The organism is Methanoculleus sp. MH98A (assembly GCF_000691865.1).
Classification (GTDB): domain Archaea; phylum Halobacteriota; class Methanomicrobia; order Methanomicrobiales; family Methanoculleaceae; genus Methanoculleus.
Window position 1 is genome coordinate 1 of the sequence record NZ_JMIO01000014.1, and the last position, 54,810, is coordinate 54,810.

The 54,810-nt window shown below is 62.2% G+C and carries 59 protein-coding genes and 2 pseudogenes (1 of these 61 only partly in view); 28 read left to right on the forward strand and 33 right to left on the reverse strand.

The features are described 5' to 3' along the window. A partial coding sequence (locus EI28_RS13915; protein WP_155937227.1) for a hypothetical protein occupies window positions 1-467 on the reverse strand: 467 nt, incomplete at its 3' end. 442 nt (window positions 468-909) lie between these two features. Between EI28_RS13915 and EI28_RS02850 the strand changes: the two genes are divergently transcribed. Beyond that, on the forward strand, window positions 910-1,293 hold the full coding sequence (locus tag EI28_RS02850) for a PKD domain-containing protein (protein ID WP_155937229.1): 384 nt from the start codon (window positions 910-912) through the stop codon (window positions 1,291-1,293). A 272-nt stretch (window positions 1,294-1,565) separates the two neighbouring features. Here the strand turns inward: EI28_RS02850 and EI28_RS02855 are convergent. Next, window positions 1,566-1,982: pseudogene (locus EI28_RS02855) on the reverse strand (ATP-binding protein); the annotation flags it as partial. Between the two features lie 74 nt (window positions 1,983-2,056). Between EI28_RS02855 and EI28_RS02860 the strand changes: the two are divergent. From EI28_RS02860 to EI28_RS02885, 6 genes are all read left to right on the forward strand, one after another. Beyond that, window positions 2,057-2,350, forward strand: coding sequence for a nucleotidyltransferase family protein (locus tag EI28_RS02860; RefSeq protein WP_048112501.1), 294 nt, complete (start codon window positions 2,057-2,059; stop codon window positions 2,348-2,350). Then, window positions 2,347-2,691, forward strand: a complete 345-nt coding sequence (locus EI28_RS02865; RefSeq protein ID WP_048112503.1) for a DUF86 domain-containing protein — start codon at window positions 2,347-2,349, stop codon at window positions 2,689-2,691. The genes EI28_RS02860 and EI28_RS02865 overlap by 4 nt, the downstream gene beginning before the upstream one ends. A gap of 126 nt (window positions 2,692-2,817) precedes the next feature. Further along, window positions 2,818-3,852 carry a hypothetical protein gene (locus EI28_RS02870; protein ID WP_048112505.1) on the forward strand — a complete coding sequence of 345 codons (1,035 nt, stop codon included), beginning with the start codon at window positions 2,818-2,820 and terminating at the stop codon, window positions 3,850-3,852. A 145-nt stretch (window positions 3,853-3,997) separates the two neighbouring features. After that, window positions 3,998-4,471 (forward strand): RidA family protein, encoded by a 474-nt coding sequence (locus EI28_RS02875; protein ID WP_231476548.1) that lies wholly within the window; start codon window positions 3,998-4,000, stop codon window positions 4,469-4,471. Between the two features lie 183 nt (window positions 4,472-4,654). Then, window positions 4,655-6,127, forward strand: coding sequence for a response regulator (locus EI28_RS13085; RefSeq protein ID WP_231476549.1), 1,473 nt, complete (start codon window positions 4,655-4,657; stop codon window positions 6,125-6,127). Window positions 6,128-6,226: 99 nt separating this feature from the next. Then, a complete protein-coding gene (locus EI28_RS02885; protein WP_231476550.1) occupies window positions 6,227-6,673 on the forward strand; it encodes a DUF3887 domain-containing protein in 447 nt (148 codons plus the stop codon). A gap of 71 nt (window positions 6,674-6,744) precedes the next feature. Here EI28_RS02885 and EI28_RS02890 read toward each other — a convergent pair whose 3' ends face one another. The 6 genes from EI28_RS02890 to EI28_RS02910 all read right to left on the reverse strand — a co-directional run bounded on the left by EI28_RS02890 (window position 6,745) and on the right by EI28_RS02910 (window position 12,292). Next, a complete protein-coding gene (locus EI28_RS02890) occupies window positions 6,745-8,868 on the reverse strand; it encodes a catalase (RefSeq protein ID WP_048112506.1) in 2,124 nt (707 codons plus the stop codon). 203 nt (window positions 8,869-9,071) lie between these two features. Beyond that, the gene (locus EI28_RS02895) at window positions 9,072-10,268 is read right to left on the reverse strand and encodes a radical SAM/SPASM domain-containing protein (RefSeq protein WP_048112507.1); all 1,197 of its coding nucleotides are present in this window, start codon (window positions 10,266-10,268) and stop codon (window positions 9,072-9,074) included. Further along, complete coding sequence (gene ahbB, locus EI28_RS02900; RefSeq protein ID WP_048112580.1) at window positions 10,265-10,762, reverse strand: siroheme decarboxylase subunit beta; 498 nt, start codon at window positions 10,760-10,762, stop codon at window positions 10,265-10,267. The genes EI28_RS02895 and ahbB overlap by 4 nt, the downstream gene beginning before the upstream one ends. Continuing rightward, entirely contained in the window at window positions 10,743-11,237 is a 495-nt protein-coding gene (gene ahbA, locus EI28_RS02905; RefSeq protein ID WP_048112508.1) for a siroheme decarboxylase subunit alpha, read from the reverse strand. The genes ahbB and ahbA overlap by 20 nt, the downstream gene beginning before the upstream one ends. Further along, a complete protein-coding gene (locus EI28_RS14665) occupies window positions 11,238-11,567 on the reverse strand; it encodes an SPASM domain-containing protein (protein ID WP_231476551.1) in 330 nt (109 codons plus the stop codon). Further along, entirely contained in the window at window positions 11,516-12,292 is a 777-nt protein-coding gene (locus EI28_RS02910; RefSeq protein WP_231476552.1) for a radical SAM protein, read from the reverse strand. The genes EI28_RS14665 and EI28_RS02910 overlap by 52 nt, the downstream gene beginning before the upstream one ends. Window positions 12,293-12,499: 207 nt before the next feature. On the opposite strand from EI28_RS02910, the gene EI28_RS02915 reads away from it, so the two are divergent. Then, entirely contained in the window at window positions 12,500-13,765 is a 1,266-nt protein-coding gene (locus EI28_RS02915; RefSeq protein WP_048112509.1) for an APC family permease, read from the forward strand. Between the two features lie 12 nt (window positions 13,766-13,777). Here the strand turns inward: EI28_RS02915 and EI28_RS02920 are convergent, their stop codons facing one another. After that, the gene (locus tag EI28_RS02920) at window positions 13,778-14,089 is read right to left on the reverse strand and encodes a J domain-containing protein (protein ID WP_048112510.1); all 312 of its coding nucleotides are present in this window, start codon (window positions 14,087-14,089) and stop codon (window positions 13,778-13,780) included. Window positions 14,090-14,187: 98 nt separating this feature from the next. On the opposite strand from EI28_RS02920, the gene EI28_RS02925 reads away from it, so the two are divergent. From EI28_RS02925 to EI28_RS02935, 3 genes are read left to right on the forward strand one after another with little or no spacing between them, the layout of a single operon-like run. Further along, a complete protein-coding gene (locus EI28_RS02925; RefSeq protein WP_048112511.1) occupies window positions 14,188-15,354 on the forward strand; it encodes an aminotransferase class V-fold PLP-dependent enzyme in 1,167 nt (388 codons plus the stop codon). Then, complete coding sequence (locus EI28_RS02930; protein WP_048112512.1) at window positions 15,326-15,697, forward strand: hypothetical protein; 372 nt, start codon at window positions 15,326-15,328, stop codon at window positions 15,695-15,697. The genes EI28_RS02925 and EI28_RS02930 overlap by 29 nt, the downstream gene beginning before the upstream one ends. Beyond that, window positions 15,684-16,283 (forward strand): class I SAM-dependent methyltransferase, encoded by a 600-nt coding sequence (locus EI28_RS02935; protein ID WP_231476553.1) that lies wholly within the window; start codon window positions 15,684-15,686, stop codon window positions 16,281-16,283. Before EI28_RS02930 ends, EI28_RS02935 begins: the two co-directional genes overlap by 14 nt. Window positions 16,284-16,370: 87 nt before the next feature. Here EI28_RS02935 and EI28_RS13330 read toward each other — a convergent pair whose 3' ends face one another. The 6 genes from EI28_RS13330 to EI28_RS02960 form a co-directional block, all read right to left on the reverse strand. After that, on the reverse strand, window positions 16,371-16,685 hold the full coding sequence (locus EI28_RS13330) for a sensor histidine kinase KdpD (RefSeq protein ID WP_197018460.1): 315 nt from the start codon (window positions 16,683-16,685) through the stop codon (window positions 16,371-16,373). Further along, the gene (locus tag EI28_RS13095) at window positions 16,586-17,818 is read right to left on the reverse strand and encodes a PAS domain S-box protein (protein WP_052379645.1); all 1,233 of its coding nucleotides are present in this window, start codon (window positions 17,816-17,818) and stop codon (window positions 16,586-16,588) included. The genes EI28_RS13330 and EI28_RS13095 overlap by 100 nt, the downstream gene beginning before the upstream one ends. After that, window positions 17,770-18,792, reverse strand: a complete 1,023-nt coding sequence (locus EI28_RS02945) for a PAS domain S-box protein (protein ID WP_048112514.1) — start codon at window positions 18,790-18,792, stop codon at window positions 17,770-17,772. The genes EI28_RS13095 and EI28_RS02945 overlap by 49 nt, the downstream gene beginning before the upstream one ends. Window positions 18,793-19,152: 360 nt before the next feature. After that, window positions 19,153-19,671 (reverse strand): dCMP deaminase family protein, encoded by a 519-nt coding sequence (locus tag EI28_RS02950; protein WP_048112516.1) that lies wholly within the window; start codon window positions 19,669-19,671, stop codon window positions 19,153-19,155. 125 nt (window positions 19,672-19,796) lie between these two features. After that, window positions 19,797-20,639 carry a hypothetical protein gene (locus tag EI28_RS02955; RefSeq protein ID WP_048112519.1) on the reverse strand — a complete coding sequence of 281 codons (843 nt, stop codon included), beginning with the start codon at window positions 20,637-20,639 and terminating at the stop codon, window positions 19,797-19,799. Window positions 20,640-20,642: 3 nt separating this feature from the next. Continuing rightward, window positions 20,643-21,836, reverse strand: coding sequence for a Xaa-Pro peptidase family protein (locus EI28_RS02960; protein WP_048112521.1), 1,194 nt, complete (start codon window positions 21,834-21,836; stop codon window positions 20,643-20,645). Window positions 21,837-21,978: 142 nt separating this feature from the next. On the opposite strand from EI28_RS02960, the gene EI28_RS02965 reads away from it, so the two are divergent. Continuing rightward, on the forward strand, window positions 21,979-22,728 hold the full coding sequence (locus tag EI28_RS02965) for a class I SAM-dependent methyltransferase (protein ID WP_048112523.1): 750 nt from the start codon (window positions 21,979-21,981) through the stop codon (window positions 22,726-22,728). A 3-nt stretch (window positions 22,729-22,731) separates the two neighbouring features. Here EI28_RS02965 and rsgA read toward each other — a convergent pair whose 3' ends face one another. Beyond that, complete coding sequence (gene rsgA, locus EI28_RS02970; RefSeq protein WP_048112525.1) at window positions 22,732-23,826, reverse strand: ribosome small subunit-dependent GTPase A; 1,095 nt, start codon at window positions 23,824-23,826, stop codon at window positions 22,732-22,734. A gap of 161 nt (window positions 23,827-23,987) precedes the next feature. Between rsgA and EI28_RS02975 the strand changes: the two genes are divergently transcribed. Beyond that, entirely contained in the window at window positions 23,988-24,794 is an 807-nt protein-coding gene (locus EI28_RS02975; protein WP_048112527.1) for a class I SAM-dependent methyltransferase, read from the forward strand. 92 nt (window positions 24,795-24,886) lie between these two features. On the opposite strand, the gene EI28_RS02980 is transcribed toward EI28_RS02975, so the two are convergent. Continuing rightward, window positions 24,887-26,044: a TIGR04083 family peptide-modifying radical SAM enzyme gene (locus EI28_RS02980; RefSeq protein ID WP_048112529.1), complete on the reverse strand. Its 1,158-nt coding sequence runs from the start codon at window positions 26,042-26,044 to the stop codon at window positions 24,887-24,889. Between the two features lie 146 nt (window positions 26,045-26,190). Between EI28_RS02980 and EI28_RS02985 the strand changes: the two genes are divergently transcribed. Then, window positions 26,191-26,619 (forward strand): pyridoxamine 5'-phosphate oxidase family protein, encoded by a 429-nt coding sequence (locus EI28_RS02985; RefSeq protein WP_048112531.1) that lies wholly within the window; start codon window positions 26,191-26,193, stop codon window positions 26,617-26,619. Between the two features lie 12 nt (window positions 26,620-26,631). On the opposite strand, the gene EI28_RS02990 is transcribed toward EI28_RS02985, so the two are convergent. The 4 genes from EI28_RS02990 to EI28_RS03005 form a co-directional block, all read right to left on the reverse strand. Beyond that, entirely contained in the window at window positions 26,632-27,345 is a 714-nt protein-coding gene (locus tag EI28_RS02990) for a DNA alkylation repair protein (RefSeq protein ID WP_048112533.1), read from the reverse strand. 37 nt (window positions 27,346-27,382) lie between these two features. Beyond that, entirely contained in the window at window positions 27,383-28,261 is an 879-nt protein-coding gene (locus EI28_RS02995) for a metallophosphoesterase (protein WP_048112535.1), read from the reverse strand. Between the two features lie 67 nt (window positions 28,262-28,328). Beyond that, window positions 28,329-29,633: a condensation domain-containing protein gene (locus EI28_RS03000; protein ID WP_048112537.1), complete on the reverse strand. Its 1,305-nt coding sequence runs from the start codon at window positions 29,631-29,633 to the stop codon at window positions 28,329-28,331. Window positions 29,634-29,701: 68 nt separating this feature from the next. Continuing rightward, window positions 29,702-30,283 carry a TetR/AcrR family transcriptional regulator gene (locus tag EI28_RS03005; protein ID WP_048112539.1) on the reverse strand — a complete coding sequence of 194 codons (582 nt, stop codon included), beginning with the start codon at window positions 30,281-30,283 and terminating at the stop codon, window positions 29,702-29,704. Between the two features lie 159 nt (window positions 30,284-30,442). Here EI28_RS03005 and EI28_RS03010 point away from each other — a divergent pair, with 159 nt between their 5' ends. From EI28_RS03010 to EI28_RS03020, 3 genes are read left to right on the forward strand one after another with little or no spacing between them, the layout of a single operon-like run. Then, on the forward strand, window positions 30,443-30,625 hold the full coding sequence (locus EI28_RS03010) for a hypothetical protein (RefSeq protein ID WP_048112541.1): 183 nt from the start codon (window positions 30,443-30,445) through the stop codon (window positions 30,623-30,625). Continuing rightward, window positions 30,622-32,934: an RND family transporter gene (locus tag EI28_RS03015; protein WP_052379646.1), complete on the forward strand. Its 2,313-nt coding sequence runs from the start codon at window positions 30,622-30,624 to the stop codon at window positions 32,932-32,934. Before EI28_RS03010 ends, EI28_RS03015 begins: the two co-directional genes overlap by 4 nt. Before the next feature lie 23 nt (window positions 32,935-32,957). Beyond that, a complete protein-coding gene (locus EI28_RS03020; protein ID WP_048112543.1) occupies window positions 32,958-33,902 on the forward strand; it encodes an ATP-binding protein in 945 nt (314 codons plus the stop codon). On the opposite strand, the gene EI28_RS03025 is transcribed toward EI28_RS03020, so the two are convergent. Beyond that, on the reverse strand, window positions 33,835-34,413 hold the full coding sequence (locus EI28_RS03025) for a DNA-3-methyladenine glycosylase (RefSeq protein WP_048112545.1): 579 nt from the start codon (window positions 34,411-34,413) through the stop codon (window positions 33,835-33,837). The genes EI28_RS03020 and EI28_RS03025 overlap by 68 nt on opposite strands. Before the next feature lie 346 nt (window positions 34,414-34,759). On the opposite strand from EI28_RS03025, the gene EI28_RS03030 reads away from it, so the two are divergent. After that, window positions 34,760-35,161, forward strand: a complete 402-nt coding sequence (locus tag EI28_RS03030; RefSeq protein WP_048112547.1) for a cupin domain-containing protein — start codon at window positions 34,760-34,762, stop codon at window positions 35,159-35,161. Window positions 35,162-35,226: 65 nt separating this feature from the next. Here EI28_RS03030 and EI28_RS03035 read toward each other — a convergent pair whose 3' ends face one another. Beyond that, a complete protein-coding gene (locus tag EI28_RS03035) occupies window positions 35,227-35,493 on the reverse strand; it encodes a hypothetical protein (protein ID WP_048112582.1) in 267 nt (88 codons plus the stop codon). Between the two features lie 87 nt (window positions 35,494-35,580). Next, on the reverse strand, window positions 35,581-36,636 hold the full coding sequence (locus tag EI28_RS03040; RefSeq protein WP_231476554.1) for an AI-2E family transporter: 1,056 nt from the start codon (window positions 36,634-36,636) through the stop codon (window positions 35,581-35,583). A gap of 274 nt (window positions 36,637-36,910) precedes the next feature. Between EI28_RS03040 and EI28_RS03045 the strand changes: the two genes are divergently transcribed. After that, the gene (locus EI28_RS03045; protein ID WP_048112551.1) at window positions 36,911-38,404 is read left to right on the forward strand and encodes a potassium/proton antiporter; all 1,494 of its coding nucleotides are present in this window, start codon (window positions 36,911-36,913) and stop codon (window positions 38,402-38,404) included. 34 nt (window positions 38,405-38,438) lie between these two features. Here the strand turns inward: EI28_RS03045 and EI28_RS03050 are convergent, their stop codons facing one another. Next, window positions 38,439-38,873 (reverse strand): hypothetical protein, encoded by a 435-nt coding sequence (locus EI28_RS03050; RefSeq protein ID WP_048112553.1) that lies wholly within the window; start codon window positions 38,871-38,873, stop codon window positions 38,439-38,441. Window positions 38,874-38,932: 59 nt separating this feature from the next. After that, window positions 38,933-41,431 carry a PAS domain S-box protein gene (locus tag EI28_RS13100; RefSeq protein WP_052379647.1) on the reverse strand — a complete coding sequence of 833 codons (2,499 nt, stop codon included), beginning with the start codon at window positions 41,429-41,431 and terminating at the stop codon, window positions 38,933-38,935. Window positions 41,432-41,935: 504 nt separating this feature from the next. Between EI28_RS13100 and EI28_RS03060 the strand changes: the two genes are divergently transcribed. Beyond that, window positions 41,936-43,696 (forward strand): dipeptidase, encoded by a 1,761-nt coding sequence (locus EI28_RS03060; protein WP_231476555.1) that lies wholly within the window; start codon window positions 41,936-41,938, stop codon window positions 43,694-43,696. A 71-nt stretch (window positions 43,697-43,767) separates the two neighbouring features. Here the strand turns inward: EI28_RS03060 and EI28_RS03065 are convergent, their stop codons facing one another. Next, window positions 43,768-44,541: a DUF169 domain-containing protein gene (locus EI28_RS03065; protein WP_048112555.1), complete on the reverse strand. Its 774-nt coding sequence runs from the start codon at window positions 44,539-44,541 to the stop codon at window positions 43,768-43,770. A gap of 199 nt (window positions 44,542-44,740) precedes the next feature. On the opposite strand from EI28_RS03065, the gene EI28_RS03070 reads away from it, so the two are divergent. From EI28_RS03070 to EI28_RS03090, 5 genes are all read left to right on the forward strand, one after another. After that, entirely contained in the window at window positions 44,741-45,187 is a 447-nt protein-coding gene (locus tag EI28_RS03070; RefSeq protein WP_048112556.1) for a hypothetical protein, read from the forward strand. Beyond that, entirely contained in the window at window positions 45,184-45,789 is a 606-nt protein-coding gene (locus EI28_RS03075; protein WP_231476556.1) for a DUF1673 family protein, read from the forward strand. Before EI28_RS03070 ends, EI28_RS03075 begins: the two co-directional genes overlap by 4 nt. Beyond that, entirely contained in the window at window positions 45,786-46,529 is a 744-nt protein-coding gene (locus EI28_RS03080) for a DUF1673 family protein (RefSeq protein WP_048112558.1), read from the forward strand. Before EI28_RS03075 ends, EI28_RS03080 begins: the two co-directional genes overlap by 4 nt. A 102-nt stretch (window positions 46,530-46,631) precedes the next feature. Further along, window positions 46,632-47,450 carry an ABC transporter ATP-binding protein gene (locus EI28_RS03085; RefSeq protein WP_048112560.1) on the forward strand — a complete coding sequence of 273 codons (819 nt, stop codon included), beginning with the start codon at window positions 46,632-46,634 and terminating at the stop codon, window positions 47,448-47,450. A 123-nt stretch (window positions 47,451-47,573) separates the two neighbouring features. Then, the gene (locus tag EI28_RS03090) at window positions 47,574-48,590 is read left to right on the forward strand and encodes a TIGR03557 family F420-dependent LLM class oxidoreductase (protein WP_048112561.1); all 1,017 of its coding nucleotides are present in this window, start codon (window positions 47,574-47,576) and stop codon (window positions 48,588-48,590) included. A 56-nt stretch (window positions 48,591-48,646) separates the two neighbouring features. On the opposite strand, the gene EI28_RS13920 is transcribed toward EI28_RS03090, so the two are convergent. Then, window positions 48,647-48,796 carry a hypothetical protein gene (locus EI28_RS13920; RefSeq protein WP_155937231.1) on the reverse strand — a complete coding sequence of 50 codons (150 nt, stop codon included), beginning with the start codon at window positions 48,794-48,796 and terminating at the stop codon, window positions 48,647-48,649. Between the two features lie 80 nt (window positions 48,797-48,876). Between EI28_RS13920 and EI28_RS03095 the strand changes: the two genes are divergently transcribed. Then, window positions 48,877-49,125, forward strand: a complete 249-nt coding sequence (locus EI28_RS03095; RefSeq protein WP_048112562.1) for a hypothetical protein — start codon at window positions 48,877-48,879, stop codon at window positions 49,123-49,125. 76 nt (window positions 49,126-49,201) lie between these two features. Then, entirely contained in the window at window positions 49,202-49,621 is a 420-nt protein-coding gene (locus EI28_RS03100; protein WP_048112563.1) for a pyridoxamine 5'-phosphate oxidase, read from the forward strand. A 288-nt stretch (window positions 49,622-49,909) separates the two neighbouring features. Here EI28_RS03100 and EI28_RS03105 read toward each other — a convergent pair whose 3' ends face one another. The 5 genes from EI28_RS03105 to EI28_RS03125 all read right to left on the reverse strand — a co-directional run bounded on the left by EI28_RS03105 (window position 49,910) and on the right by EI28_RS03125 (window position 54,179). Beyond that, window positions 49,910-50,650, reverse strand: coding sequence for an SDR family NAD(P)-dependent oxidoreductase (locus tag EI28_RS03105; RefSeq protein WP_231476557.1), 741 nt, complete (start codon window positions 50,648-50,650; stop codon window positions 49,910-49,912). 265 nt (window positions 50,651-50,915) lie between these two features. After that, window positions 50,916-51,887 (reverse strand): 6-phosphofructokinase, encoded by a 972-nt coding sequence (gene pfkA / locus EI28_RS03110; protein ID WP_048112565.1) that lies wholly within the window; start codon window positions 51,885-51,887, stop codon window positions 50,916-50,918. Then, window positions 51,884-53,095, reverse strand: coding sequence for a phosphoglycerate kinase (locus tag EI28_RS03115; RefSeq protein WP_048112566.1), 1,212 nt, complete (start codon window positions 53,093-53,095; stop codon window positions 51,884-51,886). The genes pfkA and EI28_RS03115 overlap by 4 nt, the downstream gene beginning before the upstream one ends. Window positions 53,096-53,375: 280 nt before the next feature. Beyond that, window positions 53,376-53,744 carry a PRC-barrel domain-containing protein gene (locus EI28_RS03120; RefSeq protein ID WP_048112568.1) on the reverse strand — a complete coding sequence of 123 codons (369 nt, stop codon included), beginning with the start codon at window positions 53,742-53,744 and terminating at the stop codon, window positions 53,376-53,378. A gap of 186 nt (window positions 53,745-53,930) precedes the next feature. Further along, window positions 53,931-54,179 carry a ChaB family protein gene (locus EI28_RS03125; RefSeq protein WP_048112570.1) on the reverse strand — a complete coding sequence of 83 codons (249 nt, stop codon included), beginning with the start codon at window positions 54,177-54,179 and terminating at the stop codon, window positions 53,931-53,933. A gap of 174 nt (window positions 54,180-54,353) precedes the next feature. On the opposite strand from EI28_RS03125, the pseudogene EI28_RS03130 reads away from it, so the two are divergent. After that, a pseudogene (locus tag EI28_RS03130) lies at window positions 54,354-54,810 on the forward strand (TIGR04013 family B12-binding domain/radical SAM domain-containing protein) (it continues 652 nt past the right edge of the window).

The window sequence follows — 54,810 nt, forward strand, 5'->3', positions numbered from 1 at the left end:
TCGGCCGTAGTCCTAACTATTCTTGATTTAAAGCCCGCCTCTGAAGTTGTTTTATTGAAGAGAATAGCTAACTCTTCGCATGCTCCCGTTTTATAGTATGCTATGAAATGTGAGTTTTCATTAAATAGCATGCGGGATGGTCGGATATGGGGTCTAGCAGACATATTATTTGGAGAATCTCCATATATTGGAAACCTCATTAAACAAGGATTCAAATAAAATGTTGGCTTCACGTTATATGTTTGAAAGTAGTCTTTCACGACAAAATCCATGATCTTTTCAATTTTGTCCTGCGACGAACAATTCTGATCCAGTTCTCTAATAAATTCAGCAAGATCTGCATCACTTTGCTCTTTAATACTGGGGTATGCCAATATAACAAGCGCTTCGGGAAGGAGAATAAGAATGAGCACAAAGACAGTTACTATTAACCAATTCCATTTTATTTTCTTGGAATCATTTTTCATTGATCAACCATTCAAAGAACGTTTTATATATGTCTGTCGCATCTTTTACTTGATATCGCACATGTTTATTTGGTATTGGGGCTCCAAATGCTGTTTTCACCTGCCTTGAGCTGTTTTACGCGGAAGGTTTCATGGTAAGCAGCGATGCGAGTGCAACGATACTGGCTGTGGGCAAGAGTGACTCTCTGGGATGGTCCTATGCTTCAGGTTTTCACAGTAAGCCTACAACAACCCTATACAATGACCCCACCTAAGATCAAACTCACTCAAATTTCGCATTTCCCTCACTTCCGAACATCTGATTCTGAATCTCACGAATGCCCTACATCCGCATGCGAATCCGTTCGGCGGCAAAACGATCCCGCACGCGGTATTGACGGGCCTCCGAGCAGTAATGCGGCAGAGAGGTAATTTATTATACTTCTTTTATACATGTGGCACCATGGATCCAACATACCGTGATGCAACCATCAACTCCGTCGAAGCGACTGCCACGGTCAGCGGCAGCACGGGCGGCGGCCGCGACGAGAAGGGCAACGTGTACTTCTTCCCGGACGTCTCGGTGAGCATCGGCTACTGGTTCGACAACGAAGGAGTTCCGTCTTCGGACTGGGATACGCACTTCAAGGCGCAGTTGTGGATCAACGGTGAACAGGTCGGCAAGAAACAGGACCTCTCCGCCGGCGGCCCGCAGACCTACACGTTCTTCGCGCACAAGTTCCCGGCAGCGGGGACATATAAGGTGGAGGTTCGCGGGAAGAACTCGAAGTCGGTCGACGTTACAATCAAGAATCCGCCGGTGCAGGAGAAGAAGGCGGCGCAGTGACGGGGGGGGAGCGTCTAATTTTTCGCTAATCTATAACCGCCCTGTTCTGGATCTGTTGAGCACCGAGAACCACTTATGAGATTGTGCAATATGTGTACCTGTTATACTCGCTACCGTTCCGTTGTGGGACGGTAGTTTGTTCTTTTGTTCACTCCCATGTCATGAGCAGGTTCAGGTAGCCCGGGCAACATCTCCCTCAAGGAGCCGGTTTTTCCCCTCGATTATGCCGGCGGCTCACCTGTCCCGGGGGATGGAGCATGCTTCGGTGAAGGTCATTCCAGTACCTCCCAGTGACCGCCCCGGGCAGGGCCGATGCGACGGAGCCGGCCATCTTCACGAAGTTTGGCGATCTGCTTTTCAACTGCTCTCTGCGTGATTTCCAGCCTCTCTGCGACTACTCTTGCTGCAAGGTCGGGTTCGGCCTTCAGGAGCGCGAGGATTTTCTCCGAACTTTTCTCCGAACTTTTCTCCCCCTTTCGGTGAACTGTGACGGTGAAGAGGCAGCCGTCCCGGTCGTCGGTAAAGTCGATCTCGGGCCAGTCTTCGAGTGCCCGTTTGATGCCGGAGCCGAGACCGCGGTACGGCAACAGCCCCTTTGCGACGTACGATGCAAGAATCGGGTTTCTGATATTGGAGTTGCCAGCCCGAATCTTTTCCACCGTCAGGTTGTTCGGGAGGTGACCGGGGCTGCTGCTCCTACGAAGAACAATAGATTAAAGCAACCCGCGAGCGTAAGAGGAGATACAGCAGGAGCGTTGCGCAGATGAAAACCCGCACCGAAGTCCTCGAGGTTCTTCGCTCCCTGAAGGGCGAACTCAGAGAGCGTTATCACGTCGAGAGCATCGCCCTCTTCGGGTCGTATGCCCGTGAAGAACAGGGGGAGGGCAGCGATATCGACATACTCGTCGAGTTCGGTTCCGGTGCGGATCTCTTCGATTTTGTCGGGCTGTCACAGTACCTCGAAGAAAAACTCGGGTCCGGCGTGGACGTCGTGCCGAAGGCGGCACTTCGCCCGGAGATCCAGAGATCGGTTACCCGGGACCTCCTTGTCGCATGAGATCGCATACTCTCTATCTCTCGGACCTTGCTGCTGCGCTTGAGAGGATTGAGGAGTTTACCGCAGGCATGACCTATGATCAGTTCCTGCACGACGACAGGACGCAGAGCGCCGTCATCAGGAAGTTTGAGATCATCGGCGAGGCGGCAAAAAGGATTCCGCTGCCCGTCCAGGAGAAGTATCCCGCCGTTCCCTGGCGTGAGATGGCGGGGATGCGGGATAAACTGATTCACACGTATTTCGGCGTCGACACGCAACTTGTCTGGCGTACCGTCGTCAATCGCGTTCCGGAGCTCCGGCAGGAGCTCCGCCGCATCCTCAAGCAGGAGCGCGGGTGGTAACTTCGGGATGGCGCTGTCTGACACGCGAATGACATGATACCCGTTCGCCGCCGCATTCCGAACCCACGGCACTCCTATTGATAAACATATCAACCTCTCCCTCCATATTCGCTATGGAGAGATTCGATGCCCGCGATACGAATAAGCGAAGGAAGCGAGCTGGCTCAGCAGCCGGACCCCTTCAAGAATGAATATGAACTGCAGGAGATCCTCGCCGGGCACCCGGTGCTCCTCGTCGACCGGGACGATTCCGCGCTCGTCACGATCAGCCGCGAGTTTCCGCTTGAGGGCGGGTTCGCCGATATCGTTCTCATCGACAACAACGGACTGCCGGTCATCGTCGAGGTGAAACTGGCCCGGAACGAAGAGTCGCGGCACGAGGTTGTCGGTCGGTTATGCGACTCTCTTTCAGCAATGCGCAACCTTACGCCTGATGCGGTGAACGAGCGATCCGGGGGCCTTCTCGAAGAGACATTTCACTCTATGGCCGGTGCCGAGGGGGAAGAGAACCCCGGAGAACGGCTCGCCCTGCTGAAGAGCAACTTCGCCTCGTACCTGAGAGCCGGGCAGATAAGGGGCATCATCGTCCTCGACGCTGCCCCGGATGACCTTATCCGGGAGTTCAGCTACCTCAACGAACACAGCGATCTCGATCTGCGGCTGCTGGTGGTCGAGCGCTACCGGCTCGGCAGGCACGAGTACTTCTACCATTCGCGTTTCCTGGTATCGGGAGAGGCGGATCCGGAGATAAAGCGGCAGAGGTTACGGTTTCGCCTGATCGTCGAGAAGTTCTCGAAGATGAAGCCGCCCGTATTCTCAACGCACGCGACCAAAGAGAGCGTCCGCGTATACCGCGAAGGGTGGCCGGCAGCGGTGCACTACGAGTTCGGCGACCGGGTGGATTCCATCAGCATCGAGATACAGGTCAACCACAAAGAGTACCCGACGATCGCAGGCTTCCTCCCCAGACTCCGCGAGCACCTCGCCACGGCCATCCCGGAGACGCAGAGGGTCGAGCTCGTTACCGACCCGTCCGGATGGACGAGGCTTCAGTTCTTCTTCGGGGAAGAGATCGACCCGTACCGGATCGCACAATCGATGGTGCGCCTCTGCAGAACCGAGAAAGACATCTCCACCCTGCTGCAGGAAGGGAGCGGATAGAGACCGAACGCCATCCGCCGATTCGTCCGGCTCCACGGAGGCGCCCGCCTGGACGCCGGAACCGCCGCCCTCCTCCAAAGGTATACGTATCGGTGCATCGAACACCTCATATGGATGCTCCGGCCTCGACGGGCAGGAAGAGGTCATGAACGGCGGCACGATGATCCTGGCTCTCGTTTTTGCATGCGGTCTCCTTGCGGGATTCGGCATCTACGCGATCATAGCCCCCCCGCCCGATCCGGAAAGGATCGCTCTCTACACGGATGACGCGCCGGAGCCCATCGGGCCGTACAGCCAGGCCGTGCAGTCCGGGGACTACCTCTTCATCTCGGGGCAGATCGGTCTCGACCCGGTCACCGGCAACCTCTCCGGCACCGCCGCCGGCGAGGCGAGGCAGGCGATGGAGAACCTGCGGGCCATACTCGCCGAAGGCGGCCTCGACTTCCCGGACGTCGTTCAGACCCGGATTTATCTCACGGACCTCGCGGACTTCGATGCGGTCAACGCCGTCTACGCCGAGTATTTCAACGAGCCCTACCCCGCACGGGCGACGATGCAGGTCGCCGCCCTCCCGAAAGGATCGAGGGTCGAGATCGAGATGATCGCAAACGTGCGGTGACCCGGGCGACCTGAAGGAGGCGCCGTGCTCACGCGGGAGAGATTGCATTCTCCCTTCTGTGGGAATACCGGCCCCCGTTAGATCGAAATCTTTCCTTAATCCCGCACAATACGATAAAATGCCTCTATATTGCCCTGACAATTGGAAATGTTTTTTATACTCGTTCTCTCTCATTTAGATATAGTGCATCCCCTCACGAACCCGGATCACATCCTCTACGTGGACGACGAAGAGGCGCTGCTCGAGATCGGTCGGGCCTTCCTCGAGCGAGCGGGCAGCATCATCGTCGATACGACCTCGAACCCGCTGGAGGCATGCGAAACAATCATGGCCGGGCGGTACGATGCGGTCGTCTCGGACTACATGATGCCGGGGATGGATGGGATTGCTCTCTTAAAGCATGTCCGGGAGGCAGGGTCCCGGGTACCCTTCATCATCTTCACCGGCAGGGGACGCGAGGAGGTGGCAATCGAGGCGCTGAACAGCGGTGCCGACTTCTACCTCCAGAAAGGCGGCGACCCGAGAGCGCAGTTTGCCGATCTCGCCAATGCGGTCCGGCAACTGGCCGGGAAGCAGAGGGCGGAAGCGGCGTTGCGCAGGAGCGAAGATATGCTGCACAGGGCGGAGAGCATCTTCCGCACCGCCCCCACCGGTATAGGAATGGCTGTGGACGGGGTCGTCACGGAGGTCAACGAACGGCTCTGCGATCTTCTCGGCTACACCCGCGACGAACTCGTCGGTCAGTCCATGCGGCTGCTTTATCCGGGCGACGCGGAGTATGAATCCGCCCTGCAGCAGATGGACGTCCAGATCCGGAAGGCCGGAACGTGCACGCTTGAGACCCGTTGTCTGCGCAAGGACGGAGCGACTCTCGACGTGCAGTTCTCCGGCACACCCCTCGATCCGGCGGACTCCTCACGTGGCGTGACGTTTACGATTCTGGACATCAGCGAGCACACGGCGCTGGAGCGGGAGATCGCGTATCACGCCGAGGAACTTGTCCGGCAGACGAACAGCCTGGCTGTTGCGAACAGGAAACTCAACCTGATGAGCAGCATCACCCGGCACGATATCCTGAACCAGCTGACGATCCTTCTCGGCAACCTCTGGATGGTGGAGGAGGCCGAACCGGGCGAGGATATCTCGGAGAACCTTGCCCGCGTGAAGAGTTCGGCCGACCGGATACGCCGCCAGATCGAGTTCACCCGGGATTACACGGATCTCGGTGTCCGGTCGCCGGAATGGCAGCAGGTCTCCGATGCGCTCGGGACCGAGGCGCTTCACGGGCTGCCGGTCGAGAACGAGGCCGGCGATCTTGCCGTTTACGCCGATCCGATGCTTGCAACGGTCTTTTCCAACCTGATGGACAACACACTCCGGCACGGGGGGTCGGTGACCCGGGTCTGCGTCCGGTATCATCCGGGAGAGAACGGAGATCTCACCCTCATCTGGGAAGACGACGGTGCCGGAGTCCCCGCGGAGGAGAAGGAGCGGATCTTTCACCGGGGCGTCGGGAAGAACACGGGGCTCGGCCTCTTCCTGATCCGGGAGATTCTCGGGATCACCGGGATCAGAATCACCGAGACGGGCGAGCCCGGGAATGGGGCACGATTCGAGATGCTCGTGCCCCGCGGGATGTATCGGGTTGAAGGATGAGGGAGTTTTGTGCCGGGAGGCGGTCTCCTGTATCGCCGTCCCTCCGGCTCCCCGCGACCCGACCCCTACCTTAATCTCCCCTTAATCCGACGTCACTCTATGAATTTCCCCTGGATCCCACTCCTCGCCGTCCTGCTCATCCTCGCCGCGGCCGCTGCATGCGGGTGCATGGCCCCGGAGACCGTGGTCTCAGACGACGTGAAGGCAGAGGTGCTCGCATACGCGGACCCGATCGCCGACAACCTCATGCAGGGCTTCAACGAGGGCAACTACACGATCTACTCCCGCGGCTTCAGCCCGGAGATGAGGCAGGCTCTCGACGAGGGCGCGTTCGAGCAGAACCGCGAACACGTCACGTCCCGGATCGGGCTTTATGAATCCAGGAGCGATCCCGTCGTCACCGAGACCGGCGAGCATATTGCCGTCAACTACAAAGCAAAGTTCGAGCGGGAGGACGGGGTGGCTCTCCGGTTCGTCTTTAAAAAGGACGATCCGTCGCACCGGCTCCACGGGCTCTGGTTCAACTCACCGAAGTTGCGCAGTTAACGTGTTCCATCAGAATTTTAAAAAAGAACCTCCGGGGAGGTTCTCCCCGGCTCTTTTTGCAACGATCCGCCTCAGGCCGGCACCTGCTCCTTCTTCTCCCGGTCCCAGTGGCGGTGCCGGCCGATGGCCGTCTTGAACTGCTCGACAAACGAGTTCACGTCCCCCCGGCTCCCGCAGGTCACGACCCCCATCTCGGAGACGGCCTCCTCTCCTGAGCCGGCGTCGGCGAAGGCCACGCCCTTGATGTCGGAGGCCTTTAAGTGTTCGATTCCCTCTCCCATCGCCCCGATCGGCTTGCAGTGCTTGAAGGCCTCGTTGATGAAGTGGATCGCGTAGCCCTGGTTCTTCAGGGTCTCCGCGTGCCTCCCGCCCGGAATATACACGGCGTCGTATACGACGGAGGTGGTTGTGACGTAGCTCTTGTCCACCTCCATCTCTTTGCCGTCGGCGGATTTGACCGTGCCGTGGAACTGGGAGACGATCTGCGGATGGGCTCCGGCATCTTTGAGCGCCTGCTTCACCTGCATCACCTCATCGTGGTTGTAGCCCTCCATCGCGAGGATCGCGACCTTCCTGCTCCTGACGGTGTCCATGACGGTCCTCTCCTGGCTGAGGTTCGGGGACTTCTTCGTGCCGGAGGACGCGCCCTTCTCCGCCGGGGGCGGCACCCCGATCCCTTCCGCAATTCGTATGGCAAGATCGCCGTCGACGTTGTTGATGAGGTCGACCACCCTTTTGCGGGCCCCGGAGTCCGAGACCTTCCCGAGCTCGAAGTGGAAGGCCTTGACGATATGCTCCTTCTCCGCGTCCGACATGCTGTTCCAGAAGAGCTTCGCCTGGCTGAAGTGGTCGTTGAACTTCTCGCTCCGTGCACGGATCTTCTTGCCCTCGATCTTCTCCTGGTAGTGGACGAAGCCGCCCTCCTTCGCCGTTGCCGGCCGGGGTTTGTTCCCGCCGAGCGCGTTCGGGAAGTAGCTGCTCTCACCCATGTTGATCGTCATCCGGTTGTAGCCCTCCCGCTGGTTGTTCGCGGCGGGCGCGAGCGTCCGGTTGATCGGGATCTCCTGGAAGTTCGGGCCGCCGAGGCGTATCAGCTGGGTGTCCAGGTACGAGAAGAGCCGGCCCTGGAGGAGCGGGTCGTTCGAGAGGTCGATCCCCGGCACGACGTTCGCCGGGCAGAAGGCGACCTGCTCGGTCTCCGCGAAGAAGTTGTCCGGGTTTTTGTTCAGGGTCATCTTCCCGATCCACCGGATCGGCACCTCCTCCTCGGGCCAGATCTTCGTCGCGTCCAGGATATCGAAGTCGAAGTTGTGCTCGTCCGCCTCTTCGATCAGCTGCACCCCGAACTCGAACTCCGGGTAGTCCCCCATCTCGATCGCCTCCCAGAGGTCGCGGCGATTGAAGTCCGGGTCTTTTCCGGCAATCTTCTGCGTCTCGTCCCAGACGAGCGAGTGGACGCCGAGCAGCGGCCGCCAGTGGAACTTGACGAACCGCGCCTTCCCTTCAGCGTTGACGAACCGGAAGGTGTTGACCCCGAACCCCTCCATCATCCGGTAACTCCTCGGGAGCGCACGGTCAGAGAGGACCCACATGATCATGTGCGTGATCTCGGGCAGGTTCCCGACAAAGTCCCAGAAGGTGTCGTGGGCGGCGGAGGCCTGCGGCATCTGGTGATGCTGCTCCGGTTTGATGGCGTGAACGAGATCGGGGAACTTGATGGCGTCCACGATGAAGAAGACCGGCATGTTGTTGCCGACGAGGTCGTAGTTCCCCTCCTCCGTGTAGAACTTCGTCGCGAACCCCCGGACGTCCCTGACCGTATCGGCAGACCCGCGGAACCCGACGACCGTCGAGAACCGGACGAAGACCGGCGTCTTCTTTGCAGGGTCCTGGAGGAACGCCGCTCGCGTGTACTCGGTCATCGGTTCGTAGACCTGAAAGTAGCCGTGAGCGCCCGAACCCCTGGCGTGGACGACCCGCTCGGGGATCCGCTCGTGGTCGAAATGCGTCAGTTTCTCGCGGAAGTGGAAATCCTCAAGGAGCGTCGGCCCCCGCTCCCCCGCTTTTAACGAGTCGTCGGTATGGCTTACCCGGACCCCCTGGTTCGTCGTCAGGAACTCCTGCTCCGGGTCCTGGCGGAATTCGTCGAGTTGCTCCTGCTTGCTCTTCTCATCTACCTTTCTCTTCTGATCCATACTCACTCACCTGCACCCCTCTTATCCCGGCCGGCCATACACCGCTGCTCTCCCCGGCGGGCGTGCCCCCACATTCCGGCCACCCACCATAAAAGTAACTGCACGCTGGAAACGGATGTTCAGAACGGCCTTTGTAGCCAGGGGTGCCTGCAAAATGGGTTGATGGAGGAAACCAGGTTCTTCCACCTATCAGACGTTTCCGGTCACGCCCCGTCCCGGGGTTCCTCGCGGCGGACGGGGCAGAGCGGGTCTTCCGCCCAGAGGTCGCCGGTATCGGCAAACGCCCGGATCCTGCATCCTCCTCCGCAACGGTCGCGGTAGGAGCATCGTCTGCAGGACCCTCCGACCAGGTCCTTCTTCCTCCTGAAGTCGGCGAGGATCCGGTTCTCCGGATCGTTCCAGATGGCGCTGAACGGCTTCTCCCTGATGTTCCCGACCTTGAGTTCGTCCATCTGGGCGAACTGGCAGGGGTAGACGGAACCGGAGGGATCGATGTTTGCGATGCGGTCCCCCGCGCTGCATCCGACGCCGGAGCGTGCGAGGAGCGTGCACATGCTCTCGTATGCCGGCAGATCATCCTTCTCCAGTTTCTCAAGAAGGTATACGGCGTCCTGGGGCGCGTCGACCGTGAGGAACTCCATGGCCGCCGGATCGACGTCGCGTGCCTTCTCGATGAGCAGGTCAAGGAGGCCGGCAATCTCGTAGGATCGAAGTTGAAGGCCATCGTATCCCTCGCCTCCCCGGCCGCTCGGTACCAGCCAGTAGACGCAGAACCGTTCCGCCCCGACGTCCAGGGAGAGGTCGATGAGGGCGGGGATCTCGGTGTAGTTCTCCCGCGTCGCCGTCACCCGGACGCCGCACTTCAGCCCGGCCGACCTGCAGTTCTCGAGCGCCGAGACGGCCCTCTGGAAGCTCCCCGGGACGTTTCGCATACTGTCGTGCGTCTCTGCGGTCGCCCCGTCGAGCGAGATTCCCGCGTACTCCACGCCCGCATCGCGGAGCCGCCGTGCAGCGGCGGGCGTGATCAGCGTGCCGTTGGTGCTCAGGGCGGTGGTGAGGCCGCGCTCCTTCGCGTGCCCGGCGAGCTCCCAGAAGTCCTCCCGGACCAACGGCTCCCCCCCGGAGAAGAGCAGGAGGGGGACCCGCATCGCTGCAAGGTCGTCGATCAGGCCGAACGCCTCCTCAGTCGTCAGCTCGTCTTCCCGCTGCTCTCCCGGTCCTGCGCGGATGTAGCAGTGGGAGCAGAACAGGTTGCACCGGTTCGTGATGTTCCAGAAGACGACCGGCCGGCGGATATCGGAGAATGCGAGCATTCCGCTTGGTGTCCTCTCGCCGGCACGGTGCCGGAGCACCTCACTGACCGTGCCGGTTGCATGGATGTATCTCGTAATCCGGTTCATTGCCCACGCCCCGGCCCTGCCGCAGGCTCGATCCGGCCGCTCGGTTCCCGCTTGAACTCCTCGGTGCTGAAGAGAATCCGGTAGTCGGCGGCACCGGTCGCCCGGGAGAGGGCCGCGACCCTGCGGAGCGCGTCCTCGCGGTCACGGCAGTGGAGCACGGTATAGAGATTGTACTCCCAGCGTCCGGGGACGGTGCGGCGCTCGTAGCAGTGGGTCACGTCGGGGCTCTCCGCCATGGCCGCTCCGACCTCGGCGACGCAGTTCTCGGGAACGCTCCAGACCACCATGGCGTTCGCCATGAGATCGGCCTTCCGGGGGTTGATTCTCGTCCCGAACCGGCGGACTACACCGGTCAGCCTGAGCCTATGCAGTCTGGCGACGACTTCCTCCTCGCTGATCCGAAGCCTCCTTGCCGCATGCAGAAACGGCCTCTCCTCAAGCCCGATGCCGTCCTGCGTCAGCCGCAGAATCTCCCTATCGATCTCGTCCATCATCGTCATCCTCCGCGAGAAACCGGAACCGGACGTCGAGTTTGAACCTCTGTGCTATCGGGAGGTTCAGGACGTCCCCCGGAGGGATCATCGAACGCCGCACGATCTCCTCGAGCGTATCGAGCAGTTCCTCCTCGCCCGCAGCGGCGATGGTGAACCAGAGGTTGTAGTCGCCGTCGCGGCGGTAGTTGTGGGACACGCCGTCGTACTCGTTCACGATCGCCGCGACCTCGTGCATCCGCTCTTCCGGCACCCGCATCGCGACGAGCGTGGAGGAGCGGATGCCGAGACGTCCGGGCTCGAGGATCGGCGCGATATGCCTGATCACCCCGCGGCGGGAGAGCCTGGCGAGCCGTTCCATCACCTCCCGCTCCGGCATCCCGAGCGCGTCGCCGAGAACCCGGTACGGCCGGGGGTCGAGCGGGAAATCGTCCTGCACCTGCCGGAGGATCTCCCGGTCGAGTGGGTCGAGGTGCACTCACCGCACCCCCGATCCCGGCTCGTAGAGGCACCAGGGGTCTTCTGCCAGGTAATCGCCGGCCTGCGAACTCTCTTCCGTAAGCCCGTATGCCCGGGCACGGCACCCCCCGCAGGCGAAACGGTACTCACATATGCCGCATTTACCTTTCAGGGCCTCGCCGGAGCGGAGGGCTGCAAAGATCTCCGACCCCCTCCAGATCTCCGCAAACGAAGTTTCCCGGATGTTCCCAAGACCCAGCGGAAGGTAGGGACAGGGGGTAACCTCTCCTTTCGGGTCTATCCTGCAGTAGCGGATGCCCGCGATGCACCCCCGCTCCCCCTCTGCCACAGGTAATCCCATCTCGGATGCAATCCGCACGTGCTGCGGGGCGCACGTCGGGCGGATGGATAAACCCCGATCAGCCTCAGACGGAGGATCCGCCGTATCAGGGTCTCGTACATCCCGGGAGAGATATCGACGAGGCTCCTCCCTCTTCCCGTGGGAACGAGGAAGAAGAACTGGAAGTCGTGCACCCCGAGGCTCTCCCCGAATTCCGCGATCCTCTCCAGATCGCGATGGTTCTGCGGGGTCACCGTCGTGTGCACCTGAACGGGAATACCGGCCTCCCTGCAGGCCTCGATGCCCGCGACGGCACGCTCCCACGCGCCCGTTACCCCCCTGAACCGGTCGTGAACCCCCGGATCCGCAGAGTCGAGACTTATCGCCGCTTTCCGGATCCCCGCCCCGGCGAGCCGCACCGCGGTGCGGTCGTCGATCAGGGTTCCGTTCGTCCCGATGACCATCCGAAGCCCCCGCTGCGTCCCGTATTCGGCAATCTCGAAGAGGTCGTCCCGCAGCAGGGGCTCTCCGCCGCTGAGGATCATCACCGGGGAGCCTACCTGCGCAACCTGGTCGATGAGCAGCTTTGCTTCATCGGTGGAGAGTTCCGGAGCCCCTCCTCCGTCCCCGGCATCCATGTAGCAGTGGGCGCACCGCAGATTGCACCGGTAGGTGACGTTCCATGATATGAGGGTGGGTCCGCTCTTCCCGCTGTCTCCGATACTGTCCAGCATCAACCGATCACCAATCTCGTACGCTCCCCCGAAGAGAGGCGTGGGTATACCCGGACGACCCTATATCAATGTATCGCAAATCCCAGGAAAATGAAGAGCATTCTGGTTATCTTGCCCGTGGCGGCATCTTTCCCTTCCCTTCCCGCGTTCGTTCGCGTCGCCGGAACGGTTAACTGTCCCGCCGTTCGTCGTGAGCGTGGAAGGCGCATGGCAACGACCCCTCGCGGTGGAGTCAGGGCAAGCAGGCTCTCAAGAAGGCTGTCTACGGTGGATGCCGTCTTCATCGGGCTCGGCTCCATGATCGGGGCCGGCATCTTCACGGCTCTTGCCCCGGCCGCGGCCGCGGCCGGGGCCGGGCTGCTCTTCGGCCTCGCGATTGCTGCCGCTGTTGCCTACTGCAACGCCAGTTCGTCGGCCCAGCTCGCCCGCCTCTACCCGGCATCGGGCGGCACCTACGTCTACGCGCGAGAACGGTTGAACGAGTTCTGGGCCTGGATTGCGGGTTGGGGTTTTGTGGTCGGGAAACTCGCCAGTTGCGCTGCCGTCGCGCTCACCTTCGGCTACTACCTAGTTCCGGAGTATGCACGGTTCCTTGCCGCGGGGGCGGTGATCGCGTTCACGGTGCTGAACTACCACGGGATCGAGAAGACCGCCCGTGCGACGAAGGCCATCGTCGTGGTGGTCCTGCTCTCTCTTGCCGCGGTTGTCGCCCTCCTCTTCGTCGGCGAGCCGGATATCGACAACATAAGCCCGATCGTTGGGCCGAACGGCCTCTACGGTATCCTGCAATCGGCGGGGATCTGGTTCTTCGCGTTTGCGGGGTATTCGAGGCTCGCCACCCTTGCAGAAGAGGTCGAAGACCCGGAGACGGCCATCCCCCGGGCGATCGTGCTGGGTCTCGGTATCACGCTCCTCGTCTACGCTGCCGTCGTCGTCTCGGCGCTCCTCCTCGTCGGGCCTGCCCTGCTCGCGGAGTCCAGCGCCCCCCTGGTGACGGCGCTCGCCGGGGCGGGTTTTCAATCGTGGCAGTGGAGCATCAGGGTCGGTTCGACGTTTGCGACCCTCGGGGTGCTGCTCTCCCTGATGACGGGCATCAGCCGGATGCTCTTTGCCATGGCGGTGGATCGTAAAATGCCTTCATATCTGGCCCGGGTCCACCCGGTGCACAGGGTTCCGCACCTCGCCGAACTGGCGGTCGGCATCATCCTGGTCGCGGTGGTGCTGCTCGCTGACCTTCGCACGGCGATAGGGTTCAGTTCCTTCACCGTGCTGCTGTACTACGCGGTCACGAACCTCTCTGCATACACGTTATCGGGGCAGGAGAGGCTGTACAGCAGAAATTTTGCGCTACTGGGTCTTCTGGGATGCCTGCTGCTTGCTTTCATGCTGCCGGCAACAGCCGTCGGCATCGGGAGCGCGGTCATGCTGGCGGGCATACCGGTTTACCTCGTCCAGAGGCGGCGCAGTTTATGATAGAGTAGACCGTCAGCCCCAGATCGGGTCGTCGCCGAACCGGTCCATCCAGTAATCGGCGGGGCTCTGCGCCAGGTCTTTTTCGAGGTCATCGAGCCTGAACGAGACCGGACGGTTCATGCAGTAGTCGACCAGGAGGTCGTAAGCCTCTTTTAAGCGTATCGTCATCTCGTGGGACTCCGCCGGGTCTTTTCGTGACACGTCGGGATGCCAGTCCTTGATCTTCTCGGAGTAGCGCACGCGAATCTCGTTGAGGCTTGCCCGGTCCCGGATGCCGAGCAGCTCAGCCGCCTCCCTCACCCGCCCGGCGGTTATTTCGGCCATTGAAGATGCGTGTACAGCGCCCGCAGGATAAGCGTTGCGAAGTGCCCAAAGCGATCTCTTTTTGGTCGCAGACGATAGATTCACTGAAAACGAGTCTTATGGCAGATAAACCGCCGATCATCTACTTAAACAACGCCGCCACGACCTGGCCGAAACCCCCGGAGGTGCTCGAGGCTGTCAGGCAATCGCTTGCGCTCCCGGTCTTCGGGTCGGGAAGGACCACCGGCAGCCAGGGCGAGGACTACATCACGCTGGCACGGGAGGCACTCTCGGGCCTCCTCACCGCAGATCCGCCGGAGCACGTGATCTTCACCCAGAACGCGACCGATTCCTTAAATGTCCTCATCCAGGGATTTCTTGCCGGAGAGACCGGGTGCCACGTCATCACGACCGAGCTCGACCACAATTCGGTTTTGCGGCCGCTTCACGAACTCGAGCGGCAGGGCCGCATCCGGCTGACCGTCCTCCCCTTCGAGAACGGCTCCGTCAGCCCCGATGCCGTTCGCGCGGCCATCACGCCCGATACCCGGCTGATGGTCACGGCCCACGGGAGCAACGTGCTCGGCTCCGTACAGGACGTTGCCCGGATCGGGGAAACCCTGCACGATCACGGGGTCTATTTTGTCGTCGACGGAGCGCAGACCGCCGGCCACATCCCCGTCGATCTTGGAAACCTCCCGGTAGACGCCTACGTCTTCACCGGCCATAAGGGCCTCCTCGGTATCCCGGGCACCGGCGGATTCTACCTGCGGGACCCGGAATCGATCGCACCCCTCCGTTACGGGGGGACCGGGACGGACTCCTTCTCGCTCTTCCAGCCCCGGGAGATGCCGGAGCGGTTCGAGGTCGGGACCCATAACTATCCCGGCCTTGCGGCCCTCGCCGCCGGGGTGAACTACATCGCCTCTATCGGGGTAGAGGCCGTCGCAGAGAAAGCGGAGCGCCAGACTGCGTTCCTTATCGGGGAGTTGAAGGAAGAGCCCAACATCACGGTCTACAACGAGTCGCCCGTCCTTCCCATCGTCTCCTTTAACATCCGGGGGATGGAGAACGATGATGTGGGGTTCATCCTCGCCCGGGCCTACGGGATCGTCGCCCGCACGGGGCTCCATTGTGCGCCGCTCGTACACCGGGCGATCGACGAGGGGCGAGGTTCCGTGCGGCTCAGCCTCTCCTGGTTCACCACGGACAAAGAGTGCCGGACCGCCGCAAAAGCAGTAAAGGAGATTGCACGAAATGCGAATTGTTCGCTCGGTTCGCCATAAATCCTGTGCCGACGGCACGTTCATGAAGGAGTTCCTCCTGAGTGCCCCGCTACCGGCGGGGTTCTTTGCCTACCTGGGGAACTTCGGGGAGGTTGAAGCGCTCCCCAACCTCGGCGAGGGGTTCTACAAGTTCGAGAAGCCCGACTGGTTCTCCATCAAAGGCCTTGCCGGGGACACCACCGTCGAGGTCAGGTTCAGGAAAGAGGTCATGCACCTGACGGTGGATTTCCTCTACCTCCTCTTCTCCTCCTATCGGGAGGGACCGGTGGATCTCTCGGTGCTGAAGCAGAGGGAGCAGGGGGTCGGGAAACGGGTGAGAGAACACCTGTATGGGCGTGACTGATGGGGGCAGGATGCCCGGGGACGTATTCGAGCAGTTTGCTGAAGATTACGATCGCTGGTTCGAGGAGCACCGCGCCGAGTACCATGCGGAACTCGCCCGGATCCGGCGTCTCCTCCCCCGCCCGGACTCCCGTGCCCTCGAGGTGGGGGTCGGGTCCGGGCGGTTTGCCGCGCCCCTTGGGATCCCGCTCGGGATAGAGCCCTCGCGCGCCCTCGGCCGGATGGCGCGAGGGCGGGGGATTGAGGTGATCCGCGGGCGGGCGGAATCGATCCCGATCAGGGACGGGTCGTGTTCGTCCGCGCTCATGGTGACGGTCATCTGTTTCCTGGACGACCCGGTTCTGGCATTCGAGGAGATCCACCGGGTCCTCGTCCCCGGGGGAACGCTCGTCCTCGGGTTCCTCGAACGCGAAGGAGAGGTTGCCCGGAAATACCTGCACGAGAGAGAAAAACACCGGTTCCTCTCCCGCGCCCGGTTTTACTCATCGGATGAAGTCCGTCAACTCCTCGGACGCACCGGGTTTCGCGTGGCGGAGGTCGACTCGAGGGCCGGGTTCTCGGTTATCGCCGCGAGGAAAGGCCGGTAGGACACTCACCACTTCCGCTTCATCCCGGTGCCTTCGGTCGGGTATGCTGCCGTGCCCCGACTCCGCGGCTGCGCTCCGCCTTTCTTCTCATGCCTTCTTCAGGGTAAACCGGAACGCCGCTCCTTTCCCGGGGCGGCCCGGTACCCGGTCATCGGCCCAGACCCGTCCTCCGTAGCGCTCGATGAGGATCTGCACGAGGTAGAGTCCGAGACCTTCGCCGACGCCGCGCTTTCGCTGCTCGTAGCGGTGGAAGATTGCCTCCTTGTCCTCATCCGGCACGCCCCGGCCTGTATCCTCGACCGTCACCAGCACTTCGTCGCCCTGCTCTTCAACCCGGACCGCGACTTCGACGTCAGGACCGCCGTGCTTGACGGCATTGCCGATGAGGTTGTTGAAGACCACGGGGAGCAGGTCGTCTGCCAGGACCAGGTGGCAGGCCCCGTTATAGTGGATGGCGCTGGTGGGGAACCCCTCGATCGCTCCCTGGATTGCCCTGTTGAGATCGGTCTGTTTGAGATCCGGTGAAGCCTGATAAATCCGGCGGATGGTTGAGACGGTGCCAGAATCTCGATGCTCTTCTGGACGCTGCTCTGCAGTTTCTTAATATATTCAGCTGCTTCCCCCTCCAGGGACTCGATGAGCAGTTCGGCGTAGAGGTTCGAGACGTTCTCGGTGTTGCCGATATCGTGGGTGAGGATGTCCAGGTAGAGGTTCGCCTCCCGATTCGCGGCCTCCAATTCGCGATGAAGCCGGGTGAGTTCTTCAGTATGGCGTATGAGCGCTTCTTCTGCACGTTTGCGCCCGGTGATATCCGTGAGGATGGCAATGGCTCCGACGATAGTACCGCCGGCATCGCGGATAGGGGCTGCCGACGTGTCTACCCAGAGCGGTTCCCGGTTCAGGCGGGTAACCATCACCTCTTCTCCCTGCACGGTCTCTCCGTGCAACGCCCGGTAGTATGGGGTCGCCTCGAGGGAGAGCGGCGTCCCATCCGGCCGCAGAACCCCAAAACCCGTCTGGCGCTCCTCGAAACGGACTGGATCAAGGGACATCGACGTTCTGCCGATCATCTTACGCACCGCTTCGTTCACCCGAACAATAGCCCCGGTAGTATCGTAGATGATGACGCCCGATGCGATCGAGGCAAGTGTCGCATCCAGTTCGGTGGCTCTCAAATGCTCTCTTTCCATGACGGCGCGAAGTTTCGCCTCAACCTGCTTGCGCTCGGCGATATCCCGGAAAACAACCATGATAGAAGGCTGGCCCTGGTAGAGTATGGGGGTCGCCGTGATGTCGACCTGAATCGTCCGGCCGTCGAGGGTCCTGAGTTCCTGTTCGGCTAACGGGGTAGGTGTGCCTTCCTGTTCCATCCGCCGGATATGCCCGGCGATGACCTCGCGGTATTCGGGGGAGACGAAGAGACCCAGCGGTTTGCCCACGAGGTCTTCGGGGCTCTTTGCGCCCGCAATCCGGACGCAGGCAGGATTCACGTAGACGATGATGCCGTCCCGGTGTACGACCACGGCATCCGGCATGAGCTCGACGAGGGAACGGTACCGCTCCTCGCTCTCCCGGAGGCATTCTCCATCTGCTTTCTCCCGGTGATGTCCCGCATGATCACCTGGACGACGGGGGTGCCGGCAATGTAGGTCATGACTCCTTTCCCCTCCACCCAGAAGGGGGTTCCATCCAGCCGGAGGAGCTGGAGCTGGGTGGTTGGCGAAGGTTCGCCCATAAGATCCATTGCAGCGTTCTCTTGGATGCGGTCGCGGAAGTCGGGATGAACGATCTCGAGGAAGTTCCTGCCGAGGATCTCGTTCGGACTGGATGCGCCGAGAAGGTTCACCCCGGTTGGATTGATGTAGAGGATCTTCTCACTGTCGTGAATGAGGACTATGTCGAGGGCGGTCTCCACCAGGGTTCGGTACTTGGCCTCGCTCTCCCGCAGGGCTTCTTCCGCCTGCTTCTGCTCGGTGATGTCGGTGAAACTCTCGAGAACATGTGTTACCCGGCCGGATGCATCTTTCACCGGCTGGGCAACGATATTCATCCAGCGCCCACGGCGCGAGACGCACTTCTCTACTCTTGTAACCTCGCCCGTTGCAAAGACACGCCGTGCTGCACACACTTCGCACGGTTCGTTCAGGCTTTCGAAATAGCGGTAACACTTCTGGCCGACGGGTTCCTGTTCGGGAAGTATGTCACGGGCCTCCTGGTTGACCCACACGATCGTCATATCCGGGTCGACAAGGGACTGCCCCGTATCGAGGGCGGAGAGAATGGCACCCACCCTATCCTTCTCCCGGCGCAGCGCCTCTTCGTCTCTCCTGCGTTTGGTATCGGCCTGCCTGAGTTCTTCATTCTCCCGGCGAAGGGTATCAATCTCTACCTGGAGTTCACTGATCCGCTCTTCGACGAGCCGTTCGGTTTCTGCAGGGTTCTCCTGTGGAACCTCATCCCGCCCGGCAGGATCAGGCTTCCTCCGTGGAGTTTCTGGGGGCGCTGGCATCTGGTGTAGAGACTCCTATTAAACAGCAGGTACAGTCAGTTTCACATTAGCAGTATTAACGGTAGCGCTCCCGGGCTACGCAGGTTCTCCTGGAGTACTGTGGGAAAATGCCTTTATGTCAACATTTGGACGGGGGATATGAAACAACGTTAACCGGGAAGCGTCATGCGAGATGACGGAGCGGGCTGGGTCGGCGAGTGGCACGAGAACCCGGTTGATTCGGGACACCTGTTCCCCACTGCCGGAACAGGTCCTCACCCTGCCTCTTCCCCGAACAGCCGTATCGTCACCGTGGTGCCGGGAACTCCGATATTTCTTTTCGGCCCGCCGATTAGGTTCGTTCCGGCGCCTTCTCGTATACTACTTCCCCGAGACCTTTGCAATCACGCGATCCAGATGCTGCCGGTAGAGTTCCTGCGGGTCGAGTTCCCCGAGCCCTTCCGGTGTCCTGACCACCACCCTGCCGATGCCGGCGTTCACCAGCATCTTCGAGCACATCAGGCAGGGGGGGTCGTAGGAAGGCGCTCCCGTCAGGCGCTCGAACCCGGCCAGGTACATCGTACAGCCGGCGGCGGCCCGTCCCGCCTGCAGGAGCGCGTTCATCTCCGCGTGCACCGAGCGGCAGAACTCGTAGCGCTCGCCGGAGGGGATATTGTACTGCTTGCGGATGCAGGTGTTCAGCTCATCGCAGTGGGCCTCCCCCCGCGGCGCACCGTTGTGCCCGGTGGAGACGATCTCCCCTGCCGAGTTTACCACGACCGCCCCGTAGCACCGCCGGATGCAGGTCGACCGCCGGGCGGTCTCGACCGCGATACCCATGTACCATTCGGTTCGCGAGGCCCGGGGCGGTACGGGCGGTGCGTCATGCCGATCCGTCATGGCCGCCTCTCCTCCGGCAGTGGGTTACGGCCGCTCAGGTTTTTGCTCATGATAGATCTTCCACGGTGCGGGATTAAAAAGAGGCGTTTTTGTGCTCCCCCGGACCACCGATGATCGGCGGGGCGTCAGTACACGCCCTCGCCCATCACGAGGACGCCCCTCACCGGATAGGTGCCGTTGCATGGGCCCGTGAACTCGTGGCGTAATCGCTCGTGGTACGCGTTCGACTGCCAGCCGAGAATCCACCACTGGTTCGCTCCCTGAAAGTCGGCCGAGACGGTGAGAACGTTATCGTCGGCGGTGTCGTACGAGAGGATGAACGGCACCTCGACGACATACCCGGACGATCCCGGGCCCACGTAGTAATCGTCGACGGATCCGCCGGAATCGCTGAGGTTGCCGACGATCCGGTAGGGCGCAAGCAGGGGTTCGGCCCCGATCGGCGTTCTGGTCTCGATCTCGCGTTCGGGATTGGTATCAAGCATATACAGTTTCATATCGACGAGCACCGGCGTCTCTTCCGAGTACTGGTCGGAGTAGATGTGAGTCGGTTTTGGAAGTTCCGACTCGTTCTGGCCCGGCATGATCGGAATCGGCGTGATGCGGTTCTTGTAGATGGGGTCGATCCGGTCGGCCGAGATGTTCAGCATGGGATCGCCGTCGACGTGCTCGATCCTTACCAATATATTGCTGTCGAAGTTGCTGAGACTTGCCCGGGAGAGGTCGACGGGAGTGACGTTCGTTCCGGTCTCCGGGTCGTACCGGGAAGGAAGGGGGATCAGGAGGACCGCGTCTTCGATGGGGCCGGACGTCGAGATCGTCAGTTCGTAGTGGTACGTCGACCTGAAACTCTCGGACGCGGACTGGCCCAGATTTGCCGCGATCAGCACGACAACTACGAAGAGGATTGCAGCGATGATGCCTGCGACGATGAGCAGGTTCCTGAGAACTTTTGCGTGTTTCGCCATAACTCAGTATACCGGGATCAGCCCGGCGTTCGTTCCGGTGATGCACCGGCCGCCCCCGCGGTTGACCACGAAGGTGTTCTCGATCCCGACCATTCCGACGCCTGCAATCCCCTTCTTGGGCTCGAGAGCGATCACCATCCCCTCTTCGAGCGGCTCGTCGAAACCGCGGGCGATCACCGGCATCTCGTCCACCTGCAGGCCGACGCCGTGGCCCAGGAACTGCACCCGCCGCTTCCCGTAGCCCATGAAGTTCTCGAGGAATGCAGGGTCCAGACCATCGATTATCGTCGCGTAGATCTCCGAGGGCGCAGTCCCCGGCCGCAGCATGGACGCCGTCTCGTCCTGGACCTCCACGCACCGATGATGCGCCTCGATCACCTCTTCGGGGAGCGACCCCTTGAAGACACAGGTCACCGTCTTGTCGGTGTGGTAACCCCGCACCCCGCACGCACAGTCGACGAAGACTAAATCTCCGGCTCCGAGTTTCCGGTCATGGCTGCCGAGCACCGGTGCGCCGGGAGCCGCTCCGAGGCACCCGCCTGGCCCGTCGAAACCGGTCGGGTAGATGGTGCTCTCCCCGAACCCGAGCTGCCCGAGGATCATCTCCGTCCCGAACATCCCGAACCGGGCAATCCCGTGGTGCCCTTCCCGGACCAGGCGTGAGAAGACCTCGCCCCCGAGTTCCGCCTCGCTCATCCCCTCGCGGAGCATCGCAGGAACGCAGTCTTCGAGCACGTGGCGGTGAATCCTCCCGGCCTCCTCCAGGATCGCGAGTTCGTAAGCGTTCTTGACCGATCTGACTTTCGCTGCCTGTGCGTCGAGCGGTTTTACCTCGCGGAAGGGGAAGTGCTTCCGGAACCTCTCAAGCAGCGCGAGGGGCACCGTCTCCGCTTCCACGTGAACCGTCTCCGGGCATGCGCCCATCCCGGCAGCCGCGTCGCGGAAACTCTTCATCGGCCGGATCTCGGGGAAGTGCGACTCGTCGAGCGCCCTCTCAATGCTCCGGCGCACCCAGAGCACGCCCTCGCCGTCGCGGGGGATGAGGAGGACCCCGTCCTGCATCGTCCCGGTGAAGTAGAACTGGTTTGTCCGCCCGAAGATCGCGGCGAACTCCCACGAAGGGTTCTCGGCATCCATGCGGAGCCGGAACCGCTCCATACGGTTCCGGAGCTCCGGGATGGGGGTCTTATGCTCCATACGCATGATTGGGTGGCGATGGTATTTAGCTCTGGCGGGGCAACCTCGCGTATAACTCCGGGTTCGGCACGGGCGGTTTCCCGCGATGAACGGGGGCAATTCCGACCGCATGGGTTATAGAGCCGCACGACGCATCACTGTCATGGAAACCCCTTTCATCTTTACCATGCACGAGGGCCTGCCCCGCCAGGGGCCGGGAAGCAACGCCTGCACGAGGAAGGCCTTCTCGATGCTCGCCGATCTTCCCGCCCGGCCGGAGATCCTGGATATCGGGTGCGGGGCCGGGATGCAGACGGTCGAACTTGCCCGGATCTGCCCGGGCTGCCGTATCACCGCCGTCGACGTCCACCAGCCGTTCCTCGACGACCTCGCCCGACGGGCGGCGTCGGCAGGGGTGGACGATCGGATCACCACCGTCCGTGCCTCGATGGACGACCTGCCGTTCCCCGATGCGTCGTTCGACGTCCTCTGGGCGGAGGGCTCGATCTTTATCGTGGGGTTCGAGAAGGGGCTCGCCTCATGGAGGAGGCTGCTACGGCCGGGGGGCTACCTCTGCCTCACCGAATCCGTCTGGTTCACCGAAGATCCCTCGCCGGAGGCGGCGGCGTTCTGGAACGACTGCTACCCGGCGATAACGACGGTCCGGGAGACCTGCGCGATCGCAGAAGCTGCCGGTTACGAGGTCGTCGCGACCTTCCCGCTCCCGAAGTCAGCGTGGTGGGAGAATTACTATATGCCGGTCCTCAAGCGGGTAGAAGACCTGCGGCCGAAAGTCGCCGGCAATCCCGAGGCAGAGGCGCAGATTGAGTTCGCCGAGCGGGAAACCGCCGTTTACCGGGAGCATGCCGACGAGTACGGCTACGAGTTCTTCATTCTGCAGAAGAAGGGGTGACCGTTACCTCCCCTTTGTCTTCCCGATATCCCTCTGGATTTTGCCGATCGCTTTCCAGCGCTTCTTCTCGAGTCTCACAAACCCGATCTCCGCTTTATCCCGTTCGAATGCGAGTTCCTGCACGAGTCTCCGGAAACTCTCCAGCCGTGCCGCAGAGAGGGTCCCGTCCGCGACGGCCGCCCGGACCGCACAGCCCGGCTCCTCCTCGTGCCGGCAGTCCGAGAACCTGCAGCCCTCCGCGAGTTCGAGGATATCGGGGAACGTATCGGCAATGCCGGCGGATGCCGCACCGATGCCGACCTCCCGCAGACCGGGGTTGTCGATCATGAGCGCCCCGCCGTTGAGGACGAAGAGCTGGCGGACGGTCGTGGTGTGCCGCCCTTTATCGTCATAGTCGCGGGTATGCGAGGTCTCCTGCACCGGACGGCCCATGAGCCGGTTGATCAGGGTGGACTTGCCGACACCCGACGAGCCGATGAGGGCGATCGTCGTTCGCGGCGGGAGGTACGGGTCGAGCCGGTCGACACCCTCCCCGCTCACGGCGCCGATCGGGATGACCGGTATGCCGGAAGAGGCAGAGGCGATCTCGTCGGCGAGCGTTGCGGGATCGTCCGCGAGGTCGGACTTGTTGATGACGATCACGGGGCAGGCGCCGGATGCATGGGCGATCGCGAGAAAACGTTCGATCCGGCGGGCGTTGAGATCGTGGCCGGCGGCCGTGACGATGAAGACCGTGTCGATATTCGCCGCGATGACCTGATCGATTCCGCCGCGTCCCGTGCTTCCTCGCGCGAACCGGGTTTTCTGTGGGAGGATGTCGACGATCATCGAGGTTCCTGCCTCCGGTTGATGGAGTAATACGACAAAGTCCCCCACCGCCGGGAACCGGCCGAGTTTCCGCAGGGCTCCGGAGATCCCGGCCGTGACGGATCCGCCGTCGATGAGTATATCCCACACCGTCTTCTGCCGGCAGGCCACGCGGCCGGGGAGATACGGGCCGGCGTATTTCGAGAATGCTTTCTCGTGCTCGTCCGTCCATCCGAGGTCTTCGAGCGTATAGGGATGCTTTTCTCCGCATCGGGGAGTGGATTGGTTCATAACGTGGCCAAACCTCTGTAAATTGGATGGCATGCAAGGGGACAAGTGCTTTGTGGTCGCGGTTCACGGCGCCGACGGCTTGGACCTCGTCGTCCTGAGCATGATGCTTTAAACCGGGGCGGTTGACTCTATATTCTGCAGACGCACAATAGAGGAACCGGATGAGCGGCAAAAAATACATCCACGGCTACACGGAGCGGGAAGCGGAGCGGTTGAGCGACCAGGCACAGACCCTGACCGGGCTCCTCCACGACGACACCCGCTACCCGGCAGGCTCGCGAGTGCTCGAGGCCGGGTGCGGCACCGGCGCCCAGACGGTGATCCTGGCGCGGAACAGCCCGGAGGCGCGGATCACGTCGGTAGATATCTCCGATATCTCGCTCGATGCGGCAAAGAAGCGTGTAGAGGTCGAAGGCATCACGAACGTCACGTTCGAGACCGGCGATATCTTCGACCTCCGCTACGAGCAGGGGAGCTTCGACCACATCTTCCTCTGCTTCGTCCTCGAACACCTGGCGGAACCGCGCCGTGCGCTCGAACGCCTTCGCCCGCTCCTCCGGGAGGGCGGCTCAATCACGGTGATCGAGGGGGATCACGGTTCGGCGTACTTCCACCCGGACAGTCCCTATGCCCGCCGGGCGATCGGGTGCCTCGTCGACCTCCAGCGGGAGATGGGCGGCAACGCGCTTATCGGGAGGGAACTCTACCCGCTCGTCGCCGGTGCCGGGTACAGCGACGTCAGCGTCTCCCCGCGGATGGTCTACGTGGATGGATCCCGGCCGGACCTTGTCCGCGGGTTCACGAGACTGACCTTCACCGCCATGGTCGAGGGCGTCGGGGACGACGCGGTGAACCGGGGGATGATGAGCCGGGAGGACTGGGAGCGGGGGATACGCGACCTCTACCGCACCTCTGAACCGGACGGGGTCTTCTGCTACACGTTTTTCAAGGCGACGGGAAGGAAGTAGCCACCGGCGGTATTGAGATGGTTTGCAGCCTTCGTAGCGTGCCCGGATTGCCGTTAACGGCGTTAACGTGATCGGGGAGCAACACCGGGCGCCTACTTCGTCGCCATCGCGCGCAGGATCGCCATGATCCCCGGTTTTGCCGTTCTCTGGAGTGGCGAGCCGAACTCTTCCATTTCCATATCACCGGAGCCGAACATCTCCTCGTTCAACCGGTTGGTGATCTCGTCGAATATCCGCTTATACGCGACGCAGTGGGGATCGACGCCCCGGATCTCGCCGTCTGTCGGTGTTATCGCGTTGTAGGGGCACCCTCCCCGGCAGTACCTGATGTGGGGACACCCTGCGCATTCGCGGTTGACGAACTCCTTGAACGCGTGCATGAGTTTCCAGGCGTCTGATTGGGCGAGGTCTTCGGCTGTGGGATGGTCGTAGACGTTCCCCATCGCGTACTCCGGCATCCCGACGAAGCGGTAACAGGGGTATATGCTCCCGTCCGGCCCGAAGGCAAGGGTGGTTCCCATGCAGTCCACGAACGTGCAGACGGTGCCGTGCCGGGTAAAGATGCACCTGCAGAGGTCGTTGATGTTCATGACCTCGATTTTGCCCAGGTTCTCCAGGTACTTATCGAGGAGGTAGACCAGCAGTTCCCCGTAGGCCTCCGGCTCGAGCGCCCACTCTTTCGGGTCCTCGCTCCGCAGAGACGGCAACGCCGGGTGCAGTTTGAGGGGAAAGCCGTTCTCAAGGAAGAAGTTGAAGATCTCCTCCTTACGCTCGACCGACCGGCAGGTGAACGTGCAGATGAACCTGACCTCAAGTCCGTTCGCCCGTGCTGTCTCGTAGCCCCGCATGGTCTTTTTGAAATAGCCCTTCCCTCTCTGCGTGTCGTTGATCTCCTCGGGGCCGTCGATGCTGGAGCCGATGGGAATATTGTATTCTGCGAAAATCCGGGCCATCTCCGGGGTGAGCAGCCAGAGGTTGCTCTGCAGGGCGAACGTCGGTTCGAGATGGGCGAGGCCTTCGGAGAGGGTGGGGAGGGCCTGCCGGTAAAAGTCCGCGCCTGCAAGAAGGGGCTCTCCCCCGTGGAAGGTGATGGTGACCTGGTTGGACTGGTAGTCCTTGAGCCATTCCGCGATCTCCCGGACGGTCTCGATACTCATCACGGGAGACCGTTCATCGGAACTCCAGCAGTAATGGCATTTCGACGGACAACCGAGCGTGGGGATGATCATGACGTGAAATGGGCTCTTCATCGTACCGAGTTCTCTTTGAAGACTTTAATACCTATTTATACGGGCGCCGGAACCGCGGATCCGGGCGGAGTTCCTGTCCGATTCCGCCCGGGGGTTCCCGGAAACATTTTGTACTTCCTCTCCGTATTGATGGATGAGGAAGGAAAATGGACTTTTCCGACTGCGTGAAATTCGCAAACGAAAACCCTGTGACCTACATCGCGACAATGGACGGCGACCAGCCCCGGGTCCGGGCGTTTGCCATGTGGTTTGCCGATGCGACCGGGTTCTACTACCACACCGGAACACCGAAGAGCGTCTGGCAGCAGCTTACGAAGAACCCGAAGGTCGAGCTCTGCTTCTACAATCCCGAGGGTAAAGGAATGATGATGCGGATTGCGGGAGCGGTCGAGTTCCTCGATGACCCGGCCCTGAAAGAGCGGCTCGTCAAAGAGCGGCCGTGGCTCCTCCAGATCGGGGTCTCGGGCGCGGACGACCCGAAACTCGCCGTCTTCCGCGTGGCCCACGGCGAGGCATACTTCTGGACGCTGGAACAGAACATGCGGGAAGCCGAGGCGCCCCGGGTCAGGTTCTGAGTCCGCCGCCTCTCACCAGTCCTTTTTCATCGCCTCGGCCTTCAGGTCTTTCGGCATCAGTTCGATCGCGTACCGGAGCGCCGTCCGGGGCATCTCCCGCTTCTTCGCCATGACGTAGGAGAAGACCTCGTCCGTGTGCTTCCGGCTCGCCTCCTTGAGGAGCCATCCGTAGCCTTTCTGCACCAGGTCGTCCTCATCGGTCAGGAGGAGGTCGGCGATTGCAAGGGCCTCGTCGAGGAACTCACCGCGTTTTGCGGGCACGACGAGCGAGACCGCCGCCGCCCGGCGCATCCAGCGGTTCTCAGACTGCGTCCAGCGTTTCAGTTCCTCGATATGTTCTGGATACCGGACGATGAAGTCCCCGACGGCATGGGTGCAGAGGCCGTCGCAGGTGGCCCAGTTGGTAATATAGGTCTCAATCCAGTGCCGGAAGACGGCGATATCGCCGGGTTCGTAGCGGCCGGCGAGCTGCTGGGCCCACCGGGAGACGACGAACGCCTCCTCCATCATCCCCGACGAATAGAGTTCCTCGCAGAGGGAGAGGATCTCCTGCTTCTCGCGGGTTTTGACCTCTTTCCAGTATTTTTTCGCGATCGCGACTGCGGTTGCCGTCTTCATCCCGTAGCACCGGACCTCCTCCTTGAAGAACCGCTGGCTTTTCTCCCGGAGTTCAGGGTCCGCGTGTGCCGCAAACTCCTGCCGTATCGCCTCGACGACGGGGTCCATATGAGATGATACGGGGGGCCGGGAGATAAGCGATGCGCTACCGTGCCCGGCGGCCCGGCAACCCCCGCCTCCCGAGATACCGCTCGACATGCGTCTTTTTGATCCCCATCCTGAGCAGGTGTTCGAAGACCTCTTCCCGCCCTTCGATCGCGATCTCCCGCTTTGCCCGCCGTAGCGCCGCGACCTCGTCAGGGTAGGGGAGCGTCCCGCGCCCCTCCGTCAGGCGCCGGAGTTCGGCCGGATCGCAGCCGGTCGCGGCGACCCCCTCCCCCGGACGCAGATCGATCCGGCACGTCCCGGCGACGTACTCGATCCGCTGCCACCCCTCCTCCCGGTCGATCACCGCGTAGGAGGCCGGGGAGCAGTCGAGTGCGACGTAGGCCTTCCCGGCGACCACGGCCGCCATCATCCCGTAGTGGCCGGTGACGATGCACGCCGCGGGGAGGTCGAAGAGCCATACCCGGTTCGCGAGAGGCGCGTGAGCCACCACGATATCGACCGGCCCTTCGGCCGAGCGGGCCATCCTCCTCTCCTTCCCGGTGGGGACGCCGAGGAAGCGTATGCCGCAAACGTTCTGCACCTCCCCCGTTATTTCGTGGATGTAAGGATTCGCTTCCGCCGCCTCCCGGACGCGGCCGTAGGTGCCCATCGTGTCGTCGTTGTTCCCCTCCACGACGACGCAGTGCCGGCCCGCCGCTGCGATCTCGCGGAGGAGGCCGATGAAGAGTTCCGTCTCGTCGAGTTTTGAGCGCGAGCACCGGTCGTAGGCGGCATCGCCGGCGAAGACGACGATTTCCGGGTCCGTCTCCTCGACCGCCCGGAGGAATGAGCCGATCCCGACCCGGCCGCCGGACGGCCCCTTCTCCCCTGTCCCCCATGCGAGATCGCTGAATGCGAGTATCCTCGTCCGCGGCATGACCCGGAGATACTACCGCAGGAGATGATAGGTTTCGCGGTCTGTTCGGCAATCCAGCACCTTCGCCTCACGGCAGATACCCGTCCACGTACTCGAGGAACCGCTCCACGACGGCCGTCGAGTAGGGCCCTTCCTCATACGCTGTCGCGAGGGTCAGGCGGTCGCGGAAGGTGAAGGTGATCAGCAAAAACCCGTACGGCCAGCAGGTGCAGGGGTGGTACTGGACGTCCAGGAGATCGAGCGTCGCACCGTCCTTTCCGGGGATGGGGAGGTAATCGCCGGGGTCGAAGACCCCGAGGTTCGAGAAGACCGGGTTCTTCTGGCCGGACGTACGGTAGCGCTCGATCATATCGTCGAAGAACGCCCGCACCGCCGCCATCCCGCCTGCCATGAGTTCCTCGTAGAAGAGGATGGCCGCAACGCCGAGGCTCCCTGCCTTCCGGCGGGCCGTTATCGCCGTCACCCGGCCGATGATATCCTCGAGCCGCGCCCCCTCCCCGGAGGAGAGGGTGACCTCGTAGGCGATGGAGAGGTTCGTGAGCGGGCAGTCCTCGTAGAGGCCGGGATACCTCCTCCGCAGATCGGCCGAGGTCAGGAGCGACCGGGGCTCCTCCCGGTCAGCGGGCTCGTCCCGGATCTTCTGGAACGCAAGGAAGAACGCAGCGATAAGGACGTCGTTCACCGTAGCACCGTGCTCTCTCCCGAACGCCTTTATGCGCCCGAGCCGTTCGGGGGAGAGCGTCCGGCGGGCGATACGCGGCGTCCCCCTCCCGGTTTGCTCGCTTGGGAAGCGCCACCGGTCGATGAACTGTTCCTCCTCCGCGAGCGCCTGCTGCCGTTCTTCGCCGGAGTAGAGCGCAAGGATTCTGTCCGTGCTCCGCTCGTAAGGCTCGCGGGGCGGCGGCCGGAAACCGGGGTCGTCCGCGATCCGCCGGTAGGCCGCAAAGAGGACCCGGGCAAGGGTGAGGGCGCCGGTGGCGTCGCAGAAGCCGTGGTGACAGGAGACCGTCACCAGATCCCCCTCCTTCCTCCGGTAGAGGCCGACCCGCACCTGCGGCCCGGAACGGACGTCGAGCGGCGGCGGGGGCGTGTGGAGGGGCTCGTCCCCACCTGCCCCGGCGAGGACAAACGCTTCCTCCCACTGTTCCTCCGGGATCTCCTCCCAGACCGGCCGGCCGTCAACCTCCGCGAACCTCGACCGGAGGTAGGGGTCGGACGCAACGACCCTCATCGTCGCCGCTCTCATGGCCCCTTCGTCGACTTCGCCGTCGAGTGCGAAGACGACGTGCATCGTCGGATCGTAGATCCGTTCGAAATAGACGTTGAAGATGTCGAAGGCCGGTGCGGGATGGCGGATTGGCGGGGAAGACATTGTCTCAATCATCTCCTTGCTGCGGGATAACTTCTTGTTCGGCACGCCTTCGTCAAGAAAAGACCGTTCTACTCCAGTATCCTCCGGACGGCGGCCTTCCAAACCCGGTGTGCCTCGTCCCGTTCGAGCCCGACCGCCGATCCCATTCTGATCCCGAGAGCGACCGATACGACGATCCTTGTGGAGAGGTCCGTATCGAGGTCGCCCGGGAGACGTCCCGCGGCCTTTTGCTCTTCAAGAGCCCCGGCAATCAGATCGTGTATGGCCCGGTAATTCTTCCCGACGGCTTCACGGAGGGAGTCGTCCCGCACGGCGCTTGCAAACAGTTCGATGACTGCATTCATCCCCGTTCCGCCTTCGGGGTAGATGACGTTATCGAAGATCGCAGAGAGTGTGCCCTCGAGGGTATCCCTGGAGCAGGCATCCCGCAGGCTCTCCGAGAGCCGGGACCGGATATAGGCGAGGGCGGAAGTGATAAGTTCGTCCTTGCTCTTGACGTAGAGGTAGAGCGTCGCGCGGGAGATGCCGAGCCGGGTTGCGACGTCCTCCATCTTCAGGTTGGAAAAACCCTTCTCGTCCGCCTCGGCTATCGCGGCCTCGATGATCCTGCGTCTCGCTTCGTCTTTATACCCGGGCACGACCTTCGGCATTATACTAACACATGTGTCAGTAATCTTATATACGATCGATCCGTACTCTGAATAGTGACACTGGTGTCAAACATAATTACTATAGTGTCAGAATACGGGGGCCCGCGGCAGGACCCGGATGCCCGTCGTAAGGAGTCTTCAGAAGAGGAAGATCATCTCGTGCTCTTCGAGGCCCTGGTCCGGGAATACTGCGGGATAGGGTTCTTCGAGTGCCTCGTCTCTCCGGAGAACGATTACCTGACCTCGGCCGTATGGGAGGAGAGCGGCGGCAGGCCGCCCGCGCTCCTGTGCGCCGTCGTCGAACTGTTGCACCGGGCGTTTGAGCAGGCGGACGAGCGATGAAGGCGGTGTTCTCGCATCTCGGCAGATTCATCGCCGCCCGCCCGTATCTTGTCGCCGGCCTGGTCATCTCGCTTCTGGTCTTCTCGGCGTACGGTGCTTCTTCGATCGCGATGGAGACGGGTATCGAGACATTCGTCGACGCCGGCTCCCCCGAGGGGGTTCTGCTCGACCGTTACACCCGGACATTCGGGACGGATCTGGTCTTCCTGGTCGTCGAGTCGGACAACGTACGGGACCCCGCTCTTCTACGTTACGTCGACCGCCTCGGTGCGGACATCGCCGACGAACGCTACGTGGCCGGGATAAGGTCGCTTCCGGCGGCGATACGATCGGTGAACGGCGGTTGTATCCCCGGGACGGAGGTTGAAGTCGTCGAAACGATCTCCCGCCTCCCGCGGGAGGCCCGGGCACGTTGCGTGCCTTCGGGGACGATGACGCTCCTCTTCGTCACCCTCGAGCCCGACCTCTCCGACGACGCAAAAGACCGGGTTCTCGACACCCTTGAAACCATCGTCTCGATCTCGTCCCCGCCGCCCGGGGTGAGCGTCTCAATCTCCGGCGATCCTGTGTTCGACAGAGAGATGCAGGAGGCCATGAGCCGGGAGATAGGCATGCTGATAGGAATTGCCCTCGCCCTGATGGTCGCGGCAATCGGACTGCTTTTCAACCATGTCCGCCACCGCTTCCTTCCCGTGGGGATCATCCTCTGCGGGGTGTTCCTGACGTTCGGCACTCTCGGGTTCTTCGATCTCCGGGTGACTTCGCCGGTCATCGGATCGTTTCCCGTGATCATCGGTCTCGGGATCGATTACGGGGTGCAACTCCAGTCGCGACTCCACGAAGAGATCCGGGACAGAAGCCTGCACGACGCAATCGTCGCCACGCTCTCTCACGCCGGTTCCGTCCACCTGGTCGCGATGTGCACGACTGCTCTCGGGTTCGTGGCCCTCCTCTTCTCTCCGGTCCCGATGATCCGGGACTTCGGGACCGCCTGCCTGATCGGCGTCGTCTCATGCTTCCTGCTCGCGGTCATCATCGTTCCTGCCTTCTTTGCCATCTTCGGCTACGGGAAGCGGGCAGAGGGCCGGCAGGGGCCGGCGGACGCCGCGGAAACGGGAGCACTCGCGGGCTACAGCCGGTTTCTCGGCGATCTGGCTGTCAGGGTGGCAAAACATCCGGTTCCTGTCATTCTCCTCTTTGCGCTCGTCGCCGTTGCCGGCATGCAGTACGACGACAGGATTGGAATCAACGTCGACCAGCAGTCCTTTGTACCCGAGACCATGCCTGCACGGGTCAGCCTCGAGAAGGTGGAGCGGGCGATCGGGGGGACGTCCACCGTGCCGGTGATGATCAGAGGCGGCGATATCCTCGATCCTGAGGTTCTCGAATGGATCGACGCGTTCGGAACGTATGAAGCGGAGCGCCGGGACGAGATCACCGCCCATACCGGCATCGCCACCCTTATCCGGGAGTATAACGGCGGGTCGCTCCCCGGATCCGCACATGAGATCGACGCGGTCGTCGCGCGTATCCCCGCCGAAGTCCGTGATGCACACCTCTCAGGCAATTCGGAGACGGTGATCGAGTTCGCGACGGTCGATATGGAGATGGATGCGGTGAGCGCCCTCATCGACCGGCTCAGGAGCGACGTTGTCTGGCTCGAACCGCCGGCAGGACTGGATATTCAGCCCACGGGTAGATCGACGGTATACGGCGACCTCTACGACGGGATCGTCCTCTCAAAGAACCGGATGACCGTCCTCGGCCTCCTCCTGATCGCCATCTTCATGGTCGTCGTATACCGCCGGTTCGACTCCCTGGCGCCGATCCTGCCCGTCGTCATGATCATCGGGTGGAACAACCTGATCATGTATGCCCTCGATATCGCGTATACCCCGCTCACGGCGTGTCTCGGTTCGATGACCATCGGCCTTGCGATGGACTATACAATCCTGATCCTTGAGCGGTGCAGGGAGGAGATGGGGAGAGGCCTGGAACTCTATGAGGCCATACGCGAAGGTGTGACGAGGATCGGGATCCCCATCACCATATCCGGGCTGACGACGATATTCGGGTTCTCGTCCATGCTCGCGTCTTCGTTCTCTATCGTCTCGGGGTTCGGGCAGACGACCGTGATCACGATATTCTTCTCGCTCGTCGGCGGCATCATCGTCATGCCCGCGGTCGTCGCCTGGTGCTGCGCAGGGCTCCGGAGCCTTCCGGGCACCGGAGCGGGGCCGCGGCCGAAACATAGCCCGGCCCGCCTCCCATCCCCCGGCTGCAAATCTTTTTGGTTGGTCGGCGGCTAGAAGACGGGCGTGGGAGGCCCCGGATGAAGAGAAAGATCATCGATATCGACGAGGAGAAATGCACCGGGTGCGGGCTCTGCATCCCCGACTGCCCGGAAGGTGCGCTCCAGATCATCGACGGGAAGGCGCGGCTCGTGAGCGACCTCTTCTGCGACGGGCTCGGTGCCTGTATCGGGACGTGCCCGGAGGGGGCGATCTGCGTCGTCGAACGGGAGGCCGGGCCGTATGACGAGCGGGCGGTGATAGAAAAGATCGTGCCCCAGGGAGAAGGGGTCATCAGGGCGCACCTCGAGCATCTCCTCGGCCACGGGGAGGAGGGGCTGTACCGCGAGGCCGTCGAGTACCTGAACGAGAATGCTGTCCCGGTTCCACAGCACGAGACCGCGGTCGGTGGTGCGGCGTGCCCGGGTTCCGCTGCGGTGAGCCTTCCGCGAGGGGAGACTGCGGGGGCTGACCGTGCCGGGCGGATAGAGTCGGAACTGCGGCAGTGGCCGGTCCAGTTGCAACTCCTGAACCCCGCAGCCTCCTACTTCGACGATGCGGATCTCCTCGTCTCCGGCGACTGTGTCCCCTTTGCATACGCGGATTTCCATCGTGACTTTCTCCGCGATAAGATCGTGATCCTCTTCTGCCCGAAACTGGATTCGGACGTCGAGGGCTACGTCACGAAACTCGCGGAGATATTCTCGCTGCATGCGATCCGCTCCATCACCGTCCTGCATATGGAGGTTCCCTGCTGCAGCGGGGTGCGGTACGTCGTGGATCGGGCGCTGGAACGCTCGGGAAAGGAGATCCCGGTAAAAGAGCACACCATCCTGATCAGCGGGAGGGTCGCGGAGGAGGGTGAGGGGACGATTCAGCGCCGGGGTTCCGGGATGGGCCGGGGCCACGGGCCCGGCCTTACCGCCGCGAGACGTACCGGCTCCCCTTCAGGTAAAACCGGAGAGGGAGGTCCGCCGCTTTCGTGATCCCGATCCGGGTCGTCTGCACGATATCCTCCGGCCGGAACTCCGGCGGGTTCGCGGACGATCTGACCTGGAGCGGGCCGTCGCGAAGGGAGGTTCCGTTCAGGTCCATGGTGATGCCGAGGGCCTGCGCCAGTTTGCCCGGCCCGCTCGCGAGCGAGAGGGGGTCGTCCGTTCCCCGCCGCGCCTGCATGAGGTCGAGCCCGACAACCGGCTCGAGAGCCCGGACGAGGACCGCCTCCCCCGTGCCCTCCGTCCCCGTCACGACGTTGACGCAGGTGTGCAGGCCGTAGATCCGGTAGACGTAAGCGTGGCCGGCCGGGCCGAACATGGCCCGGTTCCGCTTCGTCTCTCCCCGGTAAGAGTGGGCCGCCGGGTCTCCCCGGAGGTAGGCCTCGACCTCGACGATCCGGCCTGCCGTTGTTGTCTCTTCGCAGTGGACGAGCAGGCATCCCAGCAGGTTTTGTGCGACGGTTACGGTATCCCGTTCGTAGAATGCAGCAGGAAGGGTCATGGAGGTTCTCTTCTCCCTGCAAGGTCTCTTTCGCCAGCGCATCAAGGTTCCGGGTGACGGTCACCGGCGTTGGTATCCCCGGGTCAAGGGGGGTAGGGGTTCCGCGATCAGGAACCCGCCGGCGGCCAACCTCGGCAGCGAACCGGAGCAGGGCAAACGTGTGAATCCGGTGCACTACAAACAGAACAGTCAAAATCGTCGAATAAAGGAGCCATTGTCATCCGCTGAGGGTTGCCCGGGGGTCGTTTCATAAATGATCCCCTGAGGACCTAACGGTTAAATATCGGGGGCACCACAAGAACTACTGTTACTACCCTACAGCAATCCTCATCAGGAGGTTTTTGATATGAAGAAAGGATTTGCAATAGATATCGAAACCGAGACAGTAAAGAACACCGAATTCCGCAGGGTCCTTTATACGAGCAATTTCAGCCAGCTCGTGCTGATGCGGCTGAAGCCCGGTGAGGAGATCGGTGCGGAAGTGCATGACGACATCGACCAGTTCTTCCGGTTCGAGGAAGGCGAAGGGGTTGTCGTGATCGACGGCACGGAGCACGCCGTCAAGGACGGCAGCGCCGTGATCGTGCCGAACGGCGCGAACCACAACGTGATAAACACCTCAAAGACCGCCGATCTCAAACTCTACACGATCTACTCCCCGCCGGAGCACCGGGACAAGGTCGTGCACAAGACCCGCGAAGAGGCCGTGGCTGACGACGAGCACTTCGACGGGAAGACGACCGAGTGATTCTTCCGGAATCGCCCTAAAATCGTATCTTTTTTTTATCGTTACGGTTAAAGGCCGGGACGCCTTCAGTCTTCCCGCTCGATCTCGCCGCCCGCCTCCCGGATCGTTGCCTCGATATGCTCCAGGAGAGCGGTGTCGTGTGTGGCGAAGTCCAGCAGGGGAAAGCCCGCCACGAGGGGGATGGGCTTGAAGACCGCAAGCGGCGCTTTTCCGTCTCTCTCCGGGTTCTCGCCCGGGGCGATGACGGCGGTCGTCCCGTCGCTCCAGACCGCGAGGTTCCCGTAGCCCTGTGCATCCCATAGTTTCTGGACGATCTCACGTGTGTGCAACATTATCTGTTCCCAGAAGAGAAGGTGCGCGAAGAGGGCATCAAACCTCCGGCATGGCATCGGAGAAAAATATGAGCTGGTGTTCTTCCCCTACCTCACCGATGGCGCGTCGGTTTCCCTGGCCTCCGCAGGAGGCGCTCGTTCTCCCGTAAAGAGGTGGTCGACGCCGAGGATCGTGTTCACCCAGGCCCAGTCGTCGCTCGATTGAGCGACCATAAGGACGATGAGGGTGAGCGGGACGGCGAAGATCATCCCGGCAACACCGAGCGCCCATCCCCAGAAGATGACCGAGAGGACGACCACGAGGGCGGGGATCTCGAAGCGCCTCGATGCAAAGTGCGCGAAGATTGGGTTCTCCACGAGCGCGTTCAGGATCGCGACGACCACAATCACCGCGATCGCGCCCCATATCCCGAACTGGAGCCAGGCAAAGAAGATCGCCGGGAGCGCCGCGATGACGAGCCCGATGTAGGGGATATACGAGAGCAGGAACGTCATCACCCCCCAGAGGACGGCCGCGTGCACCCCCATGACCCATAGGAACGTACCGAAGAGGAAGCCGTGGATGAGGTTTACCTCGGTCCTGACGATGACGAAGTTGGCCAGGAATTTGCTCATGCGGGAGAACGACTCGGCGGCCTCGTCGTTCTTCATCACTTTCCTCACCCGTTCGGGCATCCGCGGCGCTTCAAAGAGCATGAAGATCGTCGTCACCGCTATGAAGAAGAGGTAGAGGAGAAGATCAGCGATACTGATGGCTGACGAAGAGATAAATCCCATGAATCCCTGCAGGTTTATCGAAGAAGGTGAGAGCGAACCCGTTTCAATCCCATATCTGTCCAGGAGGGTGAGGATCTCCGACAGTCTGGCGGTCAGTTCCTGCTGGTAGAGAGGAAGATCTGCGACCAGCGTCTCGAACGAGAAGAAGACGAGATAGCAGATCAGCAGGACGGCAAAGCAGGCGACGGCGGCGACCACGCCGACGGCGACGCTCTCAGGGAGTCCCCTCGTTCGAAGGGCTTTCGTTGGGGGATATATGATCATGGCGAGGATCACCGATACGGCGATGATGGTGACGAGGTATCCGATCGCCTCGATTCCGATAATGAGGAACACCAGTGCCGTCAACAGGAGTATGGTGCTCACGCGCCTTGGGAAAATCGGGGTTTCTGTCATCCTGACTGAGATCTTCTTACGGATACTATATCAACCCCGCGATACGCTGCGGAACCGACGAGGCCGAGAGATCTGTTCGGCGCGCCCGGCCCCCTCGCTCCGGTCTCGACGGGCTTTGGGGTTCTGCCGGGTGCCGATGATCGCGAAACGATCGGCGCCGGGTTGGTATCCGCCCGGAGGACTATCCGATCGAAAGAGTGGGTAGGCAATTTTTAAGCAGAGTACCCGCGAATAATATCCATAAATGGTCCTCACCCTCGAACTCGTATTTATCGGAATAGCGGTGCTCTTTCTGATAAGCATCATAGCAAATAAGTTCTCGGAGAGGCTCGGTGTTCCTGCGCTCCTCATCTTCCTCATCGTCGGGATGCTCGCAGGCTCGGAGGGGCCGGGCGGTATCCCGTTCGACGACCCCACGCTTGCGCAGCTCATCGGGATTATAGCACTTGCATATATCCTCTTCTCGGGCGGTCTTGATACCCGGTGGGAAGAGATCCAGCCTGTTCTCTGGCAGGGGATCGCCCTCTCCACGATCGGCGTCGTCCTGACCGCAGTCCTGCTCGGCGCGTTCGCCGTCCTGGTCCTCGGATTCTCTCCGCTCACGGGCCTACTCCTTGGCGCGGTCGTCTCGTCCACCGATGCGGCGGCAGTCTTCTCGATCCTGCGAACGGCACGGGCCCGCCTGAAGGGAAACCTGCGGCCGTTCCTTGAGTTCGAGTCGGGGAGCAACGACCCCATGGCGATTCTTCTCACCACCGGCATCATCGGTCTGATCCTTACCCCGAGTTCGTCGATATTCGATCTCGTCCCGACGTTCGCGCAGCAGATGGCGGTTGGCGGCCTCATGGGCTATGCGCTCGGCAGGTTCACGGTCTGGTTCATCAACCGTATCAAACTGGAGACCGAGGGGCTGTACCCGGTGCTCACTCTCGCGATGGTGCTGCTGGTCTACGGGCTGACTACCGTCGTCGGCGGAAACGGGTTCATCGCGGTCTACCTCGCTGGCCTTATCATTGGTAACAGCGTCATCGTTCACAAAAAGAGCCTGATCCGGTTCTACGACGGGATCGCGTGGTTGATGCAGATCGTGATGTTCCTTGCGCTCGGGCTGCTCGTCTTCCCCTCGCAGCTTGCCTCGGCGTTCGTCCCCGGCCTTCTCGCCGCTCTCTTCCTGATATTCATCGCGCGGCCGGTCTCCGTCCTGCTCACGCTGCTCCCCTGGAAGATGCCGATGAACGAGAAGGCCCTGGTGTCGTGGGTGGGGCTCCGGGGGGCCGTCCCGATCATCCTCGCGACCTATCCCCTCGTCGCGGGGGTGCCTGATGCGAATGTGATATTCAATATCGTCTTCTTCATCGTCATCTTCTCGGCGCTCGTGCACGGGACATCGATCCCCTCAGTCGCCCGCTGGCTCGGTCTCGCCGGCCCGCTCGAGGAGACGGGCCAACTCTCCCGTGAGTTCGATGTGAACCCCGACACCCCGAGTGAACTGCTCGAACTGGTCATCCCCCCGGACGCCTCGGCGGTGGGCAAGCAGGTCGTCGACCTCGGGTTGCCGACGGGCACACTCATCATCCTGATGCAGAAGGGAGACGAACGCTTCGTCCCGGTCGGCAGCACGGTCATCGAGGCCGGAGATACGCTTCTCTTCCTGACGACCGGCGACCTGGCGGATGCCGTCCGCACCAGGCTTCTTTGCAGAGAGGAGCCGGAGGACGGCCCCGGCACCGATACGTGACGTATGGGGGGTGAAATCCGTCGGTCTCTGCGCCTCACTCCTTCAGCCGCAGCGGGCAGCATCTGTTGCCGCACCCCGGGCAGACACGGCGAAGGATCAGGAAGGTGCCTGTGCCGGCAAGCACCCAGAAGAGTGCGAAGAGCGGAACCTGCGAGAGCAGCCAGTACTGGGGAATAGCGAGGATAAGGAGGAGTGCAACCACGACTACAGCGACCTCGACGGCCGTATACTCCCCCCTCCGGGCTGGAAGAAGCGCGGCGAGCCTGCCGGGAAGGACGTGGAGGCATTTCTCCCCCCTGAGCGGGCATTTCGTGCAGAAGGCCGCGATGACCGTCCCGACGAGGAGGGCGGCGACGGCGAGGTACACCAGGGCGTAGAGCGGTTCGGCAAGGCCTATTGCGGCTGCTCCCGCCATGACTGCCCCTGTAAGCAGCGTGAGGGAAAAGACGCCGACAGCGACGGTGTTCATGCACAGGGTGTCGCTCTCGTGGGTGATCTAGTTATCCCCACGGCGACACATCCTTCTGCTCACGAGACGGGATCCCGATCCTGCTTTGCCGGTTTGAGCGTGAACCTGAATGCCGCCCCTTCTTCCGGACGGCCTGACACGCGGTCCTCGATCCAGATCCTCCCCCCGTAGCGCTCGATGACGGTCCTGCAGATGAAAAGCCCGAGCCCGTCGCCTCTCCCCCGGGCTTTCCCCCGCTCGAACCGGTGGAAGAGTTTCTCCTTTACGTCGTCGGGCACGCCTGGCCCGTTGTCCTCGACCGTCACCAGCACCTCGCCGTCCCGCTCCTCCGCCCGGACGACGATCTCCACGTCAGGTCCGCCGAACTTGACACTGTTGCCGATGAGGTTCATGAAGACCGTGGAGAGGAGGTTGTCCGCCTGGACCTCGAGCGGCGGGATCTCCCGGTGTACCGATGCGCCGCGGAAGTTTCCCGCCTCCTCGTTGACGACCGCGTTGAGGTCGACCGGCGAGAATCCCGTCGAGCTGGTGTGAATACGCCTGATCGTCGAGACGTTCATGAGGATCTCGGTGCTCCGCGAGATGCTGTCGCGGAGTTTCCGGGCGTAGGTTCTCTCGGCGCCTTCGAGCAGTTCGAGCATGAGGTCGGCGTAGATACTCGAGACGTTGTTTGCATTCCTGATGTCGTGGGTGATGATGTCCAGGTAGAGGTTCGCCTCCCGGTGCGCCTCCTCGAGACCGGTGATCAGCCTATTGCGCTCCTCCTCGGCATGTTTCCGGTCGGTAATGTCGCGTGCGTTCACGATGAATCGCCGCTCGCTCCCTTCCCGGATCAGGTTCGCACCCGTAACATCGAGGATGATCCACCGGCCGGCAGCATCCCTGACCCTGACCTCGAACGTGAGTCTCGTAGATGGCCGGAGTACTCCGGTTCTCACGGCTTCCAGGGCCTTTGGTGCGTCTTCGGGGTGTATGAGGTCGAGCACGTCCGTGCCGATGAGGTTGTCGGGCTCATAGCCCCCGATCTGATTCACCGAAGGACTCGCGTAGGTGATGCGCCCCTGCATATCGAGGAGGAGGATGATATCGGATGCGTTCTCGATGAGAGAACGGAAGTGCTCCTCGCTCTCCTGCAGGGCACGGTTGAGAAGCGCCAGTTCTTCGGTCTTCTCCTGCAACTGCTCGGTGGTGCACTGCAGTTCTTCGTTCTGGACCTCCATCTCTTCGGCCGACTGTTGCAGTTGTTCCAGGAGTTTCTGCCTCTGTGCTTCAACCCGCTTCAGTTCTGTTATCTCCGTTCCGACGGCGATGGCTCCGGTGACGTCGCCCTGCAGATTCCGGAGGGGGGTCTTGGTCGAGTAGTAGATCCGGTTCTCGATCTCTTCCTCGAAGGTCTCGGTGATCCCGGTCTCCATAACGCGCTGCTCATTGGCTACGACGGGTCCGCCGACCTCCGGGCCGAGGAGTTCGGCCTTCGACTTCCCGAGCACTTCGGGGTGCGATCTGCCGAGTGTCCTGAGCACAGCGGGGTTGCACATCACAAGACGGCTCCGCCTATCGGTGACGTAGATGGGTGCCGGCGTATTCTCGCAGATGGCGTTGAGGATGGCGTTGGCCTTCGCAAGTTCGTCCGTGCGTTCGGCTACGCGCTCCTCAAGCGTCTCGTTCAGCCGTTGCAGCGCCTCCTCGGCACGCTTGCGCTTGGTGATATCGATACCCACCTCCAGGATGTGGAGGGAGCCGTCCGCCTCGGTGAAGGGGAAGTCGAAGATATCGTAATCGTGGCCGTCAGGGCCGGTCCATTCCCAGTGGTGTGGCGCTCCCGTCTTCAGGACATTGTAGGACTCGCAGTTCTCGCAGGGCTCCGTCAGTCCGAAGAGGTACTCGAAGCAGCGCCGACCACCGGACTCGCCGAAACGCTCCCTGAAGAAGCGGTTCGCGAAGGGCACGTGATAGTCCGGCGAGAGGAGTATCACGTATACCGGCAGCATCTCGAGGACGTCGTAGAGCCGTTTTCGCTCGGCCTTCACCGCCTCCTCGGCCCGGATACGTTCGGCAATCTCGGCCTGCAGGGCCTCGTTCGCCTCCCGGAGTTTGAGGGTGCGCTCCAGAACGCGCGTCTCCAGTTCGTCGTGCGCCCTCTGCAACGCCTCTTCGGCCTGTTTGCGCCCGGTGATGTCGTGGCCCTGGGCGATGACCGAGGAGACCGTTTTCCGGTCGTCTTCGTACACGGCGGCGGAGTTCCAGAGTACCGTCCTGATCCTGCCGTCCGCCGTGAGTATGGGGATCTCGACGGTCTCCCATCGCTCCCCGGCCGTCGTCTCCCGAATGAGTTCCATCAGTTCTTCCCGCCGGTTCTCGGGGAAGAGGATCTCCGGCGACCGGCCGACGACCTCGTCCGCGGCCCGTCCCGTCAACCGTTCGAAGGCGTTGTTGAACCTGGTGATCCTGAGACTCGCATCCCAGACGATGATGGGGGCGTTGGCGTATGTGATCAGGTTCTCCAGGTACTGGGTCGTTTCGGCCATCTTCTCGAGTGCTTCGTAATCGCGTGTCAAAATTCGTTCCTCCTTCGGAAGACGTGTCGTCGAGCGAACCGGTGCCGCGGGGAGCTTGCGTCGGCGGCCCGGAGCGGTTTTCCTTCTCTATCGCTCCCGGTGCCGGCCTTTATGGGAGGCTGCTCCGGCGATGTTCTGAGTAGAATGCTTGAATGGAACTGGATTCTGTCCGTAGGACAGTTTTGGGATACGTTTGCAATTAACGTTTGGCATTGAGTACACGCAAAGACGCACGAAGGGCGCGTCAGGATCATTTCGGCCTCTTAACACTCTTAATCCATTACCGTGTCCTCGTAAACTGCCGGTCGTAATCGTCCGTTCGAGAACAGGCGCCGGGAGGGTTGCAGGTGAAGAACATTGAATCGGGGTGATCGTTTTTTCCGGAAGCGGCACCGGATACGGCGATAAATTCGCTATGTTTTTTAACCCGGGTTGCCTTTTTCCTTCATGCGAAAGCGTATCGGTATGACTCGTTTTCTACAAAGTTGCTTCTGCCTGCTTGCCGTGCTCCTGCTGGTATCGAATGCAGCGGCATGCACCGTCTTTGCGATAACGCCGGGCGCATCCGAAGACGGATCGATGTATGTCGGGCATACGAACGACGGTGTCGGGAAAGACTGGAGAAACATCGACGACATCAGCATACTCTACGTCCCCGCGGCGAACCATGCGCCCGGAGAGAAGAGGGCGGTCGTCTTCGATCCCGACAGCGGTTCGGATGCGGCGGGAGGCGAGGGCAGCGATGATTCGCGCTTGATTCTCGGGTATATCGACCCGGTGCCGCACACCTACGCCTACTACACCGGTTCGTACGGTATGATGAACGAACACCAGCTCCTCTCCGCCGAGTGCACCGACTACGCGAAGGTGGAACTCAACGCAGCCGAAGGAAAGCGGATCTTCTACTCCTCCGAGCTCTCGAACGTGGCGCTCGAGCGGTGCACGAAAGCACGGGAAGCGGTCGAGCTGGTCGGCGGGCTGATCGACACCTATGGGTATTACGGAACCGGCGAGACGCTCGTCTTCGCCGACCCGGAGGAGGCGTGGGTCATCGAGATGTGCTCGAGCCTCGATGAGGCGGACGGCGGTGGCCTCTGGGTCGCGCAGAAGATCTCCGACGGAGAGGTCTTCGTCGCGGCAAACGAGTTCAGGATCCGTGAGGTCGTTCCCGGAAACCCCGACCAGATCTACTCAAGCGATCTCTTCGCGAAGCTCGAAAAGGCCGGCGTGTGGTCCCCTGCGGACGGCACCCTCGACTGGCTCGAGGCTGTCAGCTACGGCGAGTATGCGCATCCCTACTACTCGCTGATGCGGGTCTGGCGCATCCAGGACCGGCTCGCCCCGTCGCTCAACCTGAGCTCGTACGTCGAGAATTCGTACACGAAGGCGTACCCGTTCACCGTTGCGCCCGACGAGAAGGTCAACCTGACCGGGGCGTTCTCGCTCTTCCGGGACCACTACGAGGGAACCGGGTTCGACCTCTCGAACGGCGAGGCCGCTGGGCCGTTCGGGAACCCGTACCGCTACTTAGGGCCCGACGACGCCCACACGGATTTCCAGAACGCGTCGTACATGGAGGTCCGTGCCGGGGCGAATCCGCGGCCGGTCTCGGCGGTCTTCTGCAGTTACAGTTACGTCGCCCAGGCACGCTCCTCCCTCCCCGACCCGGTGGGAGGCGTGCTCTGGTTCGGCCCGGCGGTCACGTACGAGACGGTCTACGCGCCGTTCTACGCGGGCTCGACGAACGTATCCGTCGCGTATGCGACCGGCGACCGGTTAACATATGATAGCAGTACCGCCTACTGGACCTTCGACCTTGTAACGAACTGGGCCATGCTTCGCTACGACGCGATGATCGACGAAATCATCGCGAAGCAGGGGGACCTTGAAGCGGAGTCGATAGCCCTCGTGCAGGAGACCGACAGAGAGGCGGCCGACCTCATCGCTGCCGGCGACAATGAAGGGGCGGCGCGTCTCCTCACGGACTTCACGGTCACGCGGGGCGATGAGATCATCGATGAGTGGCACGCCCTCACGGGCACGCTGATCGTCACGTACTCGAACGGCCTCATCACCGACCCGATGACGGAGGCGGTCGAGGAGCCCGGGTATCCGGCGTGGTGGCTGAACGAGACCGGGTACCAGTACGGGCCGCGGGTCTATCAGGTTGAGGAACTCCGCGCCACCGACGGGCTGAACTATACCGGCAACACCGTCCGGGCTCCGTTGAACGCGACGTTTGCGGATATCCGGGAACTCCTCTGATCATCTTTTTTCCCCTAACACCGGTCGCCAGTCGAAAATGCTTCGCATTTTCTCCAGCTCCTGCTGGGCGCTTATGCGCCCACCAGTCGCGGGTTACTCCGGTCTATCTTCTTCATCACCTTCTCCCAGGTGCCCGTGATGAGGAAACTCTCCTCCATGAAGCCGACCATCTTCGTAAACTTCTTCATGGGAAAAGCCATCGTCAGGACGTCCGGCGGGACGCAGGGGCGTGCCGAGGGGTCGAACATCCCGAGGACCGCTCGTGGGTTCTCGTTCTGCTGCTCGAGCCACGGGAAGTAAAAGACCGAGCTGCACCCGGCGCCGAAGGGAGCGATGACGCCGTTCGGGTCGGCCCGGTCGAAGTTTGCAAGCGTGAAGAGACCGGAGAGCACCTCCGGCCGGGCGAAGAAGACGACGGCGTCCGGGTTGTCGGCCTCCGTGAGGTTGTCCCAGCGCTTGAAGACGATCTCCTTGCCCTTCGTCGGAATCCGGGTGGTCCCCCGGTCGAGTTTGTCGACGATCTCCGGCGTCTGCTTGTAGCGCTCCCCCTCCATCTCGCCGGGCTTTCCGTAGGAGAGGAAGTAGCGGAAGTCGGGGAACCGTTCGGCGTCGTAGCCGAGGTAGAACCTTCCCCCGCGGCACCCGATGGAGTCTTCGGAGAAGGCGAGGCTTTTGCCGTTCCGTACCTTCGTAAGGTCGCAGACGAAGCACCTCCAGCCTTTCGGGGCGGGGGCCTTCTCCACACCGTCGGTCGGACCCCCGACCTCGAAGGCGATCGGGAGGTCCGTCCCCGGGAAGTAGTTCTCGTGGAGCCGGATGTAGGCGTCGCGCAGTGCTGTGTCCATATGGCCCTGTTCCGGGGCACCGGGGATTAATATTCTGATCCGTCTCCCGGTCGGGGAGCATACAGCCGGCGGCCTGTCACCATCCGGTCAGGGAAGTGCGGTGTGGCCAGGGCACTATCCGGCTGCGGGGAACCGCACACGAGCCGGATCGGCGGGAAAGATCGAAATGTATATATTGTCAACCTTTGACTGTTGACGCATGCCTCTCCCCTTAAACGACAGGCAGTTTGCGTTCTGGAAACTCCGCCGCGGCGGTCTTGTAAACATCCAGATCGCGGACCGCTTCCGCATATCCCGCCAGGCGGTCTCGAAGGCGCTGCTTGCCATGGACCGCAAGGTCGAGGAGACGCTTCTCGAGATGGCGCAGGCGAACCAGATCGAGGTCGAGCGCCTGAATGCTGAGATCGGCGTTCTCTTCGGGCGCTCCGTCCCCTTCAATGCGGCTGCGATCGTCTTCGTCTCGGCGGATCACGGGGTGCAGGTCTGGTACGAGCACGAGGGCGACTGCGGCACATGCCCCCGGTACGCCCGGTGCATCGAGCTCCTCTGGGGCTACGCGGACGAACTGGGGATCACGCTTGAAAAGACCGACGATCCGACACGGTTGGCCGACGAACTCTTTGCGAAACTCCGGGAGATGATATGATGCCTCTTATGGAGACGATACGGGCGTATCTCGGATGGTGCCCCCTGCAGGCGTCGATGCGGACGGATCTCAAGGTGCATCCGTCGACGGCCGTAGCGGCGGGCGGGCGTGACTGCGTCCCCCGGACCGAACCCGGGTGGTGGAGCCGCCACCACAACCAGCTGCTCGTCGCGGCAATAGCCTTCTCCGCGGCGGCAGCGGCGCTCTTTATCCTGTTCGAGGATGCTTCAGGGCACCTCGCCATGTGGACGGGTCTTGCCGTCGGGGTAGGGGCGCTCCTCGGCTCTCTGCTCAGTTACCGCTCCCGGTATGCGCGGGTTGCCGCCGGCGAGTTCCACAGGGACAACATGACCCGGAGACAGCGCATTGTTCAGTACCTGAGAGCGCCGGTGATCTCCGTTCTCGTCGTCGCCGGTATGGCGTATCTTGTTCTGGGCGGGATGTTCGACCGGATTCTCGGGCTCATGCTGGGCATGTGTCTCATCTGCTGGACCTGGTACGGCCTCACGATCCTCTGGGAGCGCCGGCACCGGGCGATCATGATCGCGGAGTGGGGGTCGGTGTATACCGTGGATGCGGCAACAGAGGGTGAACGCGTATGATGAAGTTCTCCGAGACGATACGGAGATGGATGGGCTGGTGCCCGAACGCCGCCGCTGCCGGAGCCTGCCGGCGGCGGTATGCCGCGCCGGACGATGAGATTGGGCTCGGGACGGCGGCAGACGACAGCCGGGAGGTGGTGGAGGACGTGTTCGTGGAGTATACCAGTCCTCGCTTCTTTGTGCTGATGCCGTTTGCCGTCCTCGTTTTCCTCCTCCTCTTCGTGATATCCGTCCTGATCCCCTCCCTGTGGCCGGGGCTCATCTTTACCTTCATGGCTGTTTCCCTTCTGGCGTGGGCCGCATGGCGCATCTACTTCGATCCCTATCGAGCCGTGATAAAATTCTCCGGGAACTCCGTCATCGTCCGGAGACCGCGTTCCCGGCCCCTCGTCTTTGGAAAAGATACGGTAAGGTCGGTCGAGGTGAAACGACCCTACCTCTCTATACCCCGCTGGGCGTCCGCACTGCTCCTGGTACTCATGACTGCAGCGATATTCTTTGCCGGCGTAGGGAACTGGTTGATGCGCTATTTCGGCGACCAGGCCTTCAACCCCTATTTCGGCTTTCAGATTCTCCTGGCGGTCGGCTGGATGGCATTCATGCTGGAGTTGCTCTATCGTGGCCTGGTCAGCCTGCGGTATCCCGGCCGCGTCTGGGTGAGGCTGGAGCCCGCCGGGTTCCTCAACATCTACGCGGACGACCCGGAGAGGGTTGCCGCGCTGCTCGGTTCCCCGCAATGATGGTGCATACCTTTTGACGAGAACCGTCCAACATACAGAGCGACATCCAATGAAGTCCTCTGTACCGAACACCCTCCTGCAACCCCCGACGGAGCAGCCGGCATGACCGATAGTTCCGCCGGCGCTCACCCACCTTCCCCGCCGCTCGTCGAGTTCCGAAACGTCAGCGTCGTCCGGGACGGCCACAGACTCCTCGACTCTGTATCGCTCACGATCCGCGAGGGGGAGCATATCGCCATCCTCGGCCCGAACGGTGCCGGGAAGTCGTCGCTCATCCGCGCGATCACCCGCGAGTACTACCCCTCCTCGCCGGGCCCGGACGTCACGTTCCGGTTCCGGGGGCGGGAGACCTGGGACGCCTTCGATCTTCGGTCGCACATCGGGCTTGTCTCCGGCGACCTCCAGCACACCTTCACCCGGAGCATATCGGGCCGCGAGGTCGTGCTCTCGGGGTTCTTCTCGAGCGTCGGGCTCTTCCTCTCCCACGAAGTCACCTCTGCGATGGAGCACAAGACCGACGAGATCCTCGAGTTCCTCGAGGTCGCCCACCTCGCCGACCGCCCGATGACGGAGATCTCCTCTGGCGAGGCACGCAGGCTCCTGATCGGGCGGGCGCTTGTCCACGACCCCGGCACCCTCGTCCTCGACGAGCCCACGAACAGCCTTGATTTGCACGCGCTCCACACCTTCCGTAAGACGCTCCGAAAGATCGCACGATCGGGCACCGGCATTATCCTGGTGACCCACAACCTCCACGACATCATCCCCGAGATCTCCCGCGTCGTCCTGATGCGGGACGGCGCCGTCAGGATGGACGGCAAGAAGGCGGAAGTCCTGACCGATGGGGCCGTCGGTGACCTCTTCCGCGTCCCGGTCCGCGTCCGGGAGGAGGACGGCTACTACTACGCAACGGGATACTGAAAGACCCCCTGAAACCTCATTTTCCAATCGACACAACGCTTAAGACCGGTGACGATCTCTCCCGCCGCCTATACCCCGGCACCTCCGTGCAGGGAACGGGGAACCTGAGAGGGGAGAGAAATCATGGTCGAGATTGGCTACAAACTTTTCACCGAGTCGCACAGTGCGCCTGAACTGGTGAACTACGCAAGACTGGCCGAGGATGCCGGCTTCTCGTTTCTGAGCATCAGCGATCATTACCTCCCGTGGATCTCGAACCACGGGCGCGCCGGGTTCGCCTGGTGCACCATCGGCGGGGTATCGCAGGCCACCTCGCGGGTCAGGGTCTCCACCGGCGTGACCTGCCCGCTGATACGTTACCACCCGGCGATCGTCGCGCAGGCCGCCGCAACCGCCGCCACGATGATGCCGGGAAGATTCGAACTCGGGCTCGGGACGGGCGAGAGCCTGAACGAACACGTCGTCAGCGGCGTCTTTCCGACATCCGAGCCGGTGCGGCTCGATATGCTCCGCGAGGCGGTGAACATCATCCGGCTGCTCTGGAGGGGCGGGATGCAGGACTACTCCGGCGTCTACTACACCCTCGATAACGCGCAGATCTACGAACTGCCGCGGGAGCTCCCGCAGATCCGCATCTCGGCACAAGGCCCGATCTCGGCGGAGGTTGCCGGCGAGATCGGCGACGCGCTCATCCACTTCGAGCAGAAGCCGGAGGAGGTCATCGAGACGTTCCGCGCTTCGGGCGGCGAGGGCAAGTCGTGCATGATCGAGACCGTGGTCTGCTACGGCCGAAGCGTTGAGGAGGCGAAGCGCACGGCATACGAGTGGTTCCCCGTGGCAGCGAACAAGGGGGAGTTGAACTGGATCGTTCCCACCCCGACGCAGTTTGAGCAGTTGCAGCAGATGGTGACGCCGGACGATGTTGCAAAGAACGTCCTCTGCGGCCCCGACCCGCAGAAGATCATCGAGAAGGTGGGCAAATTCGTCGATATGGGCTATGACAGCGTCCTGCTGCACCAGGTCGGCCCGGAACAGAAGGAGTTCATCAACCTCGCGCACGACGTCATCCTGCCGGAGTTCGGGATCAAGCCTCCCCGGCCCGAGTCGGGGGGCAGGATGGTCCCCGGCCCCGCACGGTGAGACGGAGGCCGGTGAATCTTTTTTACGGTCGCTGCCACGCCCCGGGCCTGGCAGTGCTACCGGCGTGTCCTTTTTCCGAAGTACCACCCGATGATCGCACCGACTGCGGTTCCCGCAACCACGCCGGGCAGCCCGGCGAGCACCAGTCCCGCGATCATCCCGAGCGCCGCTCCGACTCCGGCATACCCGCCTGCAACATCTGGCATTCCTATCCGGTCTGCCCCTCCGCCGTAAGTAACCGCCGGGACAGCACTCAAGAAGCCGGCGCAGCATCCCGTTTGCCAGGATGACGGAGGATGCCAGCACCATGTTCGTCCGGGGCCACATGACGGAGTTCGCCGGCCTGACCGGGCTTGATCTGCGGCGCTACCTCTGGACGGACGCTCTCATGCGGTACGTGCCGCTCGCGAAGACGATCGAGCAATTCTGGATGGACGATACCAACCGGAAAGCCGGCACCTGGGTGCAGAATGCGGAAATCAACATGGTGATGCTCGCGACCAGCCTGGCTCCCGGGGAGTTCCCGGCGGTTTGAGGGTATGGAAGAATCCCGTCACCCATACCCTTTTAAGCAGAAGGGATAATTCCGGGATCGACTGGAGGAGAGAACCATGCCATCCAGATTGGTGGATTACTTCAACAAACAGCCCAGGATCGGCCTTCTCAGCAGCGCAAACAAAGAGGGGAAGGTCGATGCGGCAATCTTCGGCTCGCCGATGATGCTCGACGAGAAGACCGTCGTCATGGGGCTCGGGGAGAACCGCACGTTTGAATACCTGCAGGAGAACCCGAACGCCGTCTACACGATCGTGGAGCAGGGAGAGACGATCATGGACTGGAAGGGGCTCCGGGTCTACCTGAAGATGAAGGAGTATGCAACTTCCGGGGAGACGCTGGAGACCTACAAGAAACAGGTCGCCAAGGTCGCGGGCGAGGATGCGGCGGCGATGATCCACGCCTCGGTGACGTTCGAGGTCACTGAAATCCGCCCCCTCATTGATATGGGCCAGGGCTGGGAGAAGTCTATCTGACCTCTCTGCCGGGGGGCCGTGCCCCTCCGTTCCTGCCGTCAGGCAATCGCTAACCGTGTCTTCCGACACGATACCCGACCGCTTACTGACCCGGTTATCGTGCTCCGCCCGGGAACAGGGGCAGGAACCCCTCACGCTCCCCGGCGGGAGAACGGGCCGGGTGGTGCGTCTCAAGCGACTTCACAGCATGGGTCAGATCGCACGGCGAAGAGAGGCATCCGGGGAACCTGGAGAGGGTCCCCCGGATCCAACGATTCGCCCGAAGGCCCTGCCCGGGGCCGTGGACGACTATACTGCAGTGTACCCGCCGTCGACGAGCAGGCTGGTTCCGGTTATGTTCGAAGCGTCATCGCTCGCCAGGAACGTGACGGCCTTCGCGACCTCCATCGGCCGGCCCAGGCGCCCGATCGGGTGCAGTTTTTTCAGTTCCTCGTAGGCTTCCCGCGGAAGGGCCGCGAGCAGAGGCGTGTCTATATACCCGGGTGCAACAAAATTCGCACGGATCCCCTGCGCCGCGTAACTGGTGCCGAGCGTCCGGGTCAGCATCGCGACGCCCCCTTTGGCGGCGCCGTACGCTGTGACGCCCTGCTTGGCGACAAAACTATGTATGGATCCGGTATTCACGATGGCTCCTCCCTGGCCCTGTTTCAGCATCTGCTGGACGGCGTACTTGTCACAGAGGAAGATTCCCTTCAGGTTCACGTCGAGAACCCTGTCCCATTCTTCCGTCTCTACTTCGTGAGGGTCGCCCAGGCTCCCGACGCCGGAGTTGGCGACGAAGACGTCCAGTCTCCCGAAGGCCTCGACGGTCTTCGCGACGAGGTTCTTGACATCGTCTTCGACGGTGACGTCCGCCCGGATGAAGATCGCCTCTCCACCCGCTTCTTTTATCTCGTTAACGATCCTGGCGCCCTCTTTCTCGTTCCGGCCGGAGACAACGACCTTGCCGCCCTCGGCTGCCATGTCCTTCGCGCAGGCTTCACCGATACCGCTGGTGGATCCGGTGATAACACAGACTTTGTTTTCCATTCTTCCCATAATGGTTTCTCCTTGACGTTCTGTTCGAATGACGGTGCTGGCAGACGCGCTCCTGATCCTTGTCGAGGTAGGCGATCCGGATGCCACCGAAATGGCGCTTGTTCCTGATGTTAAGGTCGATTAAGAGCGGGGCGATCTTCTCGATGATGCTCGCGCGTTCGAGCGCGCCATGGCTACCATCCCCCTCAACAATTTATATGATAATCGATCCGTCTGCCGCCCCATCCACCCCGGGGTTCGGGCAGCGTCTGCTCCCCTACTCCGAGAGGAACGGGAATATCCGCCGCAGGTCCTTATCGAGCGGTTTCTTTTTCTGCCAGGTTTCCTCAAGCGGAGTGTACGTGAGGTTCCCGCCGATCTCTCCCACCATGCACCCGCTCCGGCCCTCCATCAGCGCCTCGACAGCGGCAAAACCGAGGAGGCTCCCGAGCACCCGGTCACGCAGCGTCGGCGGCCCGCCCCGCTGGAGGTGGCCGAGGACGACGACGCGGGATTCGAAGTTGAGGCGCTCGCCGACCTCCCGTGCGATCGAAAAAGAGATTCCCGGCGTCTTTCCCTCCGCCACCACCACGATCGCGCTCTTTTTGCCGATGGTAAACCCCCTCTCGATGCGATCGCTGATCCGGGCGACCGAGACCTCTTCTTCCGGGATGACCAGTTCCTCGGCGCCGCCGGCGATGCCGCTCTCGAGCGCCAGGAACCCGGCCGTCCGCCCCATCACCTCGATGAAGAAGAGGCGGTCGTGCGACCGGGCGGTATCGCGGATGCGGTCGATCGCCTCGACCGCACAGTTCGCCGCCGTATCGAACCCGATGCAGTAGTCGGTCCCGTAAACGTCGTTATCGATGCTTGCCGGGACCCCCACGAGCGCCGCCGTATCCGCATCCGCAGCAAGCAGGCTTGCGCCGTGAAACGTTCCCTCGCCGCCGATCAGGACGATGCCGTCAAGCCCCATCCGGTCGATGGCCGCGGCCGCCCGAAGCCGGCCTTCCCGGGTGTAAAAGTCCCGGTTCCGGGAGGTCTCGAGGATGGTGCCGCCCAGGTGGATGGTGTTACGGATCGCCGAGCGGTCGAGCGGCACCGTGTCGCCGGCAATGAGCCCGGTATACCCCCGGCGTATCCCGACGACGGCAAGGTCGTTCGCGAGCGCGGTGCGCACCGCCGCCCGGATGCAGGCGTTCATTCCGGGAGCATCGCCCCCGCTTGTCAGGATACCGATGCGCTTCATGGTGTCCCTGCATCGTCGAGCGCCTCAAAACCCGGGAGCGGCTTACCCGCAAGCATGGCGAGGGCGGCTCCCCCGCCCGTCGAGACGTGGGTCATCTCGTCGGCAAGTCCGAACCGTTGCACCGCATCCGTGGTCGAACCGCCGCCGATGACCGTGGTGCCGCGAAGGTTGGCGAGGGCCGCGGCGACCCGGCGGGTCCCTTCCGCAAACTCCGGGACCTCGAAGACCCCCATGGGGCCGTTCCAGACGACGGTTCGCGCACCGCCGAGTTCCCGGGTGAACTCGTCGGCAGCCTCCGGCCCGATATCGGCGATGACCCTGCCGTCCGGGACCTCCGTCGCGGGCACAACCCGGGTCGGGGCGCCCGCTTCCAGCCTCTCCGTAACGACGAGGTCCCGGGGCAGGATGAGGCGGACGCCGCGTCTTGCGGCATTCTCCTCGACCCTTCTGACGTCGTTCAGGCGGTCGATCTCGACGTGCGACGCCCCGGTCCGGCAGCCCCGGCTCGCAAGGAACGTCGCCGCCATGCCTCCCCCGATGAGAAGGAGATCCACCCGTGAGATGACGTTATCGAGGACCTCCAGTTTGTCGCTCACCTTTGCCCCCCCGATCACCGCGGCAAACGGCCGTTCGGGATCCTGCAGGATGCGCGTAAACGCGCTGACCTCTCGCTCCAGGAGGAGCCCGGCCACCGCCGGCAGGTGCTGTGGGACGCCCACGACCGATGCGTGGGACCGGTGAGAGGCCCCGAAGGCGTCGTTGACGTAGACCTCGGCAAGATCGGCGAGTTTTTCTGAAAAAGAGGGGTCGTCAGCCCGCTCCTCCGGGTGGAACCTGAGGTTCTCGAGGAGAACGATATCCCCGTCGCTCATCGCCGCGACCGCGCTCTCCACCTCCGGCCCGATGCAGTCCCGGAGCGCGACGACCGGCCGGCCGAGCAGCTCTGAGAGCCGGTTTGCCACGAGGGCGAGGCGTAACCGCCCCTCGACCCGGCCTTTCGGCCGGCCCAGGTGGGAGCAGAGGATGACCCGTGCCTCCCGCTCGCAGAGGTAATTTATCGTCGGCAGGCTGGCCCGAATACGGGTATCGTCGGCGATTGCTCCTTCTTCATCGAGCGGCACGTTGAAGTCGGCACGGACGAGCACCCGTCTGCCCCTCACGTCGATCTCCCTGACTGTCTTCTTCCGTCTTGGTATCACGTTCTGCATACCGGCATACCCCCGGAGCAGCGGAGAACGTGAGGGTTTCCATGTCGCGTGTGCGGGCGGCCGCGCCTCCCTCCGGCTCCCTCCTGTCTTTCGTTCTCCGCCGGATTACGGTTCGCAGTGCATGCGTGCCCTGGCATATATAGTGTTCGCAGCGTCACCCGCAACGCGGGCCCGTGCGGCAAAGGCGACGATGTCGATCAATCCGCCACGAAAAGTGTCGCCGGCCCCGGCTCCCGGTAAGGGCCGGCGTTTGGTCGAATCCCCGATCTTTTCAGCGGGTTCACCGCTCCATGCGGCGCTCCCAGTAGGGCGTGTAGCCGTAGTGGCTGTACATCCCGGTGAGCCAGGTGCGTTCGGCGGTCGTCGGCCAGTTGTCCTTGTCGAAGCCCGGCGCATTCTCCAGCCGCTCTTTTGGCACGTCAAGGACGAAGGTGTCGTCGGTCGCGCTGTACTGCAGGGCCTCCCAGGGGACGGCGAAGAGTTTGTCGCCGAGCCCCATGAGCCCCCCGAACGAGAGGGCGGCATAGGCGATGCAGCCTTCGCCTGTATCGATCACGACGTCCTTGATTGTCCCGAGATCTTCGCCCTGCGGGTTCCTGACCGAGTAATCCGCAATATCTTTTCCCCGGATAATGCTCCGTGTCTGCATCTCTGTAGCAGTTCCTCTCATCTGTATCACGTCTCCATAATTGTGGAACGTCCTGTCCCACGACAAGAGGGTGAATACAGGCCGGGGATATTTAATTCTTATTGAAATATAATAGTGGGCGGATATGTGGTGCCGCAGGAGCGTTTTCCAGGGCAGGCCCGGAGACAGCGTTGCCCGGAGCGCGACCTAATGCTTCGACTCCTCTTTTTGTCGCCATTCACCGCCCGGCCCCTTCTCGTAGACGTGCTCCACCGCCGCCCAGGCGACCTTGTGGGCAACCTCCTCGCGTGACGTTTCCGGGTTTCGCCGCTCCGAGGGATCGGCGTACTGCTCCCAGGCGCTGTTGAACGCTTCGCGGTAGATATCCCGGCCGTGCTCGGGAAGCGCCTCTCTCACCGGTAGCGGCAGGTCTTCGTTCCGTCCGTACTTCGGCATCGCACCTCACCAGCCGTTCTGCTCCGTCTCTCCCATCCTCACGATAAACGTATCGGCCCGGCAGGTCGTCACCTTAATCCCGTGCCCGGAGAGACTGTTAGGATACATGCCGTGCAGGCGGAATCGCCGGGAAAACCCGGTGAACGCACGCCGCACGGCCGGAATGCTGCAGTCATGAAAATCTACTGGCGACACATCCCCCAGGCGAACAACTCCTTCGCCGCGCTTGCCGCAGCGTGCGAGGTGCACGGATACGACCTCGAGGCGACGGACGGGCCGCTCCCCGACGTCACCATCTACAGCCTGAACTCCATCAACGAGCGTATCTACCGCGACGAGATCGCGGGAGCCAACTCTATAACGATCGTCGGCGGCCCCCACGCCTCCGCCTGCTACCGCGAGGTGGCGGAGTATGCCGACTACGTCGTCGTCGGGGAAGGCGAGTACACCCTCCCGGCGCTTCTCTCCGCCATCGAGGAAGGGAGAGATCCGCCTCCCGGTGTCGCCACCGCCGCCGGCTACACGCCCGCCCGCCACACCGTTCTCCTCGACGGCTACCCGCCGTTCTCCCGGATCAAGGCTTCGTCGAGATCACCCGGGGATGCCCGTTCTCCTGCGGCTACTGCCAGAC

Bases quoted from the DNA above. Each gene is read 5' to 3' on its own strand.
- EI28_RS02850 (WP_155937229.1), top strand. From the start codon at position 910: ATGGATCCAACATACCGTGATGCAACCATCAACTCCGTCGAAGCGACT.
- EI28_RS02860 (WP_048112501.1), top strand. From the start codon at position 2,057: ATGAAAACCCGCACCGAAGTCCTCGAGGTTCTTCGCTCCCTGAAGGGC.
- EI28_RS02865 (WP_048112503.1), top strand. From the start codon at position 2,347: ATGAGATCGCATACTCTCTATCTCTCGGACCTTGCTGCTGCGCTTGAG.
- EI28_RS02870 (WP_048112505.1), top strand. From the start codon at position 2,818: ATGCCCGCGATACGAATAAGCGAAGGAAGCGAGCTGGCTCAGCAGCCG.
- EI28_RS02875 (WP_231476548.1), top strand. From the start codon at position 3,998: ATGAACGGCGGCACGATGATCCTGGCTCTCGTTTTTGCATGCGGTCTC.
- EI28_RS02885 (WP_231476550.1), top strand. From the start codon at position 6,227: ATGAATTTCCCCTGGATCCCACTCCTCGCCGTCCTGCTCATCCTCGCC.
- EI28_RS02890 (WP_048112506.1), bottom strand. From the start codon at position 8,868: ATGGATCAGAAGAGAAAGGTAGATGAGAAGAGCAAGCAGGAGCAACTC.
- EI28_RS02895 (WP_048112507.1), bottom strand. From the start codon at position 10,268: ATGAACCGGATTACGAGATACATCCATGCAACCGGCACGGTCAGTGAG.
- ahbB (WP_048112580.1), bottom strand. From the start codon at position 10,762: ATGATGGACGAGATCGATAGGGAGATTCTGCGGCTGACGCAGGACGGC.
- EI28_RS02910 (WP_231476552.1), bottom strand. From the start codon at position 12,292: ATGCTGGACAGTATCGGAGACAGCGGGAAGAGCGGACCCACCCTCATA.
- EI28_RS02915 (WP_048112509.1), top strand. From the start codon at position 12,500: ATGGCAACGACCCCTCGCGGTGGAGTCAGGGCAAGCAGGCTCTCAAGA.
- EI28_RS02920 (WP_048112510.1), bottom strand. From the start codon at position 14,089: ATGGCCGAAATAACCGCCGGGCGGGTGAGGGAGGCGGCTGAGCTGCTC.
- EI28_RS02925 (WP_048112511.1), top strand. From the start codon at position 14,188: ATGGCAGATAAACCGCCGATCATCTACTTAAACAACGCCGCCACGACC.
- EI28_RS02930 (WP_048112512.1), top strand. From the start codon at position 15,326: ATGCGAATTGTTCGCTCGGTTCGCCATAAATCCTGTGCCGACGGCACG.
- EI28_RS02935 (WP_231476553.1), top strand. From the start codon at position 15,684: ATGGGCGTGACTGATGGGGGCAGGATGCCCGGGGACGTATTCGAGCAG.
- EI28_RS13095 (WP_052379645.1), bottom strand. From the start codon at position 17,818: ATGCCGGATGCCGTGGTCGTACACCGGGACGGCATCATCGTCTACGTG.
- EI28_RS02945 (WP_048112514.1), bottom strand. From the start codon at position 18,792: ATGCCAGCGCCCCCAGAAACTCCACGGAGGAAGCCTGATCCTGCCGGG.
- EI28_RS02950 (WP_048112516.1), bottom strand. From the start codon at position 19,671: ATGACGGATCGGCATGACGCACCGCCCGTACCGCCCCGGGCCTCGCGA.
- EI28_RS02955 (WP_048112519.1), bottom strand. From the start codon at position 20,639: ATGGCGAAACACGCAAAAGTTCTCAGGAACCTGCTCATCGTCGCAGGC.
- EI28_RS02960 (WP_048112521.1), bottom strand. From the start codon at position 21,836: ATGGAGCATAAGACCCCCATCCCGGAGCTCCGGAACCGTATGGAGCGG.
- EI28_RS02965 (WP_048112523.1), top strand. From the start codon at position 21,979: ATGGAAACCCCTTTCATCTTTACCATGCACGAGGGCCTGCCCCGCCAG.
- rsgA (WP_048112525.1), bottom strand. From the start codon at position 23,826: ATGAACCAATCCACTCCCCGATGCGGAGAAAAGCATCCCTATACGCTC.
- EI28_RS02975 (WP_048112527.1), top strand. From the start codon at position 23,988: ATGAGCGGCAAAAAATACATCCACGGCTACACGGAGCGGGAAGCGGAG.
- EI28_RS02980 (WP_048112529.1), bottom strand. From the start codon at position 26,044: ATGAAGAGCCCATTTCACGTCATGATCATCCCCACGCTCGGTTGTCCG.
- EI28_RS02985 (WP_048112531.1), top strand. From the start codon at position 26,191: ATGGACTTTTCCGACTGCGTGAAATTCGCAAACGAAAACCCTGTGACC.
- EI28_RS02990 (WP_048112533.1), bottom strand. From the start codon at position 27,345: ATGGACCCCGTCGTCGAGGCGATACGGCAGGAGTTTGCGGCACACGCG.
- EI28_RS02995 (WP_048112535.1), bottom strand. From the start codon at position 28,261: ATGCCGCGGACGAGGATACTCGCATTCAGCGATCTCGCATGGGGGACA.
- EI28_RS03000 (WP_048112537.1), bottom strand. From the start codon at position 29,633: ATGTCTTCCCCGCCAATCCGCCATCCCGCACCGGCCTTCGACATCTTC.
- EI28_RS03005 (WP_048112539.1), bottom strand. From the start codon at position 30,283: ATGCCGAAGGTCGTGCCCGGGTATAAAGACGAAGCGAGACGCAGGATC.
- EI28_RS03015 (WP_052379646.1), top strand. From the start codon at position 30,622: ATGAAGGCGGTGTTCTCGCATCTCGGCAGATTCATCGCCGCCCGCCCG.
- EI28_RS03020 (WP_048112543.1), top strand. From the start codon at position 32,958: ATGAAGAGAAAGATCATCGATATCGACGAGGAGAAATGCACCGGGTGC.
- EI28_RS03025 (WP_048112545.1), bottom strand. From the start codon at position 34,413: ATGACCCTTCCTGCTGCATTCTACGAACGGGATACCGTAACCGTCGCA.
- EI28_RS03030 (WP_048112547.1), top strand. From the start codon at position 34,760: ATGAAGAAAGGATTTGCAATAGATATCGAAACCGAGACAGTAAAGAAC.
- EI28_RS03035 (WP_048112582.1), bottom strand. From the start codon at position 35,493: ATGTTGCACACACGTGAGATCGTCCAGAAACTATGGGATGCACAGGGC.
- EI28_RS03045 (WP_048112551.1), top strand. From the start codon at position 36,911: ATGGTCCTCACCCTCGAACTCGTATTTATCGGAATAGCGGTGCTCTTT.
- EI28_RS03050 (WP_048112553.1), bottom strand. From the start codon at position 38,873: ATGAACACCGTCGCTGTCGGCGTCTTTTCCCTCACGCTGCTTACAGGG.
- EI28_RS03065 (WP_048112555.1), bottom strand. From the start codon at position 44,541: ATGGACACAGCACTGCGCGACGCCTACATCCGGCTCCACGAGAACTAC.
- EI28_RS03070 (WP_048112556.1), top strand. From the start codon at position 44,741: ATGCCTCTCCCCTTAAACGACAGGCAGTTTGCGTTCTGGAAACTCCGC.
- EI28_RS03075 (WP_231476556.1), top strand. From the start codon at position 45,184: ATGATGCCTCTTATGGAGACGATACGGGCGTATCTCGGATGGTGCCCC.
- EI28_RS03080 (WP_048112558.1), top strand. From the start codon at position 45,786: ATGATGAAGTTCTCCGAGACGATACGGAGATGGATGGGCTGGTGCCCG.
- EI28_RS03085 (WP_048112560.1), top strand. From the start codon at position 46,632: ATGACCGATAGTTCCGCCGGCGCTCACCCACCTTCCCCGCCGCTCGTC.
- EI28_RS03090 (WP_048112561.1), top strand. From the start codon at position 47,574: ATGGTCGAGATTGGCTACAAACTTTTCACCGAGTCGCACAGTGCGCCT.
- EI28_RS13920 (WP_155937231.1), bottom strand. From the start codon at position 48,796: ATGCCAGATGTTGCAGGCGGGTATGCCGGAGTCGGAGCGGCGCTCGGG.
- EI28_RS03095 (WP_048112562.1), top strand. From the start codon at position 48,877: ATGACGGAGGATGCCAGCACCATGTTCGTCCGGGGCCACATGACGGAG.
- EI28_RS03100 (WP_048112563.1), top strand. From the start codon at position 49,202: ATGCCATCCAGATTGGTGGATTACTTCAACAAACAGCCCAGGATCGGC.
- EI28_RS03105 (WP_231476557.1), bottom strand. From the start codon at position 50,650: ATGGAAAACAAAGTCTGTGTTATCACCGGATCCACCAGCGGTATCGGT.
- pfkA (WP_048112565.1), bottom strand. From the start codon at position 51,887: ATGAAGCGCATCGGTATCCTGACAAGCGGGGGCGATGCTCCCGGAATG.
- EI28_RS03115 (WP_048112566.1), bottom strand. From the start codon at position 53,095: ATGCAGAACGTGATACCAAGACGGAAGAAGACAGTCAGGGAGATCGAC.
- EI28_RS03120 (WP_048112568.1), bottom strand. From the start codon at position 53,744: ATGCAGACACGGAGCATTATCCGGGGAAAAGATATTGCGGATTACTCG.
- EI28_RS03125 (WP_048112570.1), bottom strand. From the start codon at position 54,179: ATGCCGAAGTACGGACGGAACGAAGACCTGCCGCTACCGGTGAGAGAG.